Source organism: Jeotgalibacillus soli (genome assembly GCF_000829435.1).
Taxonomy (GTDB): Bacteria; Bacillota; Bacilli; order Bacillales; family Jeotgalibacillaceae; genus Jeotgalibacillus; species Jeotgalibacillus soli.
In genome coordinates this window covers 346,030-395,819 of sequence record NZ_JXRP01000006.1, presented here as the reverse complement: position 1 = coordinate 395,819, position 49,790 = coordinate 346,030, and the positions used below count along the sequence as shown (strand labels likewise).

General features: G+C 40.5%; 51 protein-coding genes and 11 tRNA genes (1 of these 62 running past the window's edge). 11 read left to right on the top strand and 51 right to left on the bottom strand.

Features of this window, described 5'->3' with window-relative positions; all coding sequences use genetic code 11:
- Nucleotides 1–96: 96 nt before the first annotated feature.
- From KP78_RS02810 to KP78_RS02685, 26 genes are all read right to left on the bottom strand, one after another.
- Nucleotides 97–170, bottom strand: a tRNA-Gly gene (locus KP78_RS02810).
- Between the two features lie 26 nt (nucleotides 171–196).
- A tRNA-Pro gene (locus tag KP78_RS02805) sits at nucleotides 197–270 on the bottom strand.
- Between the two features lie 26 nt (nucleotides 271–296).
- Nucleotides 297–373, bottom strand: a tRNA-Arg gene (locus KP78_RS02800).
- A gap of 18 nt (nucleotides 374–391) precedes the next feature.
- Nucleotides 392–477: transfer RNA gene (locus KP78_RS02795), tRNA-Leu, on the bottom strand.
- A 76-nt stretch (nucleotides 478–553) separates the two neighbouring features.
- A tRNA-Leu gene (locus KP78_RS02790) sits at nucleotides 554–635 on the bottom strand.
- 12 nt (nucleotides 636–647) lie between these two features.
- Nucleotides 648–723: transfer RNA gene (locus tag KP78_RS02785), tRNA-Lys, on the bottom strand.
- Between the two features lie 4 nt (nucleotides 724–727).
- Nucleotides 728–799: transfer RNA gene (locus KP78_RS02780), tRNA-Gln, on the bottom strand.
- A gap of 4 nt (nucleotides 800–803) precedes the next feature.
- Nucleotides 804–879, bottom strand: a tRNA-Asp gene (locus tag KP78_RS02775).
- 55 nt (nucleotides 880–934) lie between these two features.
- Nucleotides 935–1,006 (bottom strand) — tRNA-Glu (locus KP78_RS02770).
- An 8-nt stretch (nucleotides 1,007–1,014) separates the two neighbouring features.
- A tRNA-Ser gene (locus KP78_RS02765) sits at nucleotides 1,015–1,105 on the bottom strand.
- Between the two features lie 7 nt (nucleotides 1,106–1,112).
- Nucleotides 1,113–1,187, bottom strand: a tRNA-Asn gene (locus KP78_RS02760).
- A 276-nt stretch (nucleotides 1,188–1,463) separates the two neighbouring features.
- Nucleotides 1,464–1,928, bottom strand: coding sequence for a SprT family protein (locus KP78_RS02755; RefSeq protein WP_041086043.1), 465 nt, complete (start codon nucleotides 1,926–1,928; stop codon nucleotides 1,464–1,466).
- Nucleotides 1,929–1,942: 14 nt separating this feature from the next.
- Nucleotides 1,943–2,356 carry a hypothetical protein gene (locus KP78_RS02750; RefSeq protein ID WP_041086041.1) on the bottom strand — a complete coding sequence of 138 codons (414 nt, stop codon included), beginning with the start codon at nucleotides 2,354–2,356 and terminating at the stop codon, nucleotides 1,943–1,945.
- 24 nt (nucleotides 2,357–2,380) lie between these two features.
- Nucleotides 2,381–4,561: a Tex family protein gene (locus KP78_RS02745; protein ID WP_041086040.1), complete on the bottom strand. Its 2,181-nt coding sequence runs from the start codon at nucleotides 4,559–4,561 to the stop codon at nucleotides 2,381–2,383.
- 86 nt (nucleotides 4,562–4,647) lie between these two features.
- Nucleotides 4,648–5,241 carry a PP2C family serine/threonine-protein phosphatase gene (locus KP78_RS02740; RefSeq protein ID WP_041086038.1) on the bottom strand — a complete coding sequence of 198 codons (594 nt, stop codon included), beginning with the start codon at nucleotides 5,239–5,241 and terminating at the stop codon, nucleotides 4,648–4,650.
- Complete coding sequence (gene sigB, locus KP78_RS02735) at nucleotides 5,241–6,035, bottom strand: RNA polymerase sigma factor SigB (protein WP_041086036.1); 795 nt, start codon at nucleotides 6,033–6,035, stop codon at nucleotides 5,241–5,243. Before sigB ends, KP78_RS02740 begins: the two co-directional genes overlap by 1 nt.
- Nucleotides 6,013–6,483: an anti-sigma B factor RsbW gene (rsbW, locus tag KP78_RS02730; protein WP_041086035.1), complete on the bottom strand. Its 471-nt coding sequence runs from the start codon at nucleotides 6,481–6,483 to the stop codon at nucleotides 6,013–6,015. Before rsbW ends, sigB begins: the two co-directional genes overlap by 23 nt.
- Complete coding sequence (locus KP78_RS02725; RefSeq protein ID WP_041086033.1) at nucleotides 6,484–6,819, bottom strand: anti-sigma factor antagonist; 336 nt, start codon at nucleotides 6,817–6,819, stop codon at nucleotides 6,484–6,486.
- A gap of 88 nt (nucleotides 6,820–6,907) precedes the next feature.
- Nucleotides 6,908–7,918 carry a PP2C family protein-serine/threonine phosphatase gene (locus tag KP78_RS02720; protein WP_041086031.1) on the bottom strand — a complete coding sequence of 337 codons (1,011 nt, stop codon included), beginning with the start codon at nucleotides 7,916–7,918 and terminating at the stop codon, nucleotides 6,908–6,910.
- A gap of 16 nt (nucleotides 7,919–7,934) precedes the next feature.
- Nucleotides 7,935–8,336 (bottom strand): anti-sigma regulatory factor, encoded by a 402-nt coding sequence (locus tag KP78_RS02715; protein ID WP_041086030.1) that lies wholly within the window; start codon nucleotides 8,334–8,336, stop codon nucleotides 7,935–7,937.
- Nucleotides 8,337–8,340: 4 nt separating this feature from the next.
- Nucleotides 8,341–8,697, bottom strand: a complete 357-nt coding sequence (locus KP78_RS02710) for an STAS domain-containing protein (protein WP_041086142.1) — start codon at nucleotides 8,695–8,697, stop codon at nucleotides 8,341–8,343.
- Between the two features lie 11 nt (nucleotides 8,698–8,708).
- Nucleotides 8,709–9,536: an STAS domain-containing protein gene (locus KP78_RS02705; protein WP_041086028.1), complete on the bottom strand. Its 828-nt coding sequence runs from the start codon at nucleotides 9,534–9,536 to the stop codon at nucleotides 8,709–8,711.
- Between the two features lie 150 nt (nucleotides 9,537–9,686).
- On the bottom strand, nucleotides 9,687–10,037 hold the full coding sequence (locus KP78_RS02700) for a type II toxin-antitoxin system PemK/MazF family toxin (RefSeq protein ID WP_041086026.1): 351 nt from the start codon (nucleotides 10,035–10,037) through the stop codon (nucleotides 9,687–9,689).
- A 4-nt stretch (nucleotides 10,038–10,041) separates the two neighbouring features.
- Entirely contained in the window at nucleotides 10,042–10,323 is a 282-nt protein-coding gene (locus KP78_RS02695) for a CopG family ribbon-helix-helix protein (protein ID WP_041086023.1), read from the bottom strand.
- Between the two features lie 151 nt (nucleotides 10,324–10,474).
- Nucleotides 10,475–11,626, bottom strand: a complete 1,152-nt coding sequence (gene alr / locus KP78_RS02690; RefSeq protein ID WP_041086140.1) for an alanine racemase — start codon at nucleotides 11,624–11,626, stop codon at nucleotides 10,475–10,477.
- Nucleotides 11,627–11,702: 76 nt separating this feature from the next.
- Nucleotides 11,703–12,719 (bottom strand): LolA family protein, encoded by a 1,017-nt coding sequence (locus KP78_RS02685; protein WP_041086022.1) that lies wholly within the window; start codon nucleotides 12,717–12,719, stop codon nucleotides 11,703–11,705.
- Nucleotides 12,720–12,782: 63 nt separating this feature from the next.
- Between KP78_RS02685 and KP78_RS02680 the strand changes: the two genes are divergently transcribed.
- On the top strand, nucleotides 12,783–13,163 hold the full coding sequence (locus tag KP78_RS02680; protein ID WP_041086020.1) for a hypothetical protein: 381 nt from the start codon (nucleotides 12,783–12,785) through the stop codon (nucleotides 13,161–13,163).
- Between the two features lie 344 nt (nucleotides 13,164–13,507).
- Here the strand turns inward: KP78_RS02680 and acpS are convergent, their stop codons facing one another.
- Complete coding sequence (acpS, locus tag KP78_RS02675) at nucleotides 13,508–13,867, bottom strand: holo-ACP synthase (protein WP_041086018.1); 360 nt, start codon at nucleotides 13,865–13,867, stop codon at nucleotides 13,508–13,510.
- 87 nt (nucleotides 13,868–13,954) lie between these two features.
- Between acpS and KP78_RS02670 the strand changes: the two genes are divergently transcribed.
- Complete coding sequence (locus tag KP78_RS02670) at nucleotides 13,955–14,548, top strand: rhomboid family intramembrane serine protease (RefSeq protein WP_041086015.1); 594 nt, start codon at nucleotides 13,955–13,957, stop codon at nucleotides 14,546–14,548.
- A 67-nt stretch (nucleotides 14,549–14,615) separates the two neighbouring features.
- Here the strand turns inward: KP78_RS02670 and KP78_RS02665 are convergent, their stop codons facing one another.
- Both KP78_RS02665 and KP78_RS02660 read right to left on the bottom strand, forming a co-directional pair.
- A complete protein-coding gene (locus KP78_RS02665) occupies nucleotides 14,616–16,169 on the bottom strand; it encodes a PH domain-containing protein (protein WP_041086013.1) in 1,554 nt (517 codons plus the stop codon).
- Nucleotides 16,162–16,644, bottom strand: a complete 483-nt coding sequence (locus KP78_RS02660) for a PH domain-containing protein (protein WP_041086011.1) — start codon at nucleotides 16,642–16,644, stop codon at nucleotides 16,162–16,164. The genes KP78_RS02665 and KP78_RS02660 overlap by 8 nt, the downstream gene beginning before the upstream one ends.
- A 324-nt stretch (nucleotides 16,645–16,968) precedes the next feature.
- On the opposite strand from KP78_RS02660, the gene KP78_RS02655 reads away from it, so the two are divergent.
- Nucleotides 16,969–17,523, top strand: a complete 555-nt coding sequence (locus KP78_RS02655; RefSeq protein ID WP_041086010.1) for a hypothetical protein — start codon at nucleotides 16,969–16,971, stop codon at nucleotides 17,521–17,523.
- A 62-nt stretch (nucleotides 17,524–17,585) separates the two neighbouring features.
- On the opposite strand, the gene cshA is transcribed toward KP78_RS02655, so the two are convergent.
- The 4 genes from cshA to KP78_RS02635 form a co-directional block, all read right to left on the bottom strand.
- Complete coding sequence (gene cshA / locus KP78_RS02650) at nucleotides 17,586–19,049, bottom strand: degradosome RNA helicase CshA (RefSeq protein WP_041086008.1); 1,464 nt, start codon at nucleotides 19,047–19,049, stop codon at nucleotides 17,586–17,588.
- A gap of 294 nt (nucleotides 19,050–19,343) precedes the next feature.
- Complete coding sequence (locus KP78_RS02645) at nucleotides 19,344–20,066, bottom strand: alpha/beta hydrolase (protein WP_327063151.1); 723 nt, start codon at nucleotides 20,064–20,066, stop codon at nucleotides 19,344–19,346.
- 187 nt (nucleotides 20,067–20,253) lie between these two features.
- Complete coding sequence (locus tag KP78_RS02640; RefSeq protein WP_041086006.1) at nucleotides 20,254–21,633, bottom strand: UDP-N-acetylmuramoyl-tripeptide--D-alanyl-D-alanine ligase; 1,380 nt, start codon at nucleotides 21,631–21,633, stop codon at nucleotides 20,254–20,256.
- 12 nt (nucleotides 21,634–21,645) lie between these two features.
- On the bottom strand, nucleotides 21,646–22,728 hold the full coding sequence (locus KP78_RS02635; RefSeq protein ID WP_041086004.1) for a D-alanine--D-alanine ligase: 1,083 nt from the start codon (nucleotides 22,726–22,728) through the stop codon (nucleotides 21,646–21,648).
- A gap of 289 nt (nucleotides 22,729–23,017) precedes the next feature.
- On the opposite strand from KP78_RS02635, the gene KP78_RS02630 reads away from it, so the two are divergent.
- Complete coding sequence (locus tag KP78_RS02630) at nucleotides 23,018–24,208, top strand: dicarboxylate/amino acid:cation symporter (protein ID WP_041086002.1); 1,191 nt, start codon at nucleotides 23,018–23,020, stop codon at nucleotides 24,206–24,208.
- 609 nt (nucleotides 24,209–24,817) lie between these two features.
- Here the strand turns inward: KP78_RS02630 and KP78_RS02625 are convergent.
- From KP78_RS02625 to KP78_RS02605, 5 genes are all read right to left on the bottom strand, one after another.
- Nucleotides 24,818–25,135: a DMT family transporter gene (locus tag KP78_RS02625; protein ID WP_041086000.1), complete on the bottom strand. Its 318-nt coding sequence runs from the start codon at nucleotides 25,133–25,135 to the stop codon at nucleotides 24,818–24,820.
- 2 nt (nucleotides 25,136–25,137) lie between these two features.
- On the bottom strand, nucleotides 25,138–25,479 hold the full coding sequence (locus KP78_RS02620) for a DMT family transporter (RefSeq protein WP_041085998.1): 342 nt from the start codon (nucleotides 25,477–25,479) through the stop codon (nucleotides 25,138–25,140).
- A gap of 18 nt (nucleotides 25,480–25,497) precedes the next feature.
- Nucleotides 25,498–26,061, bottom strand: coding sequence for a TetR/AcrR family transcriptional regulator (locus tag KP78_RS02615; protein ID WP_041085996.1), 564 nt, complete (start codon nucleotides 26,059–26,061; stop codon nucleotides 25,498–25,500).
- Between the two features lie 107 nt (nucleotides 26,062–26,168).
- Nucleotides 26,169–26,369: a hypothetical protein gene (locus tag KP78_RS02610; protein ID WP_041085995.1), complete on the bottom strand. Its 201-nt coding sequence runs from the start codon at nucleotides 26,367–26,369 to the stop codon at nucleotides 26,169–26,171.
- Nucleotides 26,370–26,673: 304 nt separating this feature from the next.
- Nucleotides 26,674–27,450: a hypothetical protein gene (locus KP78_RS02605; RefSeq protein WP_041085993.1), complete on the bottom strand. Its 777-nt coding sequence runs from the start codon at nucleotides 27,448–27,450 to the stop codon at nucleotides 26,674–26,676.
- 272 nt (nucleotides 27,451–27,722) lie between these two features.
- Here KP78_RS02605 and KP78_RS02600 point away from each other — a divergent pair, with 272 nt between their 5' ends.
- Nucleotides 27,723–28,895, top strand: coding sequence for an FtsW/RodA/SpoVE family cell cycle protein (locus KP78_RS02600; protein ID WP_041086136.1), 1,173 nt, complete (start codon nucleotides 27,723–27,725; stop codon nucleotides 28,893–28,895).
- Nucleotides 28,896–28,921: 26 nt separating this feature from the next.
- On the opposite strand, the gene KP78_RS02595 is transcribed toward KP78_RS02600, so the two are convergent.
- A complete protein-coding gene (locus tag KP78_RS02595; protein WP_041085991.1) occupies nucleotides 28,922–29,842 on the bottom strand; it encodes a diacylglycerol/lipid kinase family protein in 921 nt (306 codons plus the stop codon).
- 193 nt (nucleotides 29,843–30,035) lie between these two features.
- Nucleotides 30,036–30,209: an Lmo0850 family protein gene (locus KP78_RS20485; protein ID WP_157841430.1), complete on the bottom strand. Its 174-nt coding sequence runs from the start codon at nucleotides 30,207–30,209 to the stop codon at nucleotides 30,036–30,038.
- Nucleotides 30,210–30,413: 204 nt separating this feature from the next.
- On the opposite strand from KP78_RS20485, the gene KP78_RS02590 reads away from it, so the two are divergent.
- Nucleotides 30,414–30,818, top strand: coding sequence for a CBS domain-containing protein (locus KP78_RS02590; protein ID WP_041085990.1), 405 nt, complete (start codon nucleotides 30,414–30,416; stop codon nucleotides 30,816–30,818).
- A gap of 133 nt (nucleotides 30,819–30,951) precedes the next feature.
- Entirely contained in the window at nucleotides 30,952–33,258 is a 2,307-nt protein-coding gene (gene helD / locus KP78_RS02585) for an RNA polymerase recycling motor HelD (protein ID WP_052474490.1), read from the top strand.
- A gap of 174 nt (nucleotides 33,259–33,432) precedes the next feature.
- Here helD and KP78_RS02580 read toward each other — a convergent pair whose 3' ends face one another.
- From KP78_RS02580 to KP78_RS02570, 3 genes are all read right to left on the bottom strand, one after another.
- Nucleotides 33,433–35,844 (bottom strand): heavy metal translocating P-type ATPase, encoded by a 2,412-nt coding sequence (locus tag KP78_RS02580; RefSeq protein ID WP_041085987.1) that lies wholly within the window; start codon nucleotides 35,842–35,844, stop codon nucleotides 33,433–33,435.
- A gap of 91 nt (nucleotides 35,845–35,935) precedes the next feature.
- Entirely contained in the window at nucleotides 35,936–36,145 is a 210-nt protein-coding gene (gene copZ / locus KP78_RS02575) for a copper chaperone CopZ (protein ID WP_041085986.1), read from the bottom strand.
- A gap of 14 nt (nucleotides 36,146–36,159) precedes the next feature.
- Nucleotides 36,160–36,480 (bottom strand): metal-sensitive transcriptional regulator, encoded by a 321-nt coding sequence (locus KP78_RS02570; protein WP_106388522.1) that lies wholly within the window; start codon nucleotides 36,478–36,480, stop codon nucleotides 36,160–36,162.
- Nucleotides 36,481–37,615: 1,135 nt separating this feature from the next.
- Here KP78_RS02570 and cls point away from each other — a divergent pair.
- Nucleotides 37,616–39,064: a cardiolipin synthase gene (gene cls, locus KP78_RS02565; RefSeq protein ID WP_200889194.1), complete on the top strand. Its 1,449-nt coding sequence runs from the start codon at nucleotides 37,616–37,618 to the stop codon at nucleotides 39,062–39,064.
- 355 nt (nucleotides 39,065–39,419) lie between these two features.
- Here cls and KP78_RS02560 read toward each other — a convergent pair whose 3' ends face one another.
- From KP78_RS02560 to KP78_RS20480, 7 genes are all read right to left on the bottom strand, one after another.
- Nucleotides 39,420–40,415 (bottom strand): NAD-dependent epimerase/dehydratase family protein, encoded by a 996-nt coding sequence (locus KP78_RS02560; protein ID WP_041085985.1) that lies wholly within the window; start codon nucleotides 40,413–40,415, stop codon nucleotides 39,420–39,422.
- 392 nt (nucleotides 40,416–40,807) lie between these two features.
- The gene (locus tag KP78_RS02555; protein ID WP_041085983.1) at nucleotides 40,808–41,677 is read right to left on the bottom strand and encodes a M15 family metallopeptidase; all 870 of its coding nucleotides are present in this window, start codon (nucleotides 41,675–41,677) and stop codon (nucleotides 40,808–40,810) included.
- A 169-nt stretch (nucleotides 41,678–41,846) separates the two neighbouring features.
- Nucleotides 41,847–43,001 (bottom strand): mannitol-1-phosphate 5-dehydrogenase, encoded by a 1,155-nt coding sequence (locus tag KP78_RS02550; RefSeq protein ID WP_041085982.1) that lies wholly within the window; start codon nucleotides 42,999–43,001, stop codon nucleotides 41,847–41,849.
- Entirely contained in the window at nucleotides 43,001–43,432 is a 432-nt protein-coding gene (locus KP78_RS02545; RefSeq protein WP_041085980.1) for a PTS mannitol transporter subunit IIA, read from the bottom strand. The genes KP78_RS02550 and KP78_RS02545 overlap by 1 nt, the downstream gene beginning before the upstream one ends.
- Entirely contained in the window at nucleotides 43,429–45,534 is a 2,106-nt protein-coding gene (locus KP78_RS02540) for a BglG family transcription antiterminator (protein ID WP_041085978.1), read from the bottom strand. Before KP78_RS02540 ends, KP78_RS02545 begins: the two co-directional genes overlap by 4 nt.
- A 24-nt stretch (nucleotides 45,535–45,558) precedes the next feature.
- Nucleotides 45,559–47,010, bottom strand: coding sequence for a PTS mannitol transporter subunit IIBC (locus KP78_RS02535; protein ID WP_041085976.1), 1,452 nt, complete (start codon nucleotides 47,008–47,010; stop codon nucleotides 45,559–45,561).
- Nucleotides 46,988–47,128 (bottom strand): hypothetical protein, encoded by a 141-nt coding sequence (locus tag KP78_RS20480; RefSeq protein WP_235420814.1) that lies wholly within the window; start codon nucleotides 47,126–47,128, stop codon nucleotides 46,988–46,990. The genes KP78_RS02535 and KP78_RS20480 overlap by 23 nt, the downstream gene beginning before the upstream one ends.
- 188 nt (nucleotides 47,129–47,316) lie before the next feature.
- On the opposite strand from KP78_RS20480, the gene KP78_RS02525 reads away from it, so the two are divergent.
- From KP78_RS02525 to KP78_RS02515, 3 genes are all read left to right on the top strand, one after another.
- Nucleotides 47,317–47,733, top strand: coding sequence for an organic hydroperoxide resistance protein (locus KP78_RS02525; protein ID WP_041085972.1), 417 nt, complete (start codon nucleotides 47,317–47,319; stop codon nucleotides 47,731–47,733).
- A 245-nt stretch (nucleotides 47,734–47,978) separates the two neighbouring features.
- Entirely contained in the window at nucleotides 47,979–49,118 is a 1,140-nt protein-coding gene (locus tag KP78_RS02520; RefSeq protein ID WP_041085970.1) for an MFS transporter, read from the top strand.
- A 186-nt stretch (nucleotides 49,119–49,304) separates the two neighbouring features.
- Complete coding sequence (locus KP78_RS02515; protein ID WP_041085968.1) at nucleotides 49,305–49,490, top strand: hypothetical protein; 186 nt, start codon at nucleotides 49,305–49,307, stop codon at nucleotides 49,488–49,490.
- Nucleotides 49,491–49,660: 170 nt separating this feature from the next.
- Here KP78_RS02515 and KP78_RS02510 read toward each other — a convergent pair whose 3' ends face one another.
- Nucleotides 49,661–49,790 carry the 3' portion of a pyroglutamyl-peptidase I gene (locus KP78_RS02510; protein WP_041085966.1) on the bottom strand. It continues 470 nt past the right edge of the window, so only the last 130 of its 600 coding nucleotides appear in the window; its start codon lies off the right edge, out of view; it ends in the stop codon at nucleotides 49,661–49,663.

The window sequence follows — 49,790 nt, the reverse complement described above, 5'->3', positions numbered from 1 at the left end:
TTTGATGTAGCTCTTAAATGTTACTTAAATCAAGAATTAACGTTGACGTTTTAGGTTGTTTAGTTTTCAAGGTTCAAGCTTCTAATAATAATGAATTGGAGCGGGTGATGAGAATCGAACTCACGACATCAGCTTGGAAGGCTGAGGTTTTACCATTAAACTACACCCGCGAATTTATAACCATATGCTTTTGTGATCGGGAAGACAGGATTCGAACCTGCGACCCCTTGGTCCCAAACCAAGTGCTCTACCAAGCTGAGCTACTCCCCGCTTGATAAAAATAGTCAAGCATAAAATGGCGCGCCCGAGAGGAGTCGAACCCCTAACCTTTTGATCCGTAGTCAAACGCTCTATCCAATTGAGCTACGGGCGCATTTTTTAAATTACCTTTTGGTGCGGTCGAGAGGAGTCGAACCTCCACGGGATTTCTCCCACTAGGCCCTCAACCTAGCGCGTCTGCCATTCCGCCACGACCGCTCGTTGCAGCGACAAGATATATTATATCAATATATTTTCAAATGGTCAAGCGCTTTTTTTAAAAAAAATAATTCAATGCGGGTGGAGGGACTTGAACCCCCACGCCTTGCGGCACTAGATCCTAAGTCTAGCGCGTCTGCCAATTCCGCCACACCCGCATATTCAAAAGATGGTGAGCCATGTAGGATTCGAACCTACGACCCTCTGATTAAAAGTCAGATGCTCTACCGACTGAGCTAATGGCTCTTGACTGGGCTAGCTGGATTCGAACCAACGAATGACGGAGTCAAAGTCCGTTGCCTTACCACTTGGCTATAGCCCAATAATGGCGGTCCCGACCGGGATCGAACCGGCGATCTCCTGCGTGACAGGCAGGCATGTTAACCGCTACACCACGGGACCAAATGATATGTATAACATAGTAAAGTTATAAAACACAGCAAAAGCAATATTAAAGTGACCCGTACGGGATTCGAACCCGTGTTACCGCCGTGAAAGGGCGGTGTCTTAACCGCTTGACCAACGGGCCATAACCTCTGGCGGAGAAGGAGGGATTTGAACCCTCGCGCCGCTTACACGACCTACACCCTTAGCAGGGGCGCCTCTTCAGCCACTTGAGTACTTCCCCATAAAAATGGCTCCACAGGTAGGACTCGAACCTACGACCGATCGGTTAACAGCCGATTGCTCTACCACTGAGCTACTGTGGATCAATAAGAATACATATGTACGTGATTATTTCAGTGATCATCGCATCTGATGTTTTTTCGTCATCTTGCCGACGTTTTATATCTTAAACCATATCCATTACTAAGTCAACAAAAAAATGAAATAAAATAGAATTTCATTTTTGCACCACATCAGGGTGAGTCAATGAAATGCAGCATACAGTAATTTGAGGTCAAAATAGACTCTTTTTATTTTCCATCATAACATAAAGAGGAGAGTGATTTCCTCCCCTCTTTAATAGAATACAATAAATTATTTTATTGGAGCTCGCCGATATATTGAAGACGACCTTTACATCTCCCACAAGCATAACGGGAAACATTCATCTTCATTTTCCGAATGTACTGCTGCTCACAATTGATACACTGGTATAAATGACGCTTTCTTTTCTTCTTTTTCTCAGATGGTAAAGGAGTGCAGAATCTCGGGGCTCCTACCATTTGAATTAATTGACGAAAATCATGGTCACGATGCTTATATCCCTTACCTGCAAGATGAAGATGATAATGACAAAGCTCATGTTTAATAATGCCAATGAGTTCTTCCATTCCATGCTCATCAAAGTATTTTTTGTTTAATTCTATATTATGTGAGAGAAGCATATATCTCCCGCCGGTTGTTCTTAATCGCGGATTATAATAAGCTTTGTGCCTAAATGGCTTATCAAACAAATCCCTTGAAATAGATTCCACAAGCTCCTGAATTGAATGATCTTCGCGCATCATCGTCCCTCACATTAAATAAACATAAAAATGATTGCTACTATAGGAACGGACGTGATTAACTGCATAGACAATAGAGAAAATGAACGAACTTGATTTTTCATTTCGTCTGGAACATCTTGTTTCATTCTTGTTGCCACTTGAATAATCCCAAATATCATAGCGGCCAAAATAATAACTAACGGAACGGTCGGAATTCCTTCCGCCGGTCTATCTAATAGAAGAAAACTGATGATAATAATCGCAATTGGGATCATTTCAATAAGAACGGTTGCGAAGAAAAACCGAGTCATAACTGCTTGAACGCCCATTCCTTCTTGTTCCCCTTCTCTCGCAATCTTAACAATTGTTCCTAAATGGGCAATGTAATTAAATGTAATTCCAATCGCAGCAAGGACCGCCGCGATTGTGACGATTATATAAAACATATTCCCTCTCCCTTTTCACACTATTTATAGTAGCTGCTGGTCAGGCTGCAGCATCGTTAATGATATTCTACCTTTTTTCACATCAACCTGTTCAACCCACACGGTTACTACATCACCAAGTGCTACTACATCTAGGGGATGCTTTACAAAACCTTTTTTGAGCTTTGAAATGTGCACTAAACCATCTTGCTTCACACCAATATCTACAAATGCACCGAAGTCTACAACATTCCGAACAGTACCTTGAAGCTCCATACCTGTTTGAAGGTCCTCCATTTTTAGCACATCCATTTTTAAAAGCGGCTTACTTAACTCCTCCCGAGGGTCTCGTCCTGGTTTAATTAAAGCCTCAATAATGTCTTTCATTGTGTGAATACCAATCCCAAGCTGTTCAGACCATTCTTCTATAGTTTTTTCTCTTGTTTTTTCTTTTAAGCTTTCTGAACCGATATCAGCAGGCTTTACATTCAATATTTCCAGCATTTTCTTAACATAGCTATATTGTTCAGGGTGAATCGCTGTACGATCTAATGGGTTCTTCCCATCTGGTATCCGGAGAAATCCAATACATTGCTCGTATGTTTTCGCTCCTAATCGAGGAATTTTTTTCAACTGACCTCGATCAATAAATTTCCCTTCGGCTTCTCGTTGCTTCACGATGTTTTGAGCCACTGTTTTTGAGAGGCCGGCTACGTATTGCAGCAAAGCAGTTGATGCTGTATTTACGTTCACTCCCACCTGGTTCACTGCAGTCTCTACAACAAACGTCAGAGATTCATTCAGTTTTTTCTGAGAAACGTCATGCTGATACTGCCCGACTCCAACCGATTTAGGATCAATTTTCACTAGCTCTGCAAGCGGGTCCTGAACACGTCTTGCAATCGAGACAGCACTTCTCTCTTCAACCTGCAGGTCTGGAAACTCTTCTCGCGCAATTTCTGAAGCTGAATAAACACTTGCTCCCGCTTCATTGACAATTATATAGAAGATGCCTGCGTTCGCTTCCTTTAAACGCTCCGCTACAAAGAGTTCTGTTTCTCTTGAAGCCGTACCGTTCCCAATCGCAACAAGCTCTATATCATAATCAAGCAATAATTTCTTAAAGGTTTGCGCTGCCTGCTCAGGCTTAGCCTTCGGAGGATGCGGATAAATAACATCTACCTTTAGCAACTTACCTGTTTCATCCGCAACAGCCAGCTTGCAGCCGGTTCGATAAGCAGGATCCACACCAAGTACTCTCTTTCCTTTTAATGGCGGTTGCAATAGAAGGTTTCTCAAGTTCTCAGAAAAAATATGAATGGCTTGATTTTCACCTTTTTCCGTAAGCTCATTACGAATTTCCCTTTCAATGGCAGGCTGAATAAGACGCTTATATCCATCCTCAACCGCTTCTCCTACAAGTTCACTTGTGATCGAAGAAGGATTTCGAACGATTTTACGCTTCAACTGTTGAGCAAGATGATCACCATCAGGGTGAATGGATACTCGTAATACCTCTTCCTTTTCGCCTCGATTTAGTGCCAGAACGCGGTGAGGAACAATCTTATTCACCGGCTCTTCATAATCATAATACATTTCAAAAATGCTTTTCTCGTCTTTTTCCTGATTCTTCACCCGAGAACGAACGCGGCCGCTGCGAAAGGTTTCTTTACGTATGTATTCACGGTAAGAAGCGTCATCCGCAATCATTTCCGCTATTATATCTTTTGCACCTGCAATCGCTTCTTCTACGGTGAAAATTTCCTTTTCATCAGATAGGTAGCGCTTTGCCTCTTGTTCTACCGAACCTTGCTTCGGGAACGTGACAAGCCAATTTGCAAAAGGCCCCAGTCCCTTTTCTTTCGCCACCGTAGCTCTCGTTCTTCTTTTTTGCTTATATGGACGATAAAGATCTTCCACCACTTGGAGTTTGGCGGCTGCTTCTATTGACTGATGAAGCTCATCTGTTAATTTTCCTTGTTCATCAATTAACCGGATCACTTCTTGTTTGCGTTCATTTAAATTCTGAAGATATTTCCATTTATCTTCAATATTTTTTATTTGAACCTCATCAAGCGCACCGGTCATTTCTTTTCGGTAACGAGCAATGAACGGGACCGTATTTCCTTCATTTAGTAGCTGAATTACTTGTTCCACTTGTTTTGTTCCAATAGCAACATCCTGTGCTAATTGATTTAATAAAGAGGGCTTGATCTCTTCTGACATCTCATTCACAACCTTCCTAAAGACTAGATGTTGTCATTGTACCATATGTTCATGATTTCTCACTTCACGCAAAAAAGAGACTACCATTAAGGTAATCTCCCAATAATAAACGTCGTATCGTCAGCATCCGTTACGATCGATTCAAGTTCTGTTGAAATATACTCCAAAGACCTATTCCTCTCAAATAGAGCCCGTACCCTTGTGAGCTGAAGTCCATCTGAATGGATTAAAAAGGACGAGCCATTTTCATATGTAAAACGCTGTGTTTTATAAACCTGCGGCCGACCAGAAAGGTAGCCTGTAATTGGTAACGGATAAGTTAATTTACCGGTGGGTGAATACAGATAAAAACGGATATTCCCTACACAGCTGTAGTGGTACACTTTTTCTTTAAACATAATTTTTATGATAGCAACAGCGGCACCACGTTTTTTGATTAAAGCTCGATTACTGCGTTCCATTAACGACTCTACATCTTCAGAATGATGTGAAGCAACGATTTCACAGGCAGCAATAGAAGCCTCATGAGCGTATTTTCCACTTCCTAAACCATCTGCCAGAATGCATAAAAAATACTCATCTGTGGCGATCATAAAAAAACTATCTCCGCAGTCACTTCTACCGTGTTTCGTGTATTGCCCTGAAATAGCACGTATATGGTCGTGTACTATTGATTCCATTAATCCATTCCCTCATACTGCTCATTTTCTTGCTGAATGGCATCGCGAAGTTTCTTTATCGCTCTTCTCTGCAGTCGAGAAACATGCATTTGAGATATTCCTAACTGTTCTCCTGCTTCTTTTTGACTGAGATTTTCCAGATACGTATATTGTATGATCTGTTTTTCACGATCGCTTAAGACATGCAGCACTTTATCCAAAACAAGCCGCTGGTCCGTTTTTTCGTAATTATCATCCAAGCTGCCTACAATATCTAATAGCGTAACTGTACTTCCGTCAGAATCCGCTTCAATAGAGTGGTCAACGGACAACGCTTGATAGCTTTTACCCATTTCCATCGCTTCCAGCACTTCTTCTTCAGAAACCTCCAAATGATCTGCAATTTCGCTTACCTTTGGAGAACGCTGAAGCGTTGTCGTCAGTTCTTCAACGGCTGCTTTTATTTTTGGTCCAAGCTCTTTAATCCTTCTTGGTACATGTACACTCCACGTTTTATCTCTTAAAAATCGTTTGATCTCACCAATAATCGTTGGAATAGCAAAGGCTTCGAAGCTTTTACCAAAAGTGTCATCGTAACGTCGAATGGCACCCAGAAGACCGATTATGCCCACTTGAGCAATATCTTCATGGTATGACTTTCCTTTCGAATACTTCCTGGCAATGGATTCTACCAAGTTGCGATAATTCACAACGAGTTTATGCTGTGCTTCCTCATCCTGATTTTCTTGATAGGCTTTTATCCATGCAAGCACTTCGTCTTTGCTCGGTTGATTAGGTTGAGACAGTTTTCGCATCCCTCTCCACCTTCTCTTCCTCAATATACTTCGTCATAAAGACTGTTACACCTTCATTGTGGTGAATCTTCACTTCATCCATTAAGCTTTCAATAAGATATAAGCCAAGTCCTCCTTCACGGAGCATATCCACTGAAGCACCTTCGTTATAAGGACCAACCTCGTCTTTAATTTTCAGAAAATCAAAGCTATTGCCATGATCAGCAACGATTACTTCTAATTTATCCTGATACAGCGCAAAGCCAATCACCACTTCACCATTATCACCCTCGCCGTAAGCATGCTGTACAGCATTGGTAATTGCTTCACTTGTGGCAATTTTCAAATCTTCAATATCATCATAAGTAAAACCCATACGGCTGGCAATACCTGAAATGGTCAATCTCATTACCCCAACATACTGGGCTTTAGCAGGAATTTTCATTTCAATATAATCAAATGGTTGCATTTATTCCACTCCACTCTCTGCTTCGGAATTAATATCCATGATGTCGGCGAGTCCAGTAATGTCAAACAATCTTGTTAATCGGTCAGAAAGACCCACTAATTTTAAATGACCACCTTTCGCTTTAATTCCTTTGAATAACCCAACAAAAACACCTATTCCTGTACTATCCATATAACTAACATCCGATAGATCAATAATCAATAATAAATCTTCTTTTATTGATAAAGGATCCAGTGTTTCTCGAAGCTTCGGTGCAGTAAAAGCATCAATCTCGCCTGCGATTGCAACAATTATTTTTTGTTCACTTTCATTTTCAACATTAATTGATAGATTCATATTTTCCACCTCTTCACACCCTACCTAACTGATCTGTAATCTTAACCTACCCTTTGCCAACAAGATTAAAACATTTTACTTGCCTTATTTAATTTGTTCTTTTCATTATAATTAATGTAAAATCATCACGGAGTTGGAAATGCTGAAGCCTTTCAAGCTCACGATAAATATTATTTACGATTTCTTGTGCAGGCAAAAATATGTGATTGTTTATATAAGAGATTAATGTTTCCCTTTCAATAAATCCCTTATCGGTCCTGCATTCTGTCACTCCATCTGACATTAAGATAATCATATCTCCCACTTCAACAAACTGCTCGTATCGCTTATAACTTGCACCTTTATCTACTCCAAGCAACAATCCTCGAGCTTTCAAATCCTTAAATTCTCCTGTTTTGCTGCAATAGAAAAAACCAGGTTCATGCCCTGCTGATGCAAAGTGCAGAATGTTGCTCCTCAACTCGTACATTCCATAAAACATCGTAATAAACATAGAGTCATCAATATTTTGCTCAACAACCCTATTCAAACTCCCTAACACCGCACTTGGATCTTTGCGATATTCGGGTAAACTGTCCATCGCATATTTAATCATCGACATGCAAAGTGCAGCCGGTATCCCTTTGCCAATTACGTCCGCGATTGCCACGTTAACAGAATGATTTCCATCCTGCACAAAATGAAAATAATCCCCATTCATCTGCTTTGCCGGTACACTTATAGCCCCGATATCTAACCCTTCAACAGAAGGAATGGACGTCCCCAGCAAAGTTTCTTGAACATTCGCAGCAATCTCGATTTCATTCTTGAGTTCCTGCTGTTTGCTTAGCAGACTTTGATGCTCTCTAAAAGCAAAGCCATAGCCCGTCATAATTTCAAGCAAGATATCGTAGGAATGCCATACCTCTTCCGGAAGTTCTGGCATCAACTCCTGCATTGTACTTTTTTGTAAGCTGATCACTTCTTCAGGAGAGATCTTCTGCTCCAAAGCCCGTCGGCTAAATTGCTGACCAGCATATAGACCTTGTTCAGATTGTGTTTGAATATAATGCTTAACGATGCTTAGATACTTTTCTTCCATCGTTTTACGAAAATCCATTTCTTATATACTCCTCCTAACGGAGCCATTTTATCGCTCGGATGTCCGTTCCTTCACCAGGATTAGAATCAATCTTGAAATCATCCATTAATCGTCTAACTCCTGGTAACCCCGCTCCAAGACCACCTGATGTTGAAAAGCCATCTTCCATTACTTTTCGTATATCTGCGATCCCCGGTCCTTTATCAAGCGCAATGATACGGAGGCCTGTTTTTGATTGTTCATGTAATCTTTCAATGCAAAGCTGTCCTTGTCCAGCGTAAAGATAGATATTTCGAGCCAATTCACTAATGGCAGTCGTAATTCTCGCTTGATCCACTGTTCCAAATCCTAGTTCTTTAGCTACATTTCTACCTAGCTGGCGAGCAGCCACTATATCCCATTCATTTAAGATGGTTACACAGGATTGGATTTCCATATGGTTAATCCCCCAATTCCTGTTGAAGTTTCTCCAAACCTTTTTCAAGATCTAGAGCAGTCATTACATCATCTAGCTGTATACCAAGCTCAATAAGGGTAATTGCCACCGCAGGCTGAATACCTGTAATGACTACCTTCGCTCCCATCAGTCTAGACATGCCAATCACGTCTCCAAGTACTTTAGCAATAAAGGAGTCAATAAAATCAATCGATGTAATATCTATCACAACTCCACGGGCACTTGTTTCATGAATTTTTGTCAGCAAGTCCTCTTGAAACTGTAAGGCCGTTTGATCATCCAGCTCCCACTGAATAGATACTAAAAGATAATCCTTCAGTTTTAAAATAGGGATCCTCATCGTCAATGCTCTCACTCCAATTCAACAATTTTTCTATTCGTCATCTCAAGTGCTCTTTCCATTCCCTTGCGCAAGGTGCTGGTCGTTATAAATTTATTTAGATTAATACCTAGATTAACAATGGTCTGGGCAATTTCAGGTCTAATTCCAACCAGCATACAGCGCGCGCCGACTAATCGCACCGCTTCAGCTGCCTGTATAATATGATGTGCAACCATTGTATCCACAACAGGGACTCCTGTTATATCGATTAAGACAACCTCTGCACGATGTCTGACTACACCTTCAAGTAAATTCTCCATGATTTGCCTCGCTCTTTCAGTATCAATTGTTCCAACGAGCGGCATAACAGATATGTGCTCTACAATAGGAATTAAAGGGGCGGATAGCTCCTGTAGAGCAATTTTTTGCAGCGAGACCGTCTTCTCCCAAGTAGAAGCATATGTATGGATAATTTCATTAGATAGTGGTGCCATCCATTGATCAAGCATTTCAAGATAATCTCCTTCAAGCTGCTTATCAATTACTTCTTCTTTAACTAAGCTTTGAAACACAATATGGACAAATATTCTTAACCCGGCTACAACAAATGTTATAGGCCAGCCCAATCGAACAACTTTTTCTGAAAATAACTCGAGTTTAGTAGAATATTCGCTATTGTTCGAGTCACTTAAACTTAAAAGGATTAAATCAACAAATTCCTTGCTTGTTTGTATAAATAAATCCTCAGAAATAATATTCACGATTCTTTCATCTGTTTCCATTTTAACTTGATTGACCCATTCATTAATGAGTTCAGACTTTCTTTCATTTATATGAGAGATTATCTGATTACGCAAGCCGCTCACCCTCTATCATCTGTTTTTTCTTTTTTCATGCTGCATACTGATTATTTCAGCTTCTGGTTGATTATCTATTTATATTATAAAGTAGCAGCGGTGTCGGGTCTATTTATAAGAAAAAAACGCTCTATAAAAGAGCGTTTCTGCTTAGAGGTCTACAAGCCCTAAACTGATTTGAAGGGCGACATCTACCTTATCCATCATTTCATCATCGAGATGAGTTATTTTGTCTGTTAATCGTTGTTTGTCAAGCGTGCGTATCTGTTCGAGTAAAATAACCGAGTCTCGTTCGAAACCATTGCGCTTCGAATTGATTTCAACGTGGGTAGGCAGCTTTGCCTTCTGAATCTGAGCCGTTATGGCTGCAACCACAACAGTCGGGCTAAACCTATTTCCGATGTCGTTTTGGATGATGAGAACGGGGCGGACTCCACCTTGCTCTGAACCGACAACAGGAGAAAGGTCAGCAAAAAACACATCACCACGTTTAACATTCAAAGGGTTATCCTCCGCTTACCAATCGTTCCACGGTATGCTCTGCCTCGTACTCAGCTTGGATTGCTTCTGATGCCATAGAAAGGTTAATTTTCGCCATTTCCATATACCCGCGTCGCATCGCATCTTGAGTTTGTCGCTTCCGCCGTTCACGTAAATACATTTTTGTTGCACGATAAATGCATTCGTTGCGACTTACATCCTCTTGCTCAGCAAATCCTTCAAGCTCCATTAGAAGTTGCTTCGGTAATCGTACCAAAATTTCTGTTGTTGCACTGGATTCCGACACAAACTACACCTCCACCATCATTGCACACCATATTTGATTGAATCTTATTCAATAGTTCGTTCATCTTTCAAGTCCATATTCATAATATCATTATTTTAGTCAAGTGAAAAGCATCAAACAGATATCTTTGACATTTATTTGCATTGATTGACTAAATCAGCTGATTTAATACATATTTCGGTTTTTTGTTTTGCCAATATACCCGCGGAACTCTTGCGGCAATCAGGCAAGCAACCTCATAATGAATGGTTTCTAGGTAATTAGCTACATCGTCAATAAGGATCCGCTCTCCATCCTGCTCCCCTATAAGGGTTACCTTCATTCCAAGAGGATAATCCTTAGGCAAACGGATCATACATTGGTCCATGCACACTCTTCCAACAATCGGCGCCCTCTGACCATTAATTAAAACTTCAAAGCCTTGTAGCTTACGGAGCCAGCCATCAGCATAACCAATCGGCAGCGTGCCAATCCACTCATCTACTATTGCTGTATATGTTGAACCATAGCTAATTTTATCGCCTTTCTTCACACGTTTAACATGAACAAGACGAGTGTGAAGAGATAAGGCAGGTTTAAGCCATTTTGGAATTAAAGGGGCGATCTCGTCAGAAGGACTGAGTCCATACATGGAGATGCCAAAACGAACGAGTGTAAATAAAGCATCCTGCCTAAGAAGCGTAGCCGCACTATTCGAAGCATGAATCATCTTTGGCTTTTTTTTCAAATGCCCAATGAGATTATTGAATAAAACTAATTGTTCATCGGCATAACGCTGGCTGCGCTCGTCTGCAGTTGCAAAATGGGTAAAGACTCCGTAAATCTCAAAGGAAGGGTAACGCTCAATCATCTGCTCAATGTCTTGTAATTCTTTAATTGATTTGATCCCAAGTCTGCCCATCCCGGTATCACATTTGAGGTGAAGCAGCACAGGAGCTGCTTCATTCAGATAAGACGCAGCCTGTTCAATCCATTGATCTTGGTAGACGGTCAGCTGGATTTGGTGGCGTGATGCTAGTCCCACATCTTCTGGTCTCGTAGCACCTAAAACCAAAATCGGCGCAGTAATGCCAGCTTTTCGAAGGAAAAGGGCCTCATCTAAAAATGCAACTGCCAGATGATCGGCCCCCGCTTCAAGTGCTGCGTTAGCTACTTGTATGTAGCCATGCCCATAAGCATTTGCTTTTACGACTGCCATCAAGGAAACTCCGTCTCTAATTTGTTCTTTAACCTTTTGAACGTTGTGCTGTATTGCATCCAGGTCTATATCAACCCATGTATCCCGATAAAATTGATTGCTGATTTCCACGTTCACCACACCCTTGCTTATACATCCAAGGAGCTTCGATAAATGTAAAGCTCCACGAATTAAGATGTGGCTATTTTATCACAGTCCCTTGAACGGATCGAGCAACAGTAACCATTTCTTCCGGCGTAAGATCCGTTGATGCCAGCATGTAATCAACTCCATTGAAGCTCCATGATACGGATTGCTCAGTTATAGACCCCACTGCAAATCCAAGATCCACTATTTCACCTGCCGCTTCCGTTGTCGTCAGCATAACAGGGGCTGCTTCAAGCTTTTCCTGAATCAAGGTATAATTCTTTTCTCCACTAAAGGTCATGATTACCCGCTTTCCACCTTCGATTTCAACCTCTTGCTCTTCATGAAGGGTCGTTCCTTCCAGCTCTTCCGTTGGGTATAAGATGACAAACGCTTCTTCGGTTTCAGAACCATCTCCCAATACGGGTACTTCCAGCTGGGCGCCCATCATATTTTTCTCTAGATTAAAATCACTTTTTTCAAATTTTGCTTCCGTATCTACTTTTGTAAAAGTAAGACTGATTTTCACATTTCCTTCTTGATCTTTTACTTTAACGGATGTAGGAGACAATGTTTTTTTATCGAAAATAACCTCTTGCATCGGGAACATATGCTGATGCTTGTACCTCGTTTTAGTTGCAAATACGTACTTCCCATCCTTTTCAGCAAAGGTGGCTGCATCATCCTCAGCTATGTCTTTAACCAATGATTCAATCAAATAAGCCTGACTCCCGTTTGCCGGCCAATCACTTTGAAAACGAAAGCTTTTGTTCAGTGCAGGCGTCAATACAAAAACACCCTCATCATTTCGAATAATCATTTGACTTTGCTTTTCTTCAGCATGCTTTAAGTGAACACGATAATAGTGTGGTTGTGAATACCATACCTCCACCTCATATTCCTGAGGAGTCTCACCTGTTTCAAAAACCATTTTTGCATTCGCTTTATACGCGTGAACCTTTTCCACCTTGTCAACTAAATCACTTGTCGCATCTTCCTTTGTCGTCTCCCCACAAGCTGAAAGAAATACAAGTAAACAACCAATCAATAACGACCAGACTATCTTTTTCATGGTTTCCTCCCCTTTGTTGAATGCAAAATCAACGCGCCGTTCATGATGGTGCCATACGACTATATGAGACAAGCAATCGAAATAGACCTGGAAAAGCAGAAGCAGGCGTTTAGCCCCGACATGCATAAGACGCAATGCAGCAGTTGGCTTTTTTTCAACTGGGGCGTTGTGACTTATGACCTCGAGGGGCTGCCTGCTGGAGCTGGACAACTGGAAAAGCAGAAGCAGGTGTTTAGCCCCGACATGCATAAGACGCAATGCAACAGTTGGCTTTTTTCCAACTGGGGCGTTGTGGCTTATGACCTCGAGGGGGCTGCCTGCTGGAGCTGGACAACTGGAAAAGCAGAAGCACTCTATTTTGGCGGCGAGGAGCATTTACAAGACTTGCTGGTAAGTTTACAGACCGTCACCGAATCAACTAAAGACTTTTGCACACAAACCTAGTACTTAGGCACATAAATGTTCATCGCTGGTCCATAAACCTGAATCTTGGCCCATAAATGTTCGACGAAGGCTCACAATTTATCATTCATGTAAAGGGGGAGAGCATGTAAGCCCATAAAAAAGAGTAAGCAGCCCAAATCGTATCGTCCCATTCATGCGACAAGCTTTTTTTCACAAATAAAGAGATATAATTGGTTAATAAACACGCATAATAATCGAGGATATTTCCTCACCGCGGCTGATTGACCATCACAGACGGCAAGAACCTGTCCAACATCCTTTCAAAAGGACAAGCATTAAACAAAGAAAAGCGTAAGAACCAGTTTTGGCCCCTACGCTTTAGTTTATGATGAAGTGGATTCAATCATGACTTGTGCTGCTGCATACTCTCTGCTGTGAGTAATTGATACATGGACCATACCCGGTCTATCTACTTGAATAGATGGTTTACCCAATTCATCCTTTACAATCTCAATATCTTGAAAGGATAGAGCAGCGCCAATTCCTGTTCCTGCCGCTTTTGCATAGGCTTCTTTCGCGGCAAATCGTCCTGCTAAAAATTCAGTTTTCCTTAGCCCTTGAAGTGGCTCATACTGCTTCAGCTCATTCTCGGTTAGTATACGACTTACAAACCTGGGATGACGATCTGCCAAGGTTTGAATACGATCGAGCTCCACTAGATCAATCCCGATTCCTAAAATCATTTCATATCCCCCTTCGTGTTAATATAATGTATGATGAATAAAAGCTTATTTATTTGGGACTATGTAATACAGAGAGGAATGACGTGATTGTTTGTACGTACTGAAAGTCTATCACAATTTCTAAAGTTATATCCTGTCGTTTCAGCATTAGTTGTGATTCATATTGTCGTTTATTTATTAACTTCACTTCCATTTGGATTTGGAAATGAGTTAATGAATTTTATTGCGGGCTTTAATTTATTAATTAGCCACGGTGAATGGTGGAGACTGGTAACACCGATTTTTGCCCATGCAGATCTATGGCATGTGTTATTCAATACGTTTTCTCTCGTTCTCTTTGCACCGGCACTAGAGCGGTTATTGGGTCACATCCAGTTCATTGTTGTCTATCTATTGACCGGAATTATTGCAAACGTAGCAACCTGGGTCATTCAGCCAGCTATGTATCTGTCGGTCGGCGCAAGCGGTTCAATCTTTGGGTTATTTGGCGTATATGCAGCGATTTTATTTTTATTTAAAAAACGCGCTCCTTTTGAACTGCGCCAGGTGATGCTCCCGCTTCTCATCATTAGTGTTATTATGACCTTTTTTCAACCAAACGTGAACGCTACGGCCCATATTGGAGGATTAATTGCCGGTTTTGGGATAGGGGCATTTATCTTTAGCAAACCAAATAAGTAGCATGAATGTAAAACAGCTTTTGCTGCATGATCTCTATAAAGAGACTATGCAGTCAAAAGCTGTTTTTTTATTCTACTATTGTCGAAATGGTCGATAGCTGTTTTTTCTTCTCAGTTATTTTTTGGCCCTCCGGACGGTACCACTCAAGAACTTTCTCGACATCCTCAACCTCTAAGTGTGGCACTGTACTCGTACTGCCAGCAATATATGATTTTATTGTGGCAGAAAGTGTAGCTAAGCGACCTTTCTTTTGAAACCATGTTTCCTTTAGCTCCAATGATTGAATTCGTTTCTTTTTCATAAATACCGTGTGCCTAACAATCCCCCGGTAACGCATCGTTAATTGATCACCGCTGATTCGATAGCCAGCTGTCTTATATTGCAGCCAGGAGAAGATAGCGATCATCGGGTAAAGCAGCAAAGTCAATAATCCAAACGGATAGAAGAAGTATGAAACTGGTGCGATAACTAACGAGATGAACAAAAGATTCCAAAACATATAGCGAAAAATCGAGCGTTTCGGCGCTCCTTTAAACTCCATACTCCATTCGTATTCAGGTAAAATTTCTTCAAGAATTCCATTTACGTCCGCTGTACGAATCATGGGTAATAAACTGATTGTATTCGAGTCTTTTTCTAGCGCTGAGCCCCCGGCACTTTCAATGGTTACCGTTATATATTTAAGTGGTTCACGTACAATATTTTGGTTAAACCGGATCCCTTGAATGCGATTTAAAGGAATGGTTGTTTGCCTTTTTTCCAATAAACCGCGCGTAATAATTAAATCCTTTTCCACAAGCTTGACCGTAAAATCAGCGTAGCGTAACAGCGTCATTGCCACCGCTATAATCCAAGCGATAACAAGTCCAATAAACACAAGAATCACCGCTAAAACGAGGCCTGCTTGGACAACTTCAACTAATTCATCAATTACGGCCTCTATCGGAATCAAATCGCCAAATTGTAACAAGAAAATGAGTACACCAGAGATGACCACACCCGCTCCTCCAGATGTCGTCGCCATCACAAGTAAATCTTTAATAGACATTCGATAGAGAATTTTTTCTTGCGGCGCTTCTTCCTCTATAACGCCTAACCCTTCTGCCCCATCAAAGTCATCGGTGTCAATTTCCAGATTTGAGCCTGTCCCTTTTTCCTTTAACCGCTTCTTAGCTTGCGCAATGATACGGTTGAGTTCATTCGCTTCCTCTTTTGTGATCGCAGTAAGTTCAGCTTCTGACTCCATTGACGAAGATGACCCTGCCGTTTCTACTTTGATCTTCACGAGATTAAAGGGTCTGTGAAAAATACCTTCTGAATAATTCAAGCTCTGAATCCGCTCAAAAGGAATATATCTTTTTTTCTTTACAAAGAGGCCATACTCAATTCGAAGCTCTTCCTGTTCGAGTCTGTACGTAAAACGCAGCCATTTTAATATACCTGCTCCTAAAACCACGAGCAAAACAACACCTAAAGAGATTAAAGGCAAGTATGCCCAAAAAGAGTCTTGTTCTCCTCTGTTTAAAAAAAGTAAAATAACGAGAGGAATGACCGCATCCTTTAGATGTTTAATAAAATTGATAATGGTTGATATCGGATGAAGTCTTTTTTGTTCAGACATCGTCTTCCGCCACCCTTGCCAGAGCCGAAATAGAATCACGCAAATCATCTGCTTCATCTACATCGAGTGCAGGTATTTGATGAATCGTTGCTGCCGTAGAGATACTGATGGTCGCTAATCGATGCTTTCGTAAAATAGGTCCTTGCTCTGTATCCACATGCTGAACGCGCACCATTGGGACGAGTGTACGTTTGACAATGAAAATGCCATGCTGAAGTTCAATTTCTTCATCTCTTACTTCGTAACGCCATTTCTTCCATTTTAATGTTGGAAACACATAGACAAATAATATAACATCTACAATTGGCACAATCACTGAAGCAATAATGACCCATACCGGCCAATCAAATACAATACTTAAAACAATAAGTGCAATTGCAATGACACTTAAAATGGCTGCATTAATCCAGCCATATAGCTTCCAAACGGTTAGAGCACGCTCGGAAATACGCTTTCTCGGCTCTCTTCTATTCATTATTCCCTCTCCAATCCGCTAATTACTCCTAACGACCTCTACCTATATAATACGGTAAAATACCTCTATAGTTTCATAGTATGACAGAACTTTTTAATATGGAAAATAGAAAATGGAACTTTTGATTTTGTATAAAATCCGTCTATTTTCATTATCCACTTGCCATTTTTTATTTATTTCATACCAAATTTCATATTTTATTCCAATTATCGTCAATGTTTTGTATAATCAAACAGAATAATATAGACTGATTTTTCCATTTAACGAATCTTTTTATTTCTTTTTTCGTAGAAGTCATTAAAACCTCAAGGGGGACACATCCTTATGCACGTACAAACGGAAGGAAAAATGCACTGGATTGTAATCGGAATAATAACAGCGATCTTGGGACTTCTTCTTGCATTTATTGCACCAAATCTCATTCACATGGTGTTGTTCAGTGCAGGTGATCTGATCTATATAAAGACACCCGTTCTATCGAATATCTTGTTTAGTATTGGGATATTTTTTCTCGTCGTTTTTTGTTTTCTCATGTATTTCCCGCAGCGAAAGACCCGCTTTATTGCGTTTGGTATCATTTTTCTCTCCTTTGTTATTACTATTTTCAGTCTTACGAATTATTCTGTAATTCGCGACGAACGCATTGTACATAATGAGCTTTTTTCGCTGTCACAAACCGTCTATGAATGGTCTGATGTAGAGAACGCGGCCTTGCTCAAGGGAACCGAGGAGATTCCATACGAAACACTTGTTTTAACAATGAACGATGGCAAAGAACTTGTCTATGATCGTGATCCAAACTTACGCAGCGAATTTGACCGGGTCGATTACATTCTTCAAACAAACGGAATTTATTATTCTTTAGAGGATCGCAACTGAATAGTGTCTGACCATAAAAAAATCCGGCATCTTATATAAGATGCCGGATTTTTCTTTTATATTTAACCTTCTTGACGTGTCGATGGGCGACGAGGCTGGCGTTGACGGCCTTTATAAGGTTGCGCTCCACCTTTGCCACGGTTTCCACTGCCACGAGGATTGTATTTCTTATCGTCGCTGCGGGAGCTTTTATTATATTTTTTACCTTGATGCGGTGCTTCCGGTGTAATATCAACCGGTGTGCTGTCTGGCTCTTTTGTTAATATTTTTAATGCTGCAGCAATTACATCCAATGCATCATTTTCATTCATTAATTCTCTAGCCAATACTTTATATTCTTCAAGATTGTTCTTTTCTAATGATTCTTTAATTTGATCAACAGCTGCACGTTGTAATCCTTCAAGTGCTTCTACTGAGCTTGGCGGGCTCATTTGTGTCATTTTCTTCTTCGTTGTTTGTTCTACAACACGAAGATAGTTCATTTCACGAGGTGTTACAAATGTCATTGCCATACCTGTTCTTCCTGCACGTCCTGTTCGGCCGATACGGTGTACATAGCTTTCAGGATCTTGTGGGATATCATAATTATATACGTGTGTTACACCAGAGATATCAAGACCGCGGGCTGCTACGTCTGTGGCAACAAGTACGTCAATACGGCCCTCTTTAAATTTCTTAAGCACAGTCATACGTTTTGCTTGAGTCAGGTCACCGTGAATTCCTTCAGCCATGTAGCCGCGGATTTCAAGTGCACGAGCCAATTCATCAACGCGGCGCTTTGTACGGCCAAATACGATCGCAAGCTCAGGAGATTGAACATTCAACAAGCGAGAAAGCACGTCGAATTTCTCACGTTCATGTGCTTTAACGAAGAATTGCTCTATATTTTCAACAGTCATTTCTTTCGCTTTTACACTTACTGTTTCAGGGTTGTTCATGAAACGTTCAGCAATTTTGCGGATTGGTCCCGGCATTGTTGCTGAGAAAAGAAGTGTTTGACGAGTGCTTGGTACATTTTTCAAGATTGATTCGATGTCATCAATGAAGCCCATGTTCAACATTTCATCCGCTTCGTCCAATACAAGTGTTTGAACGTTATCAAGCTTCAATGTGCGGCGATTGATATGGTCTAAAAGACGTCCTGGTGTACCTACGATAATATGTGGATTCTTTTTCATCGCACGGATTTGGCGTTGAATATCCTGACCACCATAAACAGATAGAACACGGACGCGCTTATCGCTGCCGATTTTGTAAAGTTCTTCTGAAACCTGGATCGCAAGCTCACGTGTCGGTGCAATGATTAATCCTTGGATATTCGGTGATTTTGCATCAATTTTTTCAAGCATCGGAATCCCGAAAGCTGCTGTTTTACCAGTTCCTGTTTGGGCTTGACCTATAATATCTCTGCCTTCAACAGACAATGGAATCGTACCGGCTTGGATTGGTGTTGCTTCCTCAAACCCCATACGTTTAATGGATTTTAGGATAGCTGGACTAATTGGTAATTCTGAAAAAAGTGTCAATTCTTCATTCTCCTTTGTATTGTGAATCATCTATTTCATACACACAGCTATTATCGCGAGAAGACTGCGACAGCTTTTCATCGTTGTCCTTATGTTGTATAAAAGGGCGAACTCTGCCCAAAAAATAAAACTCGGTCATATGCCGAGTGCGCCAGAGATGCCAATCTTGGGATTGGTCTTAATTGTTGATAAAGACAACCAACAAAAATACACTCTTCTTATGAACAAAGAGCTCTTTGCATAAAATGTAGCAGATGTCTTGTTTATATTATCACTAATTCATTTAAAAAACAATCATCCATCATCCGGGTGGTCCTCACAATTCAGAAAGAAAGCGATTTCTCCGAAAAGATCATTACAGTCCGATGCATAGCAGATCAAGTGTTTTGACGTTTGTGATAAATATAATTTTTTTTGATACGTTCCGATGCGGTCATAAACATACCGGGCAGCTTTTGGAGGAACAATGCCGTCCATAAGCCCTTGACCAATAAAAGTAGGCACATTAATTTGGGACAGCAAGGGCCGGGTCGTAAGTACGATTTTTCTAAACTCCCATGTTGCGCGTATAGGGGTGTGCAGCAGCTTATATTTATAATGACCAAACCATTCATTTTCATGCAGCCTGCGACGGGTAGCATCTTTTACCATTACGTGCAAATCCCGAAAAATTTGTCCGGTATTAATATATAGTGCAGCAGTGCTTAAAAGAACCAGTTTACTTACAGGGTAATGAATGGCTAAATGAGTGGCAATTAATCCACCCATCGAAAATCCGACAACATACACGATGTCACAATAACGCCATAGGCGCTCAAGCTCTTCCTCGGCAAAAGCAAGCCATTCTCTGGCATGTGCATCTTCTAAATGCAGATTTCTTCCATGCCCCGGTAAGGTTGGGACAGAAACAATCCAGTCCGTTGTCTCACGTAAATAACGAGCAAGCGGATTAACCTCATATGCTCCTCCTGTAAACCCATGAATTAATAAACACCCTATTTTACCCAAAGCGATCACCTCATATAAATCGAGCGAAACCCTGATACTCTGATTTAAACTCCATTACTTGGCTATACCCATAATAAATAAAAAATACTCCTATTAACTATTAGCATAAAAAAACGCTTTCCAGCCTTTTCTCGTTATCAGTTGTTAACAAGAGAGACATGGAAAACGCTTATATAATTAGTAAATAGTGGTGAAATCAGGTTTTCTGAAGAGCTTCTACTACTACCTCTAAAGCCATACCGCGAGAGCCTTTTACCAACACTAAATCATTCTCTGCCGTCAGCTGTTTTATTATCTTTATCAGCTCTTCCTTATCCTGTCTAAAGGATCTTACCCTGCCAGAAGGAAAATGCTTAGCCGCCTCTTCTGCGATCAAATGAGCACGATCACCATACGTTAACACATAGTCAATGCGATCTGCACGTATCTCATTTCCAATCTTTCTATGAAATGCGGCTTCTTCATCTCCAAGCTCCAGCATATCCCCAAGCACGACGATTTTTTTTCCTGCTGCCGTCATATCCTCAGCAAATTGAATCGCAGCGTGCATAGAAGTCGGACTTGCATTGTATGCGTCATTAATAATAATTTCGCCCTTTGCACCTTCTACACGTTCCATACGCATGCCAGTCAGCTTCATGCTCTTAATCCCTCTTGCAATGGAGGATAAAGAAAGCCCTAAATGCAAGCCAACTCGCACCGCTGCCAATGCATTTAATACGTTATGCCTTCCAAGCACAGGAACCTGAATATACTGATCGCGTCCACTGGTGAGCAGAACCTCGCTTCCCTGCTCCGTGACCTTCAATTCTTTCGGGTAAAGCCCATTCTGTTCTCCGTATCCATAGGATGCAGCTTGGAGGCCGGATGCTTTATCCACAAGCTCCTGTAAAAGAGGCTCATCACCGTAGTAGAAAAGGATGCCTTCATCCGAGAGACCTTCTGTAATTTCAAATTTTGCTTTGGCAATCCCTTCTCTCGAGCCGAGATCTTGCAAATGTGATTCTCCAATATTCGTAATCACAGCAATATCAGGCTGTGCAATTTCGCTAAGCAAAGCAATTTCGCGAAATCCACTCATTCCCATCTCAAGAACAGCCACTTCTGTATCTTCCTTCACTCCTAGAAGAGTAAGTGGTAAACCAAGCTGATTATTGAGGTTTCCTTCAGTTTTTTGTACCTTGTATTGTGTAGAAAGAACACCCGCAATCATATCTTTTGTTGTCGTTTTGCCGTTGCTTCCCGTAATTGCGACTACTTTAAAGTCGCTTTCCATGCGATAAATCCGTGCCAGCTTTTGCAAGGCAAGTTCAGGATCTTTTACGATCAGCACCGGCACATTCTCAGGGGGATTAGGTACCCCTTCTTGCCAAAGGGTAGCTGCAGCCCCATTCACAAAAGCCTGCTTTACGTATTGGTGTCCATCTACTTTCTCACCTTTAAAAGGGATAAATAAGTTTCCTTCAACTAACGTACGCGTATTTATGCTTGCACCTTCTACGATCACTTCGCAGAAAACATCGTCCGGCTGCTGAAGCTCCAGCACCTCAGCTAGTTGTGCTACGGTTCTTTTCATAAAAGAATCTCCTTAAACGGTATATTTAATGCTTTGCTTCTCCTCGTGGCGCTTGATTCCAAGCTCTATTAGGCGTTCGATCAGTGCAGGGTAATCTACACCGCTATTTTCCCAAAGTAATGGGAACATGCTGTATGGCGTAAAGCCAGGCATTGTATTCACTTCGTTTATATAAATTTCTCCATCAGCTGTTAAAAAGAAATCCGCGCGCACAAGGCCTGCGCAATCAAGAGATTGAAACGCAATCTTTGCCATTTTCTGCAGCTGTTCTGTAACTCCTCCTGGAAGCTCTGCAGGAATAATCATGACAGAATCTCCATCTACGTACTTAGCTTTGTAATCATAGAAATCTTTCTTCGCTACGATTTCACCCGGAACAGATGTTTCAGGATGATCATTTCCAAGGACACCCACCTCAATTTCACGAGCTTTTACACCTTGCTCTACAATGATTTTTCGGTCATATTGAAAAGCTTCAATGAAGCCTGCCTCAAGCTCCTCGCGTGTTGTACATTTACTAATTCCCACGCTGGAACCTAGATTGGCTGGTTTTATAAAGCATGGATAACCAATTTCATCCTCTACTTTTTTATAAGCTTCAGCACGATCCTGATCCCAATGGCTCCGTATAAAAGATACATACGAAACCTGAGGCAGTCCTGCCTGCATAAATAAATTTTTCATAATAATTTTATCCATACCTGCTGATGATGCCAAAACACCATTCCCTACATAAGGAAGGTTTAAAACCTCCAACATCCCTTGGACTGTGCCATCTTCACCATTTGGTCCGTGTAAAAGCGGAAAAATGATATCATATTGCCCAGAAGTGGATTGTTGAGCAGCTAAGGAAGTGGATTGCAGTCCTTCAGTGGCTGAAATCGCCTGAGTTGAATCAAACTGAAGAGCAGAAACATGTTCTACTGGTCCTTCTAACTTAGGTCCCTTTCTCCATTCACCCTCAGCAGAGATATAAACAGGATCAATATCATATTTTGTTAAATCGAGTGCTTGGATAACGGCTTTTGCTGTAAGCAGTGAGACCTCATGCTCAGCTGACTTGCCTCCATAAAGTAAACAAAGTTTTGTCTTCATTTATATAATCCTCCGTAATTGTAAAAGTAAGGTTTATTCTTCCTTCATTCATCGTTTATTTGCAACCTCTTTATTTTATCATGTTTGGCTGTAGGATAAATGGGATTCTTGTCCCTTCCTTCACTTTATTGATAAAGAAAAATCAATATAAAAAAATCATTTTACCTCTCTTAAACAACCTTTTGAATTATTAAATAATTCCGCATATATTTTCTCCCCTTAACAAACGGTCATTAAGCATATATAATCCTTCTATTAAATACAGCTGTTCACATCAGGAGGACTTAATATGAAAAAGATAGGTTTGCTTCCCCAAATTATTTTAGCCATTGCGCTTGGGATTGCAATTGGCAGTATTGCACCAGATTCAGCCATCAAATTATTTGCTACATTTAATAGCTTATTCGGCAATTTCCTCGGTTTTGCTATACCACTTATTATTATCGCATTTATCGCACCAGGTATCGGTGCAATGGGAAGAGGCGCAGGGAAAATATTAGGGCTTACAACTGGAATTGCTTACGGCTCAACAATCGCAGCTGGCCTGTTTGCTTTTGCTGCTTCTACGTTTTTCTTTCCCTTTATCTTAGAAAATCAAGCATCACAAGCATTTGATGATCCAGAAAATGCTTTATTACCCGGTTTTTTCACCATCGAAATGACACCTATAATGGGTGTCATGACAGCATTGCTTTTGGCCTTCGTTCTTGGGGTTGGTATTACTACGCTAAAAAATGATTATTTACTAAATGTATTAGATGAGTTTCGAATGATTATTCAAAAATTAATTGAAAAAATAATTATCCCTTTATTACCGATCCATATTTTCGGTATTTTTGCAAATATGACACAGGGTGGACAAATCAGTTCCATTTTAAGGGTTTTCTTAATGGTATTTGTAATGATCATTGCCCTTCATCTAATCTTTCTTATGATCCAATATACAATTGCAGGCAGCCTACGTAAGCAGTCACCATTGTTCATGATAAAAGCAATGGTCCCTGCTTACTTTACCGCACTTGGTACACAATCGTCAGCTTCTACTATCCCCGTGACATTGGAACGGACAAAAGCTGCAGGTGTGCGCGGGAAAATTGCCGATTTTTGTGTACCTCTGCTGGCAACAATTCATCTTGCTGGAAGTACAATTACGCTCGTCAGCTGTGCAATGGCTGTCATGCTCATTCAAGGACACACAGCTGAATTCTCAATCATGTTTCCATTCATTTTAATGCTTGGAATCACGATGATTGCGGCGCCGGGTGTTCCAGGAGGAGCTGTAGTTGCTTCATTAGGTTTACTGGAGACGATGCTTGGCTTTACCCCAACAATGTCATCTTTAATGCTTGCTCTGTATTTGGCTCAAGACAGCTTCGGAACAGCATGTAATGTGACGGGTGACGGAGCAATCAGCGCGATTGTAGACAAACTGAGCGGTCGCGATCACACTGATAGTTCTACGTTAAAAGAAACGGTTTAAATACCTTATCACTATTAATATATGCCCCCAGCCCAATGTTTGGTAACATACTGGCTGGGGGTTTTATTATGAACACTTCTCATGTTCCGTTTAAAATACCTTTTTATTTTGGCTCTGTTACACTTGTCTGTTGATTTCCGCTTCAGGCGTTCGCTTTCCGCGGGCGGTCCGACACTCCTCGTCACTTTGCGGAGGCTGCTGAAAAAGCCGCTCATTTTCAAACTCATAAAATCAATTCCCAAAATAACATTGATTTTACGATGGATTGTGGGGCATAACCACCACAATTTTATGAAAAAGGAGAGTTAAAGCGGGACTGATTTTTCGTCATTTTTGAAAACTTTTCTTTCTCAGTGCCCTCACTTTGCGCCTGTGGGGTCTCGCTTCTCTAAGCAGGAGTCTCCGTATCCGTTGCAATCAACATCGTGTAAAAGTCAACAATGAGCTTTAACATAGCCTTTATTTTAAATGTGCTGTCGCAGGGACTGTTGCTTTAGCAGGATTTCACCCTAATACTGGAAGATATTCCGTTTACATCCTAAAAATCCCGCTGTGCATGAACATCACATAAAAAAGACCTTAATGACAATGGCACCAAGGTTTTTTATTTTATCCAGCCACAAGCTTCAAGCCAACAACCCCTGAAATAATCATAGCTAAAAAAAGAAGTTTTCTTCGATCTTTGCTTTCCTTGAAGAAAAGCATACCCGCTACCACACTGCCCGCAGCACCGATCCCAGTCCACACTCCATAACCAGTCCCTACAGGAATATCTATTAAAGCACGAGACAGCAAGTAAAAGCTCGTAAATCCAGCCACTGCCGCTAAAGCTGTGAATTTCCCTCTCGTAAAGCCTTTCGAAAGCTTCATTAAAATAACAAATATGATTTCAAAGATGCCTGCTACAATCAATAAAAGCCAAGCCATTTTTATACACCTTCCTCTTGGTGCTTTTCTCCGTCAACTAACTTTAGTCCAACGATACCGCTTATTAGTAATAAAAGGAAAAACACCTTTCCTAAACTGATCAATTCCCCGAAAATAAACATACCTACTATAGCCGTTCCTGCTGCCCCAATTCCTGTGAATACCGCATAAGCCGTTCCTACAGGGATTCCTTTCATCGCCTTTGAAAACAAGAAAAAGCTTATCACGATAAAGATGAGTGTAATAACAGAAGGGATCGGTTTCGTAAACCCTTCTGCAAATTTGAGACCTAGTGCCCAAACAATTTCCGTTAATCCCCCTGCAATCAAATAAATCCAAGCCATACTGATCCTTCCTTTTCTTTAATTTAAACTTCGCTGATAAACATGCCAAACTGCCTGTCTTCTGACTAAATGCTCAGGCTCATCATACAAATGAGCTTCAATCGATAATCCATCAACAAAAGCATAAAAAGCTGCTACATATTCATCAATTTTCCTGTCATTTCCCTGAACACACTGCTTTAACAGCTGCTGTAAATATTCAGATGAACGATCTTCCATTGAAGTAAATAAAGACTGCATTTCCATTTTCAATTCTACTGGCGGATAAAAAAGTATTCTGTGCAGAAAATGTGTTTCTTTTCCTCCGCTTGCCGGATCAGTCAATACCATAAATATTTCTCTTAGCTGATCCATTGGCTTCTCGCTTGAGTTTGCTGCTGCAAACCCAGAAATTCTCTCCAATTCTTTTGCTACTGCATCCTTATAAACAGCTAAAAAGAGCGCTGCTTTTGATTCAAAGTGTGCATAGAAAGAAGACTTTCTTATCTCAACCTCTTTTACAATTTGAGCGATTGAGGTTCCTTCATACCCTTGAGCAGCAAATAAAGTGAGTGCTGCGTCCTTTAATTTTTGCTTCGTCATAAGCGAGCTCCTCTTAGTGCATTTTTCCCTACCGAACGTTCGGTTTAAATCCAATACATCATAGCACCGGCATTTCAATAAAAGCAAGTCCAATATAAATTCAGCTGCTATCTCCATATGCTGGATGGTAATGACTTACACCAATCGGGCTTAAGCTTCAATGGGTGTACTTTCGCATGCTCTCCCAGCACGCCAGGATATGTAACATTTTGGATAATTTCATTTTCATCAAGGGGAATTCGTTCTAGCTCCTCACCATACTCTTCCTGTAAACGAGGCTTAATCCATATATTGATTAATCCCCTCATCTCCACCCCACATATAAATACGGACCTTTTCTCCGTCAGTAGTCTACATTATTTCATCCTACGACTGTTCTTAGATTGAAATTGCCTGTCACCGTGCTGGAATTTTCGTTGGCGCATCCGGCAATTATAAAAGTGGAGAAGGGAATCCATATAAACAAAACATTTTTCGTTTTTTCACTCTTTTTGTAAACCACACTTCGTATAAATTGGTTTATTAATGATTGCAAGAGGTTCGTCTGTGTTTACATTTTGAATATATGCATGAGAAAAGCACCAGCTTCAATGAAGACAAGGTGCTCATAAATTAACGCAAGAGTGTTGCGTTCCACTCTTTTAATTTCCGATCAAAAATAAACCATGCAGCGGGCTCTTTTTTCACCTTAGCTTTGAAATCTTCTTGCAAATCATCCATATTCCCATAGTCTCCTACTACCCAAACAGGAATTTCTACCTTCCCTTTGGCATTGGAGGCATGCTGTAATGAAATAATGACGCCTTCTTTCATTAACTGAGAAATGGACATTATTACTTTTTTTGGAATCGGAGGAAGTGCTTTTTCTTTTTTCCATATAATTAATCCTTTGCCGCTTCGATGAGCAGACCATTTCAACGGAAGAGAAACGCCCATCATATGAAAAAAATCCTCCCACTCCCGATAATACGTTCGATTCATTCGGCCATCTTCAGTGGAAAGATACACGAAACGATTATTAAGTTTGCGGTAAAAAGGCATGCGCAAATGGTGCTTCATATGGCTGAGATAAAGAATTTCTGCGATTTCTTGACCCGTCATTTCATTTAGTCCTGCCTCGTCCTCAAAATCAATCCAGCAAAAATCTCCATAAGACGACACATCGTCTTTAACGAGGTTTTTAATTTCGTCGCGCTCCACATATTCTAGATATGTATGCATATTAAAGGAAGAATCCTCATATTGATGCTTTAATAACAAAAGATGATCGACACGTTCTGATAATGCAAAATAAAATTCTTTAAATTCTATGCCATAGGACATCACATAATCCTGCGTAGAATTAATATGAATATAAAGCCATTCATGTGAACCAGCTTGAGCTTTCAACTGATCATCTCCCATCTTTCACCATACCGTTCTTTACATTGTATCAAAGCTTGTTAAAAAGACGAAAAAGAAACTTTTTTCTTTTTCATTCGTCTATTATTATGAAAAAACAGCCTCCGTAATACAGGAAAAATGATTCCTACGAATTAGATTATTTAATAAGATGAGACTTGAAGTCAATTGTACATTAATATGATCTTTGGTAGTCTAATAGAAGGCTAAAATATAATACACTATATTGATAAAAGTATGAAGGAATTCAGGTGAAAAGATTGAATACACAGAAACAATTTTCAGATCGAATTGACTGGTCTTTAGCAACTTTGCTTATATTGTTTATGTTGGCAAGTATACTTGCTATTTCCTCTGCCCAAACGACCGGGCAATATGGTGAAAGTAATTTCGCACTTCGACAAGGTTTGAACTACGTTATTGGATTTATCATTATTACAATCACGATGTTTTTTGATATGGACCAGTTTCGTAAAATGGCATGGGTTCTTTATGGCTTAGGGATTCTCCTGTTAGTAGGATTAGTCGTCGCTCCAGAGTCTATTGCTCCTAACATTAATGGAGCACACAGCTGGTATTCCATACCGCTTATGGGAACGTTACAGCCTTCTGAATTTATGAAAACCTTCACGATTTTGGCCCTTGCCCGTATTATTGCAAGCCATAATGAAAAATTTATCGCCAGGACTGTCAAAACGGACCTTTGGATGCTTTTAAAAATAGGCATTGTTGTAGGGGTGCCTTTTATCTTAATTGATATGCAGCCTGACCTTGGAACGATGCTCGTCTTTATTGCGATTACAGTAGGAATTGTACTCGTTTCAGGAATCACATGGAAATTGCTTCTTCCTGCTTTTGTTGGAATTGGTGCGATCGCTGCAACACTTATGTCACTTGTTATTTTTGCTCCTGAATTTATCAGCCGTCATTTTGAAGACTATCAGATGCGTCGAATTTATTCTTGGTTGGACCCTTACTCCTATTCATCCGGAGACGCTTATCAGCTAACAACCTCTATGAGCGCGATCGGTTCAGGAGAAATCTTCGGCAAAGGCTATCAAGAGCGTCAAGTATATATTCCCGACAACCATACAGACTTTATTTTCAGTGTCGTCGGCGAGGAGTACGGATTTATCGGAGCAAGCGTAATTGTGAGTTTGTTCTTTTTGCTTATTTATCATTTGACCAAGGTTTCTTTAGAAACAAAAAGCCCATTTAACGCATACGTGTGTGCAGGTGTCATTAGCATGATCACGTTTCATGCCTTTCAAAATATCGGAATGACGATACAGCTTTTACCGATTACCGGGATTCCTCTTCCTTTAGTAAGCTACGGAGGAAGCTCTTTAATGGGAACTATGTTTGCGCTTGGATTAATTTTTTCCATGCGTTTTCATCACAAAACCTATATGTTCTCTTCGCAAGAGGAGTAAAATCCGGCTGACAATTGTCAGCCTTTTTAATTGGTTTTTTCAGCTTCATCAGCAGTGATATTCGGCACAAGAACACGAAGATGTTTTCTTAATAATTCTATTTTGTGAATCTTTCCTTTATAATGCTCACCATCCAGATCAACCAGCCTCGGTGAACTCAATTCAATAGTCAGTGAAGCAGTTTGAAAGTGTTCTATACTCGTTTGGTTTTCCTCCCATGTCATCGTAGTTTTCGCAGTCAGTATTTCTTTAAGCAAAACAAACCCTGCTTCCCGCACGATCAAAACATCTAATAGGCCATCATCTATTTCAATGGTTGATACCGGGAATTCAGTTGTTCCGATAAATCCTCCGTTTAATATTAAAATCATGACGGCTTCTTTTTCACTCTTTTGATCTTCCATTTTTAATGTAAAAGTAAAACGATCTTGATCAGAAAGAGACTTGATCGCGCTTACATAATAACTCAGCTTACCAAAGGTTCCCTTTGTCTGTTCATCAATATTTTGAGAGGCTTCAGCAATCAGCCCCGTCCCCCAGAAGTTATCAAAGTATCGATCGTTGGATTTAACGATATCTACTGCTCGTTCTATACTATCAGCGGCAATTAATTCCGCTGCTTGCTTACTATTTAATGGCAATCCAAGCGCTCTGGCAAAATCATTGCATGTCCCCGCTGGAAGAATACTTACGACCGGCCTAGTCTCAAGCGCAGCGAGTCCATTCACGCATTCGTGGACTGTTCCATCACCGCCCATTACAATCACGATATCCATTTGTTCACCATGCTGCCGGCAAAAACGTTCCGCATCACCTGGTTTTTCCGTTTTCAAAAGCAACAGGCTTGGTATTGCTAAAGTAATAGGACCAATAATTTGCGAAAGAGTCTTTTTTACCTCTTTTTGTCCAGCATTACCATTATAGATAAGCATGCCTGATTTATACAATGTGAAGACCTCCTCTTAAGCGTATTCTTAGCTTTATATACCCCAACAATAGACTAAATAGTGCTGTGACCACTGATGCCTATCTATATTTTTTCAAATAAAAAAGGTCCTCATTGAATGGATGAGTACCTCGTTCGTTAAAAATATTCAAAAATTCTTTCCGAAATTCGCAAATCTGAACGGGAAAACCCGTTTATGTGCTGGATATTTGCTGCACCTGCTTTATTGATTCAAAAACCTCAAGCCTTGACTTCGTTTTTGTTATTTTTACACCAACTTCTGACAGTTTGACAATCATTTGTTTTAAGCTTTCGCTATCTCTTACCATGATCGACACCTCTCTTAAATAAGTGTTGTTAATCTTCATACGTCTGCAGTTCGGAAAAGTTTCATTTAATTTTTAAAAAACAGCGATCTGAACTCTGTTTGTTACCATTATCATACCACCAACACTTCCCTCTTAATCCTTTTCACCAAAAATAATCATTCTTTTTTCCCTAAATTAAGATGAATAAATTAATCATTTCTTTCAATACTATAGTCGTATGAAATTCAAAACGGGGGTGCAAACATGAAAGTAAATGACTTTATGACGGATTCTGTTGAATTTTGTGAAAAAACCGATTCAATTGAGCATGCCGCAAGCCTAATGAAAGAACGGGATATCGGTGTTCTGCCTGTTTTAGAGCAAGGACGTGTTATTGGAATGGTGACAGACCGTGATTTAGTTATCCGCGGAGTAGCTGAAAGAAAGAACGGGACTGTTGATCAGGTCATGACACATAATGTAATTTCTGTAACAGCTGACACTTCTGCAGAGGAGGCTGTATCCTTAATGGCGAAAGAGCAAGTTCGCCGTTTACCCGTCATTGAGAATGGCAGGGTAGTCGGTATGATTTCATTAGGTGATCTCTCCGTGCAGCCACAGTCCAATGATCAAGCAGGGGATGCATTAAGCGATATTTCACAGCCATAAACTTTTCACCAAAAAGAAGGCGGATTCCAATTATCCCCTTCTTTTTCCATTCATATTGTGGTACGATTGTAAACGCTCTTTTTTCGCGGCTGCACTAGTTGGAACCACACTATGCGAATGAGGTGACAGTAAAATGAAGAAAGACCACGAAAAGTCCTTGCTAGACTCACATCCAGATTACAAAAAGGAAAACGACCGCTTAACCTTCACAAGACTGTACATTGATCAAGTCGTCACAACCTCCAAAATGAGTGAAGGCCAAGTTAGAGAAAGCTTAAAACAAGCCTATGAAACATTAGATTCGCTTGACAGCAGTATGGGCTATATGAATCTACTAACAGGAGCAAGCCTGCTTAAAATGACATCGGATCAAACTAAAAGGTTAGAGCTAGTATATGACAAGCCTTATTTCGCCCGCATTGACTATCAAAAAACAAATGAAGAAAAAGAATCACTTTATATAGGAAAAGCCTCCCTTCATGACCCTGAATCACAGGCCCAAATTATTGTCGATTGGCGTTCTCCTGTTGCGAATGTTTATTATGACGGCCGCCTTGGCGAAGTTGAGTATGAGGTAAACGGGGATTCTACTGAAGGCTATCTTTCTTTAAAACGCCAATATCAAATCGAAGAAGGCAAGCTGCTGGATATTCGAGATATTGATCTCACAACCACAGATGAACTGCTGCAGGAATCACTTGCAGGAAAAGCAGACAACAGGTTGACCGAAATTGTCTCAACCATCCAAAAGGAACAAAATGATATTATTAGAGCTCCACTAAATCGCCCTATTATTGTTCAGGGAGCTGCCGGCAGCGGGAAAACAACCATTGCTCTGCATCGAATTTCTTATTTCCTATATGTAAACAGCGAAACCTTCCACCCGAGCGATCTGATGATACTGGCACCGAATCATTTATTTATTGAATATATTTCAAACGTACTCCCAGAGCTCGGTGTTGAAAAAATACAGCAAACCACGCTTATTGACTATATGAAAAGAGCGATTGGGCAAAAAATTCGTTTAGCGGATCCGACCCAGAAGCTCTTATTGCTTGTGGAAACCGTTGATGAACAAGCTTCATTAAAATGGCTTTCAACCTTTAAAGGCTCACTTGAATTTATGAGCATCATGGATCGGTACATACAATATATTGAAGAATCAATGGCCCCAAACGAAGATGTCATGCTTGAAAAGTTTAGAATTTTAAGAGGAAAAAGGCTGCAAATTCTCTTTCTCGAGGACTATTCCTATCTTCCGGTATATAGACGTCTTGAGAAAATTAAAGGCGTCATACAAAGTCACATCCGAACAAAGAAAAAGCATATTCTTAAAAAAATAGAAGACGTATACGAAAATGCACTTGAGAAGGCCTTATATGGGATTCGCAATGATCAAAAGCGACGCAAAAAAGTTACGTTTATTATGGATACAAAGGCCGAACGCCTTGCATCCATTCAAAAGGAAGCCCGTTCAACGGTCCGTAACTATATGAAAACCTTTAAAAAAGAGAAAGCGACGGACTTATACAAGGAGCTTTTATCTTCAGCAGAGTTATTTCAAGAAATCGCACCCGAACTTTCAATGGATAAAATACGTCTTCTTATTCAGCATAGCCAGCAATTATTTGCTAAGCGGTCCTACGAGTTCGAAGACCTTGCCCCGATCTATTATTTGCACGGGCGTTTATATGGACTAGAAGATCAGGATAAAGTAAGAAGTGTATTTATCGACGAAGCACAGGACTACAGCTACTTTCAGCTGGTGGCCTTACGAAAAATATTAGAAACCAGCCTTTTTACAATCGTAGGCGATCTCGCTCAAGGCATACATTCCTACCGAGGCATGCGCGACTGGAATGTAGTAAAAAATGAGATTTTTGAAGATGCGCATTATTTCACCCTTCAAAAAAGCTACCGTACGACCATCGATATTATGAATGTTGCAAACGATGTACTGGGGTTAATGAACGAGAAGCTTCCTCTTGTCGAACCCGTCGTAAGGCGAGGAGAACTCCCTTCCTACTATCAATATGACCCCGCCAGTAAAAACGATCTTGGTAAACAAATGGAACAAGATATTCAAACTATACAAAAAAGAGGATTTAATACAATTGCGATAATCGGCCGAACACAACAAGAGTGTGACGCAATCAACAAAGTCATGAAAAATCGAGATGTACGCGTACAGCTTGTAAAGGAGCAGGAGGACTTTCAAAAGGATCACGTCACAATCCTTCCCTCCTACTTGGCAAAAGGTCTCGAATTTGATGCTGTATTAATCCCTGCTATTCATGAACCTTATACAGAAAAAGAACTGGATGTTAAGCTGCTCTATGTTGCCATGACAAGGGCGATGCACGAGCTTTATTTATACAGCGAGCGCCCGGAGGATTTGCTGCTTCAGCATGTACCGGCAGAGAAGCTACAATCCAGTTGATGCACAGGCCTATATATTTTAGAAAATGGGCTTGATGGATCATTTACAGGCCATCGTTTGAAATTCACAGCCCACGCTCATCGATCTGCAGGCTATCAGCAGCAAATTGAGAAGCAATTATCATCAAAAAAAAGGATTGCCCCCGCAAGTTTGGGGGCAATCCTTTTTTTCAAGTTATAGTTTTACTCGCTGCAATCGAAGTGCGTTCAATACGACTGACACCGAACTAAATGCCATCGCAGCTCCTGCTAACCATGGTGCTAAAAGACCAGCTGCGGCAAGAGGAATCCCCATCGTGTTATAGCCAAATGCCCAAAACAAATTCTGTTTAATGTTTCTCATTGTTTTTCTGCTCATCATAATCGCATCAGCAATACTCATTAAATCTCCACGAATTAATGTAATATCCGCCGCTTCCATAGCAACATCCGTACCTGTACCAATTGCCATTCCGCTGTCTGCAACGGCAAGTGCCGGTGCATCATTGATTCCATCTCCAACCATTGCAACCTTTTTCCCTTGCGCTTGGAGCTTTTTAATCTCATCGGCCTTACCTTCAGGTAAAACCTCCGCAATGACATGTGAAATGCCAGCTTCTTTTGCAATGGCCATTGCTGTTCTTTCGTTGTCTCCTGTCATCATGACCACGTCAAGTCCCATTGAGTAAAGTCTTGCAATGGCCTCTTTAGAAGTGTCCTTGATTGTATCGGCAACAGCAACGAGTCCTGCAAGTTCACCATCGACTGCTACGAGCATTGATGTTTTGCCGTTCTGTTCAAGCTCAACCATTGTTTCATCCACAGCTGAACTATCGATTCCTGCTTGCGATAAAAGCTTTCGTGTCCCAATAAGAAGTTCTTTCTCACCGACTGTTGCACGAACACCAAACCCCGTGATCGATTCAAATTGCGACGGAGAAGAATAAGTGATGCCTTTTTCCTTAATTCCTTTTACGATTGCTTCTGCTAGCGGGTGCTCCGAGCCTTTTTCAGCAGATCCAACTAGATACAAGAAATGTTCCTCCTGCCAATCTCCAAAACGGATGACATCCGTTAAAACAGGCTCACCTTTTGTTACTGTTCCCGTTTTATCAAGAACAACTGTATCAACAGATTGAGTCATCTCAAGGTGCTCTCCACCTTTAAACAAGATCCCTTTTTCCGCTGAACGGCCTGAACCCGCCATGATCGATGTAGGGGTAGCTAAGCCAAGTGCACAAGGACATGCAATAACTAATACAGCAATGGTAGCTTCAAGCGCCGGTCCAATTTGACCAGGTGAAACGAATGCCACCCAAATAATAAATGTGAGAAGGGCAACACCTACTACGATCGGTACAAAAATACTCGATATTTTATCCGCTTGTCGTTGAATTGGCGCTTTTGAACCTTGAGCCTGCTCCACCACTTTAATAATTTGTGAAAGTGCTGTTTGTTTTCCTACCTTAGTGGCTGTCATCTTTAGAAACCCTTGTTTATTAATGGTGGAACCAATGACAGAGTCCCCTGCGACTTTATCAACAGGTACACTTTCTCCAGTAATCATTGATTCATCGATAGCGGAGCTGCCCTCTAAAACAGCTCCATCAACCGGAATTTTTTCACCCGGTTTAACAACCAGCACATCCCCCACTACTACTTGATCAAGCGGTAGGTCAATCTCTTGCTCATCACGAATAACTGTTGCTGTTTTTGCTTGAAGACTCATCAGCTTCCTTATCGCCTCAGATGATCTTCCTTTCGCTCTAGCTTCAAATAATTTTCCAAGTACAATCAATGTAATGATAACTGCACTGGTTTCAAAATAATAACCCATTTGGTGACCCGGCATACTAATGGACTGATAACCTAGGTAAATACTGTAGAAATAGGCGGCGGACGTTCCGAGTGCCACCAGCACATCCATATTCGCACTTCCGTTTCGAAGAGATTTATATGCGCCGACATAAAACGCTTTACCTACTATAAACTGGACCGGTGTAGCGAGTGCCATCTGAAACCATGGATTCATTAATAGATCCGGTACATATAACCATGATGTAAAGCTAAAGTGACCAATCATTGTCCACAACAGCGGCAATGTAAAGATAAGTGAGAAAATAAATCGCTTCTGCTGCTTTTTAATTTCCACTAAACGATAATCAACTTTTTGCTTTTCATCTTCTCTTGGATGTGCTTCATAGCCAAGCTTTTTAACTTGACTGATAATATCGTGAGTGGACATCTCACTTGGATCGTATTCAACAGTTGCACGCTCTAATGCTAAATTGACGGTTGCTGTCGACACACCCTCCATACGGTTTAATCCTTTCTCGATTCGAGTCGAACAGGCCGCACAGGTCATTCCAGTAATATCAAGCTCTGCTTTTTCTGTGACGACGTCATAACCAAGATCCCTTACCTTTTGCTGAAGTGCCTGTGTATTCGTAACAGAAGGGTTGTATGATACACTTGCCCGCTCAAGCGCGAGGTTCACATTTGCTTTTTCAACACCTTCCACTCTAGATAATCCCTTTTCAATTCGAGTCGAACAGGCCGCGCAGGTCATCCCGGTAATCTGTATTTCTTTTGTTGTACATTGGCTCATCTCTTTTATCACTTCCTTATACCTTATAGGGGTATATTTTCATCCGATTAAAAGTGTGCTTTTTTCATTCAGCACACTTTTAATTTCGTTATTATGCAATATCGTACCCTTGCTCTTCAATCGTATTACGGATTTTATCTAGTGACACATAATCTTTTTCGAACTCTACATCAACGGTCCCCTGATCTAGATGGACGTCCACCTTGCTTACACCAGCAACGTTTCCTACATTGCCTTCGATTGCTTTTACACAATGCTGACATGACATACCTTCTACTTTTAACGTTATGTGTTCTACCATTTTGATCATTCCTCCTATTTTTTCATTAAGCGTTTCATTGTTGTAAGAAGTTCATCAACAACCTCGAGATCTCCTTCTTTAATGCGATCAACAATACAGCTTTTCATATGACCTTCTAATAATAATTTAGATACGCTGTTCAGCGCTGATTGAGTGGCTGCGATTTGCGTAATAACATCATCACAATACGTATCCTTATCAATCATTCCTTTAATTCCCCGAATTTGACCTTCGATGCGATTTAGCCTCGTCGTTAAATTCTTCTTCATTTCATCTGAATGATGGCTCTTACGCTCATCTTTATTTGAGCAACACTGCGTGTCTTCTTCAAGCATGTCTTTCTTAAAATTAAGAACCTCCATGCCATTCACTCCTGCCTTTAAATACTTTGCATTCTTACCTGCTTGTTGCAAGTATAATATACCCCACCAAGGTATGTAAAGTGATTTGTTTAATTCTTTTAAAAACGTTATTTTTGTAGAATTTATTATTATTACATTACCCTTTATATGTGAATGTATAACAGAATTTATTTCCCTTTAGTTCGTTGAAGGGGTCAGACCCCTTCAACGAACTAAAGGATTATAAAAACCCGCACCGTTTATTGTGGGGTTCTTTAGATATTTTATTTAATAATGGACTTTTTTTCTTTCCATTACTAAGTTGCCTCCAGATATCACTCAATCAAAGTCCCTACTGCAGCTTAAGATATGCACTCATTCCCTGGCAATCAGCCAAACTAAAGGCTCCATCCCAGCAGACAGCATCCACATCATAAGACAGCTTATCCATACGAAAAATTTCAATAGAAAAGAAACCATGCTTTTCCCCTTTTTCTTTTTAAATTAGAAATTGACAAATGCAAATATAGTAATTAATGGCAATAAAAATAAATCACGCCCAACTCGTCGATTCTGCAAATCTTTCCTATCAGAATGATCCATAACTTTTACATCCAAAATAAAGTTTACGTCGAGGAAAAGAAGGTTAATAAAATGACACAAGCAGATCTCCTTCGATAACGTCCATCTTCCTTAAGGATTGATTGCGATCGAACATCAAAAACCGAAAAGAAGCAATATGGCATATGAAAAAATCCTTGTCGATTACACCAAAAAAGATATTGAAACCCCCTACCAGTATCATGAGTATTCATAAAGAATAGTTCAAGGAAGCTTGAGCAAAACGATAAAACTAAATACAAAAAATATATATTTGATAGACCGATTGAACCTTTCTTAAACGATTTATTTCTTTAATGGGTATTAAGATCATTCCTTCCCATTCCATTTTTCTTACATTCTATCATTCACCATTTTTCTTTATCGTTCAATAGGAAGGAGTCTTTAATCTCTTAAAATCCCCAAAAACCGATCAATAGTTCACGTATTTTCAATAAATATCAGATATACTATGAATAATAGTTCATTATTCACATTCAACTATTCTAAATGATTGGCAGGGATAACGATGGATTGGTTCACTTTAGTTACTGGTATTATCTTCTTGCTAAACTTTATATTTGCTGGAATCCTTCTATTTCTTGAAAGGAAGGATGCTAGCGCTACCTGGGCGTGGCTTATGGTATTATTTTTTATCCCAATCGCAGGTTTTGCACTCTATTTACTTTTAGGAAGAAGGCTAAGCAAGAAAAAATTATTCGACTGGGAGGATCGACACAAGGTCGGAATTGATAATCTTATCCAATATCAAATGGATGCCATCCAGCAAAAGACATTTGAATTTAGTTCAAAAGAAACGGAAGATATGCAGGATCTTATTTATATGCAGCTTATCAACAATCATGCGGTGCTTACGCAAGATAATGATGTGAAGATTTTCATTGATGGACACAAGAAATTTGATGCGCTTTTTAAGGATATAGAAGAAGCCAAGAACCATGTTCATCTTCAAACGTATATTCTCAGACGTGATAATCTCGGGAAACGCCTCATGACGTTACTGCTAAAGAAAGCCAAGCAAGGTGTCAAGGTACGCGTCCTATATGACGATATGGGTTCTCGCGGAATGACGAAGCGCTACTTCAAAGAGCTACGGGCCGCCGGAGGTGAAGTAGAGGCATTTTTCCCATCAAATGTACCGATTATTAATCCTCGGCTTAATTTCAGAAATCACCGTAAGCTTGTCATTATAGATGGCCGGGTTGGTTATATCGGCGGCTTCAACGTAGGAGATGAATATCTAGGACTGGATAAACGCTTCGGTTATTGGAGAGATACGCATCTGCGCGTGGAAGGCAGCTCCGTCCATCCTATTCAAACCCGTTTTATATTAGACTGGAATCAAGCATCCTATCGCCACGACATTGAATACGCAGAACACTTATTTCCCGCTATTCCTCGAAAAGGCGAGGTTGCCATGCAGATTGTGTCAAGCGGGCCGGACTCTGAATGGGAGCAAATTAAAAATGGTTATATTAAACTTATTACCAATGCGAAAGAATATATTTATATTCAAACACCTTATTTCATTCCAGATGCAAGCTTGTTAGATTCCTTGCGAATTGCTGCATTATCAGGAGTAGATGTTCGGATTATGATTCCAAATAAACCAGACCATATGTTTGTTTATTGGGCAACCTATTCCTATGTGGGTGAATTAATGAAAGCCGGGGCTCGAATCTATATTTATGATAATGGATTTATTCATGCGAAAACGCTGGTTGCAGATGACGAAGCAGCTTCTGTAGGAACAGCTAACATTGATTTACGGAGCTTTCGTCTAAACTTTGAAGTCAACGCTTTTATTTATGATAAGGGTACGGCTTCAAAGCTCGGTCAAATTTTTAGAGACGATATGAAGCTATCTACGGAGCTTACGGATGAGTTATACCAATCGCGCTCCCTTTATATCCGCTTTAAGGAGTCTATTTCAAGATTGCTGTCTCCAATTTTATAATAAGACTCTGTTTATTTAATGCCTGTTAATTTCCGCTCTAGGCGTTCGCTTTCCGCGGGCGGTCTGACGCTCCCATCAACATCGTGCAAAAGCCGGCCATTACCTTTAAAATAGCCTATAATTATAAAAACACATTAAAAAGAGCTGTTCCTTAACCACCAGAGCAGCTCCTTCCTTATGATAAAAATTCATTACCCTTTATAAAGTACAATAAAATCAAATGCAAGGTTAAGAAAAAATGCAGTATGGATCGCAACAATAACAAGACCATTCTTAGTAATCTTATTCATCCCTTCCACTCCTTCACCTATTTCACTTTATTATACTATATATTCTGAATTTTAAAACTCTTTAACTATTTATTTATTTTTACATAATATTGTTCCAGAAGTTCTTTTTCTTTTTCATTTGACAGTCCCGCTCTCCACTTGTGATCCTCTCGAGCTGCCTGCCACATATAAGTATCGCTAACCGTTTCTTCTATTGGACGAAAAGTGAGTCCTTGCGTCATGGCTTTTGAAGCATCTGCTAAAACAAATCCTGTCGGATATTTTTTATTTTTGGGGATCCAAAAAGGCATATCTACAAAAGCCCCAATCTCCTTTTCTACCAAAAAGTCATCAGCAACCCATTCAATTTGAGCATCCGCATTTGTCACTCTCTGAACTGTGTTGAGAAGATTTTCCATCGAAGCTGATAATCCAGCCGCATTAAACGTTCCTGTCGCCTGTTGTTCAACCATACGAATCACCCATTCAGTCAAATCCCTTGCGTCAATCCATTGAATTTCCCGATCCGGCTCTCCCGGAGCGAGTACGGTTCCTCCTTCTCCTATCCGGTATACCCAATAAGTAAAACGATCCGTATGATCGTAAGGACCGACAATCAGGCCAGGACGAATCACAAGAGACTGTTCCCTAAACCGGCTTCTTACGATTTCTTCACACTGTGATTTTAACGGCCCATAGGTTTCTCCATTGATTTCTTCGGTTTCCTCTGTCAGCTCAGCTAGCGATGTATTCTCTTCATTTACTGGCCCGTTGGAAAAATCCTCATAAACGGATACAGTCGAGATAAACGTGTAGTGATTAACACGCTTTTGCAGCAGCTCAGTTGTGGCTTTCACCTGGCTCGGCACATATCCAGATATATCGATTATCGCATCCCACACGCCTTTCTTGAGCGTCTTTAGATCGTCATTTCTATCCCCGATAAGTTTCTTAACATTAGGAAACAGCTGCTGGTTTGTTTTTCCCCGATTAAAAAGCGTCACCTCATGACCTGCCTTTAACGCTGCTTCTGTCATATGTCTTCCTAGAAATTGTGTCCCGCCCAAAATGAGGATTTTCATCTTTATCTCTCCTTTTTATTGTGATCGATTATATTTCTTATTAAAATATTGATCTAATCCCCTGCTTAATAGATGAAGAGACAGCATTGTGATCGCGATCGTTGCAACTGTTGAAAAAACAATCCACTCCACCGAAAAAATATCCTGACTGATATTCGCTAGAAGCGATGGCCAGCAATAAAATTATTTACGGTTTCAATGCCTGGCCCACGCTTAAACGTTATAATAATATGACTCAAAAAGATCCCTATGTTCGCAAATTGAGCTAAAAGAAATAATTCCCTGACAAAGATTCTCTAAAATGTTATTCTTCTTAATATTTTACACTATTTACACATTCCATAAAAAGAAAAAGAGATGATGCACTGCCATCATCTCTTTTTCTTTTTATATTAAATTCCTAAATACTCTTCTAATGTCAATCCACTTGCATGAACCTTTGTGGCAAGCTCTACCCCTAAGTATCTAAAATGCCAGGATTCATATTGATACCCTGTGATTTCCTCTTTACCTGGTGGATATCTGAGAATAAATCCGTAATGATGGGCATCTTCTGCCAACCATTTAGCTGCTTCTGTATCTTTAAAGCTGTCCTCAGCCCAATATTGCTCCTGACCTTCCTCCCCGATATCAAAGCCTAATCCGGTTTGGTGTTCTGAATAACCTGGTTTAGAACTAAAGCGATCCGCTTCCTCCTGACCATGCTTCTCAACATAACGATGATACAGCTCATCTTGATATTCATACGAGCGGAATGTGCTAAAAGCAACAAGTTCAATTCCAATCTCTCTTGCAGCGAACTGCATACGCTCAAACGCCTCATTTGCTTCAGGATCTACACCTGGCGCATAGTCTATTGGAAGCGGGTATTGTTTATTGGCAATTAATACACCTTGAACATAGGTGGGTTCTGTAACTGTCTCTGGTGTTAATAGCTCCTCTGGCTCTAGTGAAGATGAATGGGTGCTGTTTCCTTCTTCTGCCGTTACACTGCCATCCGCAGAAGCGGCTTCTTCTTCGACCTCCTGATCCGCTTCTTCTTCCCTGTTCTCTATCCCGACAGTGTCCTGATCGTTCCCTGACCCACTAAACTGATTTTGAACCAATGATGTAACGCCATGTACTGCCTGATTGAAGGACCAATTATAAAAACCTAATGCACCAACTGCTCCCCCTGCAACGATGATCAATACAATAGATAAGGTAATCCACAGGCCTTTTCTGCTTTTCTTTTTATTTAAAAATAATCGCTGATTTTCCATTCTGAATAAGCTCCTTCTTCCATTCACTAACCAAATAACTTTTTATACTTAGACTCCATTCTATCAAAAAAAGTTACAGCATCACTACTAGGAGTTTAATAAATAAAACGAAAGCCTCTGCTAGTTCTGCATTACGCAGAACTAGCAGAGGCTTTCTTTATAATTATCTTTACCTTACAGCAGCTGCATACTTCCTTACTACGGCTACAACGAGCACATCATCTTCTGGTAAGTCTGCCGCATCCGCAAATGCTTTTTTCACACCATGTTCTTCAATCGCGGCTTGTAGTGCTATTGCTTCCTGATCCTCTTCATTTTTAAAATGAAGAGCGGCCGCTATTGTATCAATAAGTGCATTGGGTTCTCTCCCCTGTTCCATCAATGCACGAGCTGGATAGACCAATCTTTCTTTGGCACTTAGCTTTCTAAGCGGTGATCTTCCTACCCTTGAAAGTTCATCAGAAAGATACGGATTTTCAAAACGACTAATAATTTTATTTACATATGCTTTATGCTGCTCCGGATCCAATTCATATTTCCCTACAAGAAATTCACTTGTCTCGGATAATACTTGCTCTACTTTTTCCTTTATTGCTGCGTTTTCCATCGCTCTATCAACTGTCACGTAGCCTTCCTGCAATCCAATATAAGCAATCGCGGCGTGTCCGGTATTAACCGTTAAAAGCTTTCTCTCGATAAAGGGTGAAAGATCCTCAACGAATTGAACACCCTCCATATTAGGAATGCTTCCTTTCCAAGAAGGCTCCTCAACGACCCATTCAAAGAATGGCTCTACTTGAACGGTTAGCAAGTCATCATGATGCTGAATCGGCACGATTCGATCGACTGCAGAGTTTGGGAAACCAACTTTACTGAGAACGCGTTCTTTAATCGTATCATTTAAATGCCCTTCAATTTCACCGCGTAAAAAATCTGTTGCCTGGATCATATTTTCACAAGCAACTACATTCAGCTCTTTAAGCATTGATTGTTCTTCAGCATAAGCTAAACCAGCGGCAATATCCTTTGCAATATGCGTCAGAATATTAGGACCCACTGAGGCTGTAATTAAAGAAGCCTTAGCAATTGTTTCATTTAAACGTTCGTGTTCACTGCTGCTGTGAATACCGGATACATTTTCTACAACAAAGGAAGCCTGCTCTGCTGAAGCGATCTGCACAGTATAAGAACCTTTTTCATTCAATTCATCAATAACAGCTTTATTAACATCGACAAAGGTTACCTGATAGCCTGCTTTTGAAAGAATCGCACCGATAAACCCCCTGCCGATATTGCCTGCTCCAAAATGGACGGCCTGCTTCATTATTCAGCCTCCTCAAAAAGACGAATAATTTCTTCTGCACTGTTGGCTGCAACAAGCTTTTCTACATTTTCGATTTCTGAACAAACGATCGCAATTTTAGATAGCAGCTCCAGATGTTCACCATCTTTTCCTGCAATCCCAATAACAAGCTTAACTGTTTCTCCATTGAATTCAACGCCTTCTGGAACCTGCAGCAAGGATAAACCGGAAGAAAGCACCTCTATCTTGGCTTCATCTGTACCATGTGGAATGGCGACAAAGTTCCCCATAAATGTTGAAGTCAATTCCTCTCGTTCCTTCATTTTGTCAATATAAGTTGGCGTTACATATCCTTGCTCGACTAAAATTTTTCCAGCTTGCTCAATGGCTTCTGTTTTCGAATTTAGCTTTGCATTTAGGATGATATTTTCTGGTTTGAATAGTGTACTCATTGTGGTCCCTCCAAAAATGAATTTAGTTTTTTCCGTATAAATTGATAGTATTTTTGTTCCAGCAAACGATGAATTTCGTCTTTCTCTCCATTTGTATAGATGGCAAGCTGTTTGTCATCTTCAATAATTGATGCACTAATGATGCTCATCAATTCAAAACCATCACCATGCATTTCATCCGGTGCGAGAAGCAATAGCATTCGCTTCATCTGAATATGCTGCTGGTCCATTGATTTGACCTCAACCGGAGAAGCCAGTTGAATGATCATAAAGAGCGGCTCTGTTATGTCTGCTGATCGGCAATGGTATAATGCGAGCCCAGTACCTGGGATTCCGAGTCCTCCAAGCTCCTCACGTTCCTTTAAATGATTAGCCACAACCCCAGGTGATGTAATGACACCTTTTTCTATGCTGAATTGATCTGCTAATTGCAGGAGCTCCTGCTCTGTTAAATCGTTTTCCAGCTTGATAATCGTGAACTTGTTTAGCAGTTGAAGCATAATTGTGATCACTCGTTGAAACTCTTCTAATGAAGAGGCGATCGATTCCCCGGGTAGCTCCTGCTCTTTTGTGACATATCCCTTTTTCTTTGTAATTAAAGGCATTTGAAGCTGAATATATCGCTTGACCTTTTCTACTTCATTGCTTGGCAACAGCGGACTTACAAGAAGATACTCCTGTTCAATATCAACTAATCCAACAGTAGACATGATTAGGTCATATCGCTGAGCTGAAAGTGATTTCGCTTCATGGAGCGATGCAAGTGTAATCTTTGTTATTTCCGGAAATTCTTTTTTTAAACGACTTGCCAGCATTTTTGATGTACCAATGCCGCTCGAGCATACAACTAAAGCCGAAATAACTACTTTTTCTTTTCGAATCTCCAGTGATGAAGCAAAATGAAGCACCAAAAATGCAAGCTCCCCGTCTGAAAAATTCAAGTTAGGAAATAAAGAATGTAATGTCTCCTTAACTGTGTTGAATAAGATTGGATAATCTTCTTTAATGGACTCTTTAAGCGGATTGAAGGCATGGGTTCCTTCTTCCGCTCGGTGAATAGCTGGCTCCAGGTGTGCAATCAGTCCTTCAAATAAGGAGTGATCCTCTGAAAAATCAACGTCTACCCGCTGTCCTACCTGTTGAATAAGCTGTTGAACAAGGAATGACCATTCTGTCATTTCTTCACTCACGACAGATAGCTGCTCTCTTCTTTTAGCTCCTCTTAGATGGATCGTAATATAACCTACCTCTTCTTTTGGTATGCTTAGTTCAAATTCCTCTGATAAAGAACGTGCAAGAGATTCTGCTACTGCGTATTCCACCGTTTGGCTCAATTCTTCACTTACCGAAGGATCCAGTTCGATCCGTTCTCCCGCTTTTATGCGCTGGATCGCCAGCGAAATATGTATCACAAGTGCCAAATACGCACTATCTGCAATTGTGTAGGGCAGATCCTTTACTTCATCCATAATAAGCCGCTCAACTTGAATTAACAGCTCACGGTCAACGACTCCAGCCACCTTGTCATCCATCATACCCGGATAAATAAAATGCTCATCTACCATTGAATAGAGAGAGGATGTATCCATCTGCTCAATCATTAAATTTGCCAGTGCTTTTCTTCTTTCTCTTTCTGACCCGACTAACTCGATTCCATACCCTCTTTTACGCAAAATGGAAAGTCCATAGGGCTTGATTTGCTCTGACAGCTTATCCAAATCCTGCATAAGCGTTGCCGTAGCAACATTTAATACACGTACAAGCAAAGCAGTTTTCACAGGTGAATCATGACGTATTAAATAATGAAGAAGCACGACCAGGCGTTCTTCCTGCTGTAAGTCATGCTCCTTCACCCCTTGCAATGCGTCATCAAGACGTTGCAAATTACTGGATGTACCTCTAATTCGAATACCTGTTCCTGATTGTTTCTCCAGCTGCACATCATATTCAGCTAAAGCACTCTCCACCTTTTTTAACTCACGATGGATCGTTCTCGAACTGACATCCAACGCATCAGCAAGTTCTCGAATAGTTGTGAACTGGTGCTGGGTCCGTAACAGCCACTCGATTATTTTTCGTTCACGAGCAGAAATATAGTCCATTGGCTCCAGCACCTCCGTCCACTTTTATTTTTTCAAGTCCTGAATGATTTCATCATATTTTGGGCTGCTTAAAAAGTTTTCGACAGATACGTGAATCGCATCAGGCTTCTTCGCTTTTGCACGTTCTGTTAAATCTTTATGTGTTATAACTAAGTCAGCATCATCTGGAATTTGATTGATCGCTGTATTCGATACATCAAAAGATAGACCTTCTTTTTTCATTTTATTTTTGAGCAAAGAAGCTCCCATTGCACTTGACCCCATACCGGCATCACAAGCAAAGATGATTTTCCGAACGTTTTCTTTCGTAATTTCTTGGCTCTTTTCAGTTATTGCCGTTCCCGAAGACGCTGCTGAAAGGTGAGCAGATGCTTGACTTTTCTTCCCTTTCATCGCTTCCATCTTAGCCGTTGCTTCACCTAGATCTTCTTCATCAGATGCTTTTGACAAACGAAGGAATAAAGATGCGATGACAAACGACACAATGGTTGCGACTAATACACCTAAAATAACTCCTGCAAAGTTACCTTGAGGTGTTAACGCCAACAAAGCAATGATGCTTCCAGGAGATGGTACCGAACGCAAACCTGCATCGAATAGTGAGAATGTAAAAATACCACTCGCGCCACCAGCAATAACTGCAAGTAACAGTACTGGTTTCATTAAAATGTAAGGGAAGTAAATTTCGTGAATCCCCCCAAAGAAGTGAATAATTGTAGCACCAGGAGCAGATTGTCTAGCCATGCCCTTGCCAAATATCATATAAGCTAATAGGATCCCAAGTCCAGGACCAGGGTTTGTTTCCAGTAAGAAAAGAATGGATTTACCCGCATCAGCTGCCTGTTCAGCCCCGAGCGGTGTAAGAATCCCTTGATTAATTGCGTTATTCAAGAATAAAACTTTCCCCGGTTCAATGAAAAGGCTTAATAATGGTAAAAGTCCCGCATTTACTAAAGCTTCTACACCTGAAGATAATAATCCAGTTAATCCAAGTACGACCGGACCTACTCCAAGCAAGCCTACAATAGCTAAAGCTGCAGCTGAAATTCCAGCTGTGAAATTATTAATGAGCATTTCAAACCCTTGTGGGATATGTCCATCTAAAGCTTCATCAATCTTCTTGATAACGTAACCGCCAAGCGGCCCCATTACCATTGCGCCAAGGAACATCGGAATGTCTGCCCCTACAATTACCCCCATCGTCGCAACTGCCCCAACGACTCCGCCTCGAATTCCAAAAACCATTCGTCCACCAGTAAAACCGATTAGCAGAGGCAATAGATAGGTGATCATTGGCCCCACAAGCTCGGCTAATCTTTCATTTGGCCACCAGCCCGTCGGAATAAATAAAGCTGTAATTAATCCCCATGCAATGAATGCACCGATATTCGGCATGATCATGCCGCTTAAAAACGATCCGAAACGCTGTACTCTCGCTCGAATCCCTGATTTTTCAGTAGTGGTTGCCTCTTGCATTTTGTTTCCTCCTCATCGCTTTATAATGTAAAGCAACTTTCTTATCCACATCATAAAGCGCTTCCAAGTCTTTCTCAACATAATCTAACTTCGTCTTTGTCAATGCTATTGTTGCCATTTCAGTTATTGCATCGCAATCCTTATCTTTTCTAACAACAATAAGCCTTTTCACATGTTTATCATGAACCGAAAATGAGAATATATACAATAGTTTGCATCGCTTGCATTTACTTATTGGTCACAATATACTGAATAGGAAGCATTTAGATTTGCTTGCTATCCACAATCGAAAGAGGAGATGAGAGAATGGCAATTTTAACATCAGCAGCAACCGCAAAAGGTGGACGTAATGGACATGTAAGATCATCCGATGATGTGATTCAATTAGATCTCGCTATGCCAGGTAGTGGACAAAGTACGGAAGGGAAATCAAACCCTGAGCAACTATTTGCTGCTGGTTATGCATCATGCTTTGATGGTGCACTTAACCTCATGGCCAAAAATGCAAAAAAAGATATTTCTTCTGAAACAACAGCTCATGTAAGCCTGGAGAAAGATCCTGAAGATAACGGATTTAAAATCTCTGCAAAACTTGAAGTCAAAATAAGCGGGGTCAGCCAAGAAGAAGCTGAAGAGCTTGTAGGAAAAGCGCATGACTTCTGCCCTTATTCAAAAGCCACTCGCGGAAACATTGAAGTCGCATTAAGTGTAACTGCAGAATAAATACAGTTGGAATATAACATTAGAAGCTGCTCCTAAACAGGTGCAGCTTTTTTATATGATTAAGGACGGTTTCATTAGGAGCAAGCTTTTCACTGATATTTCACATCTACCAGTGATCTATCACAAACTGCAGCAGTTTAATACGAAGCTTTAAATCCTATTTATACGTTTTTTAGTGTGGTTTCCTTATTTCTGGTATACTAGGGAACGGTTACAAGACGAACGCAGTTATGGAGTGATACATCGTGAAGCACCAAACTTGGTTATCAACCAATTTTTTTACCTTCTTTTTCACCTGGGGGATTTTTATCCCCTATTGGACGGCATGGCTTGTCTCAGAAAAAGAGCTTACCGTTGCAGCAGCTAGCTCAATCATTGCAGCAGGTATGATTGCACGCTCCTTTTCTACTCTATTCTTTTTTCCGGCCTTAAGTAAACGGTTTAGCTTAGCTCAGTTAATGAAGATCTTACCGGTCGTTTCAACAGGACTACTATTATTATTTATACCAATTGATTCTTTTATAGGACTATTAATCGTCATGATTCTCTTTAGTTTGTTTTATCCAAATATGCTGCCGCTAATGGAAAGCAACGCTTCGCTATTAATGAGAACGCACCAAATACACTATGGGCGAAGCCGTTCATGGGGATCCATCGGTTATACAACAGGCTTAATTCTAATTGGGATCACAACTGCAATTTGGTCTGAGTCCTCTATTTTGACAATGATGCTGATTGGGAGTGGACTGATTATTTTAGCCTCATTTAGACGATCCCCCGATGTGCTGCACGAGCGTGTAAGTAACCAAAACGGCACGTATCGAGCCGTTTTAGCAACGCCGGGTTTTGCTATTGTCATGAGTATATGTATTATTATTCAAGGTGCACACGCCTCTTACTATAATTATGGTTTCTTATACTTGCAGGAGCTTGGGGTTTCCAGTTTTTATATTGGCTTTATTTTAAATATAGCTGTATTATCTGAAATTCTCTTCTTCGCCTTAGCAGACCGTTTACTAAAAAACACGCCTATTTCTTCTATGTTTGTTATCGCCGGGATTGGCTCGGTCATTCGATGGGTTTTAATTGGACTTTTTCCATCCCTTTGGATCTTTATGATCACGCAAGCTTTTCACTCGATCACATTTGGCCTTGCACACTATGCCTTTATTCGTTATTTATATCGAGTTGTCGACAAAGAGCTGATTCCAACCGCTCAAGGCGTCTATGCTTCACTTGGTATGGGATTAAGTGCTGCTTTGCTCACTTTTGTTGGGGGATACTTATACGACATTTCTTCTGGTATGGCCTTCCTAGGAATGGGGATCTCGGTATTTCCAGCTATATTATTAGCCTTTTGGTTGAAGATGCGCAAAACGTTATAATCAAAAGCCGATCTTACTAATCCAAGATCTGTTTTTTCATTTACACGCTTGGATTTACAAAAAACTCTATAGTTTGAACTTTCATAATGCGGGAATTACATGATTATATTGTGCTTTTTATTAAACCTCAGTTAGCCTGCAGCTAGAGATCCGAATATGCCCAATAACCATTAGGAGGGTGAACGGATGAGAAGAAGGATAGTCAGGACTTCGATGTTAAATAAGCTGATTAATAAACTTGATCAGACATTGTCCCTTCGATGCAAAAAAGATCAAGAAGACTTTATTCGATCTTTGGATTACGTTGAACAGCAATTGCAGCTGGCAAAGAAAAGAATAGATAATTTAAAGAACAGAGAAAACAATATGTAGCAGAACGTTAGGGCTTATAGAAACCATTGACGCTGCAAGCACAGGGGGATGGAAATGCGAGTCAAAATGACTGCATAGATCGTCAATATGCGCTTGGCATCACTCTTCAGCACAATAGAACAGCTTGTTGTCCATCTATCTTCAATGATAGATGGACAACAAGAAGCTTCTTATAAAGCGTGAATGGCTTCTTTCACAGCCATATTCAGGTCATTTTGAGACCAGCTTGGAATTTTGCCAAAATCGATTGCAAGAGCATGCGAAGCTGGGATATGTATAAACCCTGCAGGAATTTCTCTT

What these genes read in the sequence shown, in the direction of transcription:
- KP78_RS02725 (WP_041086033.1), bottom strand. Translation starts at nt 6,819, where the DNA reads ATGAATCTATCAATTAATGTTGAAAATGAAAGTGAACAAAAAATAATT.
- KP78_RS02580 (WP_041085987.1), bottom strand. Translation starts at nt 35,844, where the DNA reads ATGAGCCAATGTACAACAAAAGAAATACAGATTACCGGGATGACCTGC.
- KP78_RS20480 (WP_235420814.1), bottom strand. Translation starts at nt 47,128, where the DNA reads ATGGCAACAATAGCATTGACAAAGACGAAGTTAGATTATGTTGAGAAA.
- KP78_RS02570 (WP_106388522.1), bottom strand. Translation starts at nt 36,480, where the DNA reads ATGCTTGAAGAAGACACGCAGTGTTGCTCAAATAAAGATGAGCGTAAG.
- copZ (WP_041085986.1), bottom strand. Translation starts at nt 36,145, where the DNA reads ATGGTAGAACACATAACGTTAAAAGTAGAAGGTATGTCATGTCAGCAT.
- KP78_RS02750 (WP_041086041.1), bottom strand. Translation starts at nt 2,356, where the DNA reads ATGTTTTATATAATCGTCACAATCGCGGCGGTCCTTGCTGCGATTGGA.
- KP78_RS02625 (WP_041086000.1), bottom strand. Translation starts at nt 25,135, where the DNA reads ATGGCTTGGCTTTTATTGATTGTAGCAGGCATCTTTGAAATCATATTT.
- sigB (WP_041086036.1), bottom strand. Translation starts at nt 6,035, where the DNA reads ATGCGAAAACTGTCTCAACCTAATCAACCGAGCAAAGACGAAGTGCTT.
- rsbW (WP_041086035.1), bottom strand. Translation starts at nt 6,483, where the DNA reads ATGCAACCATTTGATTATATTGAAATGAAAATTCCTGCTAAAGCCCAG.
- KP78_RS02560 (WP_041085985.1), bottom strand. Translation starts at nt 40,415, where the DNA reads ATGAAAATCCTCATTTTGGGCGGGACACAATTTCTAGGAAGACATATG.
- KP78_RS02615 (WP_041085996.1), bottom strand. Translation starts at nt 26,061, where the DNA reads ATGACGAAGCAAAAATTAAAGGACGCAGCACTCACTTTATTTGCTGCT.
- KP78_RS02535 (WP_041085976.1), bottom strand. Translation starts at nt 47,010, where the DNA reads ATGCAAGAGGCAACCACTACTGAAAAATCAGGGATTCGAGCGAGAGTA.
- KP78_RS02525 (WP_041085972.1), top strand. Translation starts at nt 47,317, where the DNA reads ATGGCAATTTTAACATCAGCAGCAACCGCAAAAGGTGGACGTAATGGA.
- KP78_RS02540 (WP_041085978.1), bottom strand. Translation starts at nt 45,534, where the DNA reads ATGGACTATATTTCTGCTCGTGAACGAAAAATAATCGAGTGGCTGTTA.
- KP78_RS02740 (WP_041086038.1), bottom strand. Translation starts at nt 5,241, where the DNA reads ATGGAATCAATAGTACACGACCATATACGTGCTATTTCAGGGCAATAC.
- KP78_RS02640 (WP_041086006.1), bottom strand. Translation starts at nt 21,633, where the DNA reads ATGAAAAGAACCGTAGCACAACTAGCTGAGGTGCTGGAGCTTCAGCAG.
- cls (WP_200889194.1), top strand. Translation starts at nt 37,616, where the DNA reads ATGGATTGGTTCACTTTAGTTACTGGTATTATCTTCTTGCTAAACTTT.
- KP78_RS02755 (WP_041086043.1), bottom strand. Translation starts at nt 1,928, where the DNA reads ATGCGCGAAGATCATTCAATTCAGGAGCTTGTGGAATCTATTTCAAGG.
- KP78_RS02685 (WP_041086022.1), bottom strand. Translation starts at nt 12,719, where the DNA reads ATGAAAAAGATAGTCTGGTCGTTATTGATTGGTTGTTTACTTGTATTT.
- helD (WP_052474490.1), top strand. Translation starts at nt 30,952, where the DNA reads ATGAAGAAAGACCACGAAAAGTCCTTGCTAGACTCACATCCAGATTAC.
- KP78_RS02610 (WP_041085995.1), bottom strand. Translation starts at nt 26,369, where the DNA reads ATGAGGGGATTAATCAATATATGGATTAAGCCTCGTTTACAGGAAGAG.
- KP78_RS02550 (WP_041085982.1), bottom strand. Translation starts at nt 43,001, where the DNA reads ATGAAGCAGGCCGTCCATTTTGGAGCAGGCAATATCGGCAGGGGGTTT.
- KP78_RS02665 (WP_041086013.1), bottom strand. Translation starts at nt 16,169, where the DNA reads ATGTCTGAACAAAAAAGACTTCATCCGATATCAACCATTATCAATTTT.
- KP78_RS02655 (WP_041086010.1), top strand. Translation starts at nt 16,969, where the DNA reads ATGCACGTACAAACGGAAGGAAAAATGCACTGGATTGTAATCGGAATA.
- acpS (WP_041086018.1), bottom strand. Translation starts at nt 13,867, where the DNA reads ATGATTTTAGGAATCGGGATTGATCTAGTGGAGCTCGATCGTATTCAA.
- KP78_RS02680 (WP_041086020.1), top strand. Translation starts at nt 12,783, where the DNA reads ATGAGACAAGCAATCGAAATAGACCTGGAAAAGCAGAAGCAGGCGTTT.
- KP78_RS02545 (WP_041085980.1), bottom strand. Translation starts at nt 43,432, where the DNA reads ATGAGTACACTATTCAAACCAGAAAATATCATCCTAAATGCAAAGCTA.
- KP78_RS02660 (WP_041086011.1), bottom strand. Translation starts at nt 16,644, where the DNA reads ATGAATAGAAGAGAGCCGAGAAAGCGTATTTCCGAGCGTGCTCTAACC.
- KP78_RS02515 (WP_041085968.1), top strand. Translation starts at nt 49,305, where the DNA reads ATGAGAAGAAGGATAGTCAGGACTTCGATGTTAAATAAGCTGATTAAT.
- KP78_RS02590 (WP_041085990.1), top strand. Translation starts at nt 30,414, where the DNA reads ATGAAAGTAAATGACTTTATGACGGATTCTGTTGAATTTTGTGAAAAA.
- KP78_RS02710 (WP_041086142.1), bottom strand. Translation starts at nt 8,697, where the DNA reads ATGAGGATCCCTATTTTAAAACTGAAGGATTATCTTTTAGTATCTATT.
- KP78_RS02720 (WP_041086031.1), bottom strand. Translation starts at nt 7,918, where the DNA reads ATGGATTTTCGTAAAACGATGGAAGAAAAGTATCTAAGCATCGTTAAG.
- KP78_RS02635 (WP_041086004.1), bottom strand. Translation starts at nt 22,728, where the DNA reads ATGAAGACAAAACTTTGTTTACTTTATGGAGGCAAGTCAGCTGAGCAT.
- KP78_RS02715 (WP_041086030.1), bottom strand. Translation starts at nt 8,336, where the DNA reads ATGGAAATCCAATCCTGTGTAACCATCTTAAATGAATGGGATATAGTG.
- KP78_RS02630 (WP_041086002.1), top strand. Translation starts at nt 23,018, where the DNA reads ATGAAAAAGATAGGTTTGCTTCCCCAAATTATTTTAGCCATTGCGCTT.
- KP78_RS02555 (WP_041085983.1), bottom strand. Translation starts at nt 41,677, where the DNA reads ATGGAAAATCAGCGATTATTTTTAAATAAAAAGAAAAGCAGAAAAGGC.
- KP78_RS02620 (WP_041085998.1), bottom strand. Translation starts at nt 25,479, where the DNA reads ATGGCTTGGATTTATTTGATTGCAGGGGGATTAACGGAAATTGTTTGG.
- KP78_RS20485 (WP_157841430.1), bottom strand. Translation starts at nt 30,209, where the DNA reads ATGAAGATTAACAACACTTATTTAAGAGAGGTGTCGATCATGGTAAGA.
- KP78_RS02745 (WP_041086040.1), bottom strand. Translation starts at nt 4,561, where the DNA reads ATGTCAGAAGAGATCAAGCCCTCTTTATTAAATCAATTAGCACAGGAT.